This is a genomic window from Ottowia beijingensis (assembly GCF_042680925.1).
Taxonomy (GTDB): Bacteria; Pseudomonadota; Gammaproteobacteria; order Burkholderiales; family Burkholderiaceae_C; genus Ottowia; species Ottowia beijingensis.
The window spans coordinates 1-49755 of record NZ_JBHUEP010000007.1 but is presented as its reverse complement, the minus strand read 5'-3'; the positions used below and the strand labels follow the sequence as shown (position 1 = coordinate 49755).

The window sequence follows — 49755 nt, the reverse complement described above, 5'->3', positions numbered from 1 at the left end:
CAGCCCGCTCCCACAAGTCTGTTCCCATCAGGCCACCGTGCGACACTGCAGCCTCCGCGTCCTGATCACCGCAGCCATGGCCTGGATCGCCACCAAATACCTCGTCACCGCCGCGCTGGTGGTGGTCATCTCCGAAGTCGCCAAGCGCAGCGACCGCATCGGCAGCCTGATCGCCGCGCTGCCGCTGGTCACCGTGCTCACGCTGCTGTGGCTGTACTTCGAGAAGCAGCCCGCCGAGCGCATCACCAACCACGCTTGGTACACCTTCTGGTACGTGCTGGCCACGCTGCCCATGTTTGCGCTGTTCCCGCTGATGCACCGGCACGGGGGCTTCTGGGGCGCGCTGGCCGGCAGCGTGGTGCTTACCGTTGTGTGCTTCGCGCTGCTGGCGTGGGTGATGCGGCGCTTCGGCGTCGAGCTGCTCTGAGGCGCGCTCAGCCCTTGCCGCACACCACGAACAGGTCGCCCCCGCCCATGTCGTGCACGCGGTGCTCGAAGCGCGCGTCGCCCTGCGCCGATTCGACGAAGCCGCGGATGCCCGGCGAGCGCGAGTGCATCACGTGGTCCACCGCGTAGCAGGCGCGCGGGCTCAGCTTGTCCTTCAGCGCATTCCAGTAGTTCAGCGACCAGTCCTTGTCGGCATCCTGGAACACGAAGTCCCACGGCCCCGGCAGCTGCTTCACCAGTTCATGCGCATCGCCCAGCCGGGCGTCGATGAAGCCGTCCAGCCCCGCCTCGCGGAAGTTGCGCAGCGCCTCGGCGTGGCGGCCGGGGTCGATTTCGATGGTGGTCACGCGCCCGCCCGTCTTGCTGGCGGCCCAGGCCAGCCACAGCGCGCTGTGCCCGGTAGAGGTGCCGATGTCCAGGATGCGGCGGTGGCCGCGCTGCACCACCAGGTCGTGCATCACCCGCGCGCCGCCCTCGGGCACGTTCCACAGGTTCACGCCCCGCCGCCACTCGCCGCGCTTGCTGTCCAGGAAGGCCTGCACGCGCGCGTCCAGCGCAGGGCCGGCCGTGGGTGCGGCGTCTCGCGCCCAAGCGGGCAGCGCCAGCGTGGCAGCGGCGGCGGAGAGGAACAGGCGGCGATGGGACTTCATGGCGTGGGCTCCGGCAGGCTGGGACATGGCGATGAGCATACCCCGCCTCCCTCTCGACACGTCGGTGCCGAGGTACCGGCAGCAGGCCATCGAGAGGCGGCGATGCCGCCATCGCGGCCAAGGCCGCTCCCACAGAGGTTGAGGGCCAAATCAGCCTCCAGGCGCCATCTGGCGGGCGCTGGAAGCTATATTTATTGAAGCAACATCAGCCGCCGTGCGCCGGCTCGGCGTGTGGCGACTCGACCGGGGTGGTCCTGGCGCCGGGCACGCGCTGGCGCGCCAGCAGTGCGTACATGGTCGGCACCACGAAGATCGTCAGCAGCGTGCCGATGCTCATGCCGCCCACGATCACCCAGCCGATCTGGCGGCGGCTTTCAGCCCCCGCGCCGGTGGCCAGCGCCAGCGGCACCGCGCCCAGCACCATGGCGCCCGTGGTCATGAGGATGGGGCGCAGGCGCTGGGCGCTGGCGTGGATCAAGGCCTCCAGCATCGGCTCGCCACGCTGGCGCAGCTGGTTGGTGAATTCGACGATCAGGATGCCGTGCTTGGTCACCAGCCCCACCAGTGTGATCAGCCCGATCTGTGAATACACGTTGATCGAGCCGCCCGTGGCCCGCAACGCCAGCAGCGCGCCGATCATCGACAGCGGCACCGAGAACATGATGATGAGCGGATCGACGAAGCTCTCGAACTGTGCCGCCAGCACCAGGAAGATGAACAGCAGCGCCAGCACGAACACGATGACCAGCGCGCCCTGCGAACTGCGGAACTCGCGCGAGATGCCGTTCAGGTCGGTGGTGTAGCCCGGCTTCAGCACCTGGCCCGCCGTGGTGTCGAGGAAGGCCAGCGCCTCGCCCAGCGAATAGTCGGGCGCCAGATTGCTGGTGAGCGTGGCCGAGCGGCGCTGGCCGAAGTGGTTCAGCTCGCGCGGCGACACGCTTTCGTGCACCTTCACCAGCGCCGACAGCGGCACCATCACGTCGCCGCGCGCGCGCAGCTGGATGCGGTCGATGTCCTCCGGCGTGCTGCGGCCGCTGGCGGCAGTCTGCACGATGACGTCGTACTGCTCGGCATCGCGCTTGTAGCGCGTGACCTGGCGGCCGCCCAGCATGGTCTCGATGGCACGCGCCACGGCATCAACGCTGACGCCCAGGTCGGCGGCGCGCTCGCGGTCGACCTCGATGCGCAGCTCCGGTTTCGACAGCCGCAAGTCCACGTCGGGTGCCACGAAGCCGGGGTTCTTCGCCACCTCGTCCATCAGCTGGCGCATCACGCGGTTGAGGTTCTCGTAGCTGTCGGAAGTCTGCACCACGAAGTTGACCGGCCGCTCGCGAAAGCCCTGCCCCAGCGAGGGCGGCGTGACCGGAAAGGCGTTGATGCCCGCCAGCTGGTTGAACTTGGGCTGCAGCTCGCGCGCGATGTCGAGCGTGGAGCGGCTGCGCTCGCTCCAGTCCACCGCGCGGTACACCACGCTGCCCTGCGACACGGTGGGGTTGCCGATGTTGGCGAAGATGCGGTCGAACTCGGGGTATTGCTGGCCGATCTCCTCCAGCCGGCGCGCGTAGCGGTCGGTGAACTCCAGCGTGGCGCCATCGGGCGCGTTGACGTTGGCCAGGATCACGCCGCGGTCTTCCAGCGGCGACAGCTCCTGCCGCATGTTGGGGTAGATCAGCGCGATGCCCACCGCACAGGCCGCCATCACCCCCACCACCAGCCAGCGCCAGCCCGTCAGCACGCGGCGCAGCAGGCGGCCGTAGCCGTTGGCCAACGCGGTGAGCCAGCGCTCCATGCTGCGGTCGAACCAGTTGGGCTTGGGGTTGTGCCTGAGCAGCAGCGAACACATCATGGGTGACAGCGTGAGCGCCACGAAGCCCGACACCACCACGGCGCCGGCCAGCGCCAGTGCGAATTCGACGAACAGCCGCCCCGTGCGCCCGGGCGTGAAGGCCAGCGGCGCATACACCGCCGCCAACGTGAGCGTCATGGCGACGATGGCAAAGCCGATCTCGCGCGCACCGTGGATGGCGGCGGCAAACGGCGCCATGCCCTCCTCGATGTGGCGGTAGATGTTCTCCAGCATCACGATGGCGTCGTCCACCACCAGGCCGATGGCCAGCACCAGCGCCAGCAGCGTCAACGTGTTGATCGAGAAGCCCGCCAACTGCATCAGCGCAAACGAGCCGATCAGGCTGACCGGGATGGTGACGATGGGAATGATGGACGCGCGCACCGTGCGCAGGAACACGAAGATCACCAGCGCCACCAGCGCCACCGCCTCGGCAATGGTGGTGTAGACGCTTTTCACCGCGCGGTCGATGAACACCGAGTTGTCGTTGGCGATGTCGATCTTCACGTCGGGCGGCAAATCCTCCTGCAGGCGCGGCAGCATGGCGCGCACGCCCTTCGACAGCTCCAGCGGGTTGGCCGTGGTCTGGCGGATCACGCCGGCCGAGATGGCCGAGCGGCCGTTCAGCCGCACCGCGCTGCGCTCGTCGGCGGCGCCCTCCTCCACCCGGCCGACGTCACGGATGCGCACCGGAAAACCGTTCACCGTCTTCACCACCACGTCGCTGAACTGCGCCGGCGTCGTCAGGTCGGTCTGCGAGACGACCGAGAACTCGCGCTGCTGCGATTCGATGCGGCCGGCCGGCAGCTCAAGGTTCTGGCGCCGGATGGCGTCTTCCACGTCCTGCGTGGTCAGGCGGAAGGCGGCCAGTTTGTCGGCGTCGAGCCACACGCGCATGGCGAACTTGCGCTCGCCGAAGATGCGCACATCGGCCACGCCGGTCACCGTCTGCAGGCGCGCCTTGACGATGCGGTTGACCAGGTCGTTGATCTCCAGCCGCGAGCGCGTGTCGCTGGAAAACGCCAGCCAGATGACCGGAAATGCATCCGCCTCGACCTTGGCGATGACCGGCTCGTCGATGGCCTGCGGCAGCCGGTTGCGCACGCGCGAGACGCGGTCGCGCACCTCGGCGGCGGCGGTGTCGGCATCCTTCTCGAGCCGGAAGCGCACGCTGATCTGCGAATCCTCGGGGCGGCTGATGGAGGTCAGCACGTCCACCGCGTCGATGCCGGCGATCGAATCCTCCAGCGGCTTGGTGACCTGCGTCTCGATCACCTCGGCCGAGGCGCCGCCGTAGTGCACGCGCACCGTCACCACCGGCTCGTCGATCTTGGGGTATTCGCGCACCGCCAGCCGCGTGTAGCTCACCGCGCCGATCAGCAGAATCAGCAGCGACAGCACGGTGGCGAACACCGGGCGGCGGATGGAGACTTCGGCCAGCTGCATGGCGGGTGCCGGTCAGCGCGCGGCGACGGCGCCGCACGGGCCGGGGCCGGCCGCCGTTTCGGCCCAGGGCAGCGCGGCCACGGCCGGCTGTGCCGCGGCGGCCGCGCTGGCGGCCGGCGCCGCGCCATCGGGCGCGCCGTTGGCGGGCGGCTCGGCCAGGCGCACCGGCGCGCCATCGCGCTGAATGCGCTGCTGGCCAGCGGTGACGATGCGGTCGCCGTCGGCCAGGCCGCGCACGATCTCCACCTGCCCCGCCAGCCGGGTGCCGGTCTGCACGTCCGCGCGCTGGCTGGTCCAGCCCGGCTGGCCGTCCTTGCCCTCGGCGCGCAGCAGGCGGATCACGCTCTGGCGCCCGCCCTGCGAGACGATGGCCTCCTCGGGCACCATCAGCGCGGGCCGGTCGTCGCCCAGGCGCGTGTTGACGCGCGCAAACATGCCGGGGCGCAGCTGCAGCAGCCGGTTGTCGATGCAGCCGCGCACATTGAGGCTGCGGCCGTCGGCGTCGATCTGCGGATCGACCGCCTGCACCACGGCGGCGAAGGCGCGGTCGGGCAGCGCCTCGACCTGCACGCGCGCCGACTGGCCCGGCCGCACGCGCGCCTGCAGGCGTTCGGGCAGGCGGAAGTCGACGTACATGGCGGCCATGTCTTCCAGGTTGACGATGTCCGAGCCTTCCTTGAGGTAGTCGCCCACGCTGATGTTGCGCAGCCCCGCCACGCCGTCGAACGGCGCCAGCACCCGCAGGCGCGCGGCGGTGGCGCGGGCCAGCTCGGCCCTGGCCTGGGCCACCTGCACGGCGGCAGCGCTTTCATCCACGCCGCGCTGGCTGATGAAGCCCTGCGCCACCAGCTCGCTGTTGCGCTTGTGGTTGGCCTGGGCGATGGACAGCTCGGCCTGCGCCTGCTGCACCTGCGCGCGCTGCAGCCGGTCGTCGAGCTGCACCAGCAGCTGGCCGCGGCGAATGCGCTGGCCGTCGCGGAAGTTGATCTGCGTGACACGCCCACCCACCTCGGCCCGCACCATGGTGCCCTGGCGCGAGCGCAGCGAGCCGACGGCTTCGATCTGCTCGCTCAGCGGCTGCAGGCGCGCCAGCGTGCTCTCCACCACCGGTGCGCCCGCGCCGCCGCCCGGCGCGCCGGGGCCGCCGGCGCGGGCCGGCGCCGGTGGCGCCTGCGGTGCAGCGGACGGGCGTTGAAACCACCAGGCAGCGCCAAGGGCACCGGCCAGGGCAACGACGGCGATGAGGGTGGTGGAGCGCTTCAAAACGAGGTCAGAACTGCTGTGGCGCCACGGCGGCGCCGACCATCTCAAAATGTAGCATCGCCCAGCGGTTTGCGCTGTTGGCAAAGACCCGTGGAACGGCACCGCCGGCGTGCGGGATCGGGCGGGTTCACTTCAATAAAAGGAGCTGCTTGCGCACGTTCTGATTGGATTTCAGATGTGAATCTATCTGAAATCATTTGATATAAGGCGCAAGCAGCTATCATTTTTTCTTGTTCATCCAAAAGTCTCGGATGAAGCGCGGGTCGCACCCGCTGTGTGGGAGCGGGCTTGCCCGCGATCAAGCGTTCGCAGCGACGAGGCGCCCCATCGCGGGCAAGCCCGCTCCTACAACGCTGGCTGAGACTGCCGGCCCATCCGGCAGGTTCACGATCAGCGCAGCGCCGGCACGCCGCGGTTGGCCAACTCGTCTGCACGCTCGTTGCCCTCGTGCCCCGCGTGGCCGCGCACCCAGTGCCAGTGGATGCGGTGCGGCCCGCCGCTCACCAGCGCATCCAGCTTCTGCCACAGGTCGACGTTCTTCACCGGCTGCTTGGCTGCCGTGCGCCAGCCCTTGGCCTTCCAGCCGGCAATCCATTCGGTGATGCCCTGACGCACGTACTGGCTGTCCAGGTACAGGTCGACCTCGCACGGGCGCTTGAGCGCCTGCAGGCCCTCGATGACGGCGGTCAGCTCCATGCGATTGTTGGTGGTCAGCGGCTCGCCGCCGAACAGTTCCTTCTCGGTGGTGCCGTGGCGCAGCAGCACGCCCCAGCCGCCGGGGCCGGGGTTGCCCTTGCAGGCGCCGTCGGTGAACATCTCAATGCGATTCAAGGTCTTTTTTCGGTTTCGCGGCCGCACGGCGGGCGCGGTTAGCTATTGATACAGGAGCACCCGCGGCTACCGGCGCGGCCTTCCAGTGCGCGCCCACCAGCTTGGGGCCGTGGCTGCGCTTGACGGCCACCATGAAGTAGCCGGCGCCGAAGACCGGCCACCAGCGCTGGCCCAGCCCGTCCATCCAGGCAAAGCGCGCCAGGCTGCGGGCGCTGCGCACCGCCGGCCGCCAGCAGCCGAAGCTGACGCCTTCCAGCTCGAAATCCAGCAGCCGCAGCCAGTCGCGCAGGCGCCAGTGGCCGATGAACTGGCCCGCGTCGGGCAGGTACAGGCGGCCGCCGCCCATGCTGCGGTACAGGTGCGCGCGGTACTGGCGCAGGCCCCACAGGCTGGCGGGGTTGAGGCCCGCAATGGCCACCTTGCCCTCGTGCACCAGCACGCGCTGCACCTCGCGCAGCGTGGCGTGCGGGTCGGGGCTCAGCTCCAGCGTGTGCGGCAGCACCACCAGGTCGAGGCTGGCTTCGGCAAAGGGCAGCGCGGCGCTGTCGGTGACCAGGGCGATGCGGCGGGGCTCGCCGCCGTCGGGCGGCGGCGGCGCAGCGGCGGGCGCCGGGCCGGTCGGCGGCGTGGTCAGCGCCAGCCAGCGGTGCGGCATGCGGTTGGCGGCCAGCGCGTCAATGTCGGGCAGGCCGATCTGCAGCGCGTGGTAGCCGAACACGTCCACCAGCGCGGCGTCGAACTGCGCGCGCTCCCAGTCCAGCAAGTACTGGCCGGGCGGGGTCTGGAACCACTCATGAAGGACCATGCCCCCCCCTGTGCCGCTGGCGCGGCTTCCCCCCGAGGGGGACAACGCCGGCGGCCGGGGGGACCCCGGCCACGGCGTTCCGGCGTGGCCTGCGCCGCGGCCATCGGAGGGGGCTTGCTGCGCAGCCCCGTTGCCGGCGCACCGACCAGCGCATCGCCTGGAGCGACAACGATGTAAAGATGGGTTGCACAGGCCGGGGCAGTGGCATTGGTTTTTATAATCCCTTGCTCATGGATTTGATCGCACTGCCCGCCTTCGACGACAACTACTTCTGGTTGTTGCACGACGGCCAGCAAGCCTTGGTGGTGGACCCTGGGGATGCCGCGCCGGTGCGCGCGGCGCTCGACCAGCGGGGGCTGCAACTGGCCAGCATTCTAGTCACGCACCACCACGGCGATCACACCGGCGGCGTGGCCGAACTGCGGGCTGCCACTGGCGCGCAGGTGTTCGGCCCGGCGCGCGAGCGCATCCCCGAGCCCTTCACCCCGCTGCACGGTGGCGATGAAGTGCAGGCGCTGGGCATCCGCTTTCGCGTCATCGACGTGCCGGGCCACACGGCCGGGCACATCGCCTACTTTGCCGACGCCGTGGCTGGCGCGCCGCTGCTGTTCTGCGGCGACACGCTGTTCTCGGGCGGCTGCGGCCGCATCTTCGAGGGCACGCCGGCGCAGATGCTGGCCTCGCTCGACACGCTGGCCGCCCTGCCGGCCGACACGCGGGTGTGCTGCGCGCACGAATACACGCTCGGCAACCTGCGCTTTGCCTGCGCGGTGGAGCCCGGCAACCGCGTGCTGGCCGACTACCAGCGCCACTGCCAGCAGTTGCGCGAAGCCGGCCAGCCCACGCTGCCGTCCAGCATCGGCACCGAGCGGGCGATCAATCCTTTCCTGCGCAGCCGCGAACCCGCCGTCACCCAGGCGGTGCAGGCGCGCACACCTTCAGCAACCGGCGACGTGGCGGTGTTCGCCGCGCTTCGCGAATGGAAGAACGAATTCAGATGAAGTGGTACCAAGGACTGGCGCTGTCCGCCAGCGTCGCCATCGTGGCCGGCTGCGCCGCGCCCGGATCAACCCCCGACAGCAGCGCCGAACCCGGCTCGCCCGTGGCCACCACCAGCGGCCCGGTGCGTGGCGCGGGCGAGATGCCGGCGGTGACGGTGTCCGAGCTGCAGGGCAGCCGCGTGCAGTCGGTCGAGGCACCGGCCGACCTGTGGGACCGCGTGCGCCGCGGCTTCGCCATGCCCGACTTGGAGGGCGAGCTGGTGCAGCGCCACGAGCAGTGGTACAGCACGCGGCCCGACTACATCGAGCGCATGGTCGACCGCTCGCGCCTGTACATCTTCCACATCGTCGAAGAGCTGGAGCTGCGCGGCATGCCGACCGAGCTGGCGCTGCTGCCCTACATCGAATCGGCGTTCAACCCGCAGGCCGTCAGCAGCGCCAAGGCGGCGGGCATGTGGCAGTTCATGCCGGCCACGGGGCGCGACTTCCAGCTGCGCCAGACCATCTTCCGCGACGACCGGCGCAACGTGCTGGATTCGACCCGCGCCGCGCTCGACTACCTGCAGAAGCTGCACGACATGTTCGGCGACTGGCACCTGGCGCTGGCCGCCTACAACTGGGGCCAGGGCAACGTCCGGCGCGCCATCGAGCGCAACCAGGCCGCCGGCCTGGGCACCGGCTACAACGACCTGAACATGCCCGCCGAGACACGCAACTACGTGCCCAAGCTGCAGGCGGTGAAGAACATCATCGCCAGCCCGCAGCAGTTCGGCAGCGTGCTGCCGCTGATCGAGAACCACCCGTTCTTCGACACCGTCGACATCACGAACGACATCGACGTTGAAACCGCCGCGCGCCTGGCCGACGTGCGACTGGAGGACTTCCGCGCGCTCAACCCGTCGCAGCGCAAGCCGGTCATCTTCGCCACCGGCACGCCGCAGATCCTGCTGCCGTGGAACAACGCCGACATCTTCAAGAAGAACCTGGCGGCCGCCGCGCCGGGCTCGCTGGCCTCGTGGACGGCCTGGGTGGCGCCGTCCAACCTGCCCTCGCGCGAGGTCGCCAGCCGCTTCGGCATGAACGAGGACGACTTCCGCGAGATGAACAACATCCCGCGCGGCATGGTGATCAAGAGCGGCTCCACCGTGCTGGTGCGCCGCAACGGCCAGGGCGCCGGCGCCGTGGCCGAGCATGTGGTGAACAACGCGCGCCTGGCCTACACGCCCGAGATCGTGCTGCGCCGCACCAGCGTGCGCGCGCGCCGGGGCGATTCCATCGCCACCATCGCCGCGCGCTACGACCTGCCCGCCGCCACCGTGGCCGGCTGGAACAAGATGGGCGCGCGCGCCGGCCTGAAGCGCGGCCAGGCCGTGGTGCTGTACCTGCCGGTGCGCGCCAGCGCCGCCGCGGCCCGCGACAACGCCGAAACGGCACGCAGCGAGCGCGGCGAAAGCCGCGCTGCGCGCTCGTCGGCGCGCGGCAACGCGCGCGCCGAACAGGCACCCAAGGGCAAGGCCGGCAGCACCCGCGCCGCCAAGGGCCGCGACAGCGCCGACCGCCGCGCCCACAAGAAGGCAGCCCCCGCACGCGCGCAGCCCGCCGCCGGCAAGAAGCCCGTGGCCAGGACCGGCAGCGCCAAGGCGGCGCCGAAAGCCGCCGCCAAGGCCAAGGCCAACAACACCCGGCGCTGATTGCGGCGCGCGCCGCAGCACGTGTCAGGCTGTAGCGCCAGGCGCGGCCCGAAGGGTGGGCTTTCGTTGGATGACACGCCCTGCCGACAAGCCTCAGACAGCGTGGCGGAGGGGGCTTGCCGGCGATCAAGCGTTGTTGGCGACGAGGCGCCTCATCGCGGGCAAGCCCGCTCCCACACAGCGGATGAGGGCCGCGCGTCATCGGAGACTTACTGATGACCAAGCGGCCCGGACAGCGCTTGTGTTCCTGAGCGGGTTGTCGCGTCAGGCCCCGGTCGCGTCGCGCGACAGGCCGGACACCTGGAACTTCGCCTTGGCGCGCCGCGCGAAATCGTTGGTGTAGGTGGTTCCCGGCGCCTGCGAACGCACGGCAGCGCTGCCATTGGGGTACTGCGCCACCACCCGGTGCGCCGTGGCCACGCCTTCTTCGGCCGCCATGCCATCGGGCGACAGCGCCTCGCGCGCCTTCTCCAGCGCCGCCAGGTAGATGGCGCGGTCGCCGTACATGTAGGACTCGGGCACGGCACGCACTATGTCGCTGGGGCCGGCCGTCTGCAGCCACTTCAGCGCCCGCACCACCGCATTGGCGACGGCCTGCACGGTGTTCGGGTAACGCACCACGAACGCCTGCGGCGCATAGACGCAGCCGCCCGGCATGGGCCCGCCGTACAGCTCCTGCGTGCCGCGCAGCGAGCGCGTGTCGGCCACCACGCGGATGTCGCCGCGCAGCTCGAGCTGGGTCATCACCGGGTCGATGTCGGAGATGGCGTCGATGCGCCCCTCGCGCAGCGCGCCGACGGCGGCGGTGGAGGTGCCGACGCCGACGAACTCCACATCGGCCGGCGACACGCCAGCGCGCGCCAGCAGCATGCGCGCGAACCAGTGGCTGGTGGCCTCCAGGGCCGTCACGCCAACGCGCCGGCCCTTGAGCTGCACCAGGTGCTTGAAGTTCGGCAGCGTGCGCGCATTGACCGCGAACACCAGCTGCGGCGCGCGCCCCAGCGCGGCGAAGGCGCGGCAGTTGACACCGTGCTGGCGCAGCAGGATCACGCGCTCGAACCCGCCTGCGGCCAGATCGGCCTGGCCCTGCAGCAGCGCCTGCTGCGCCAGGCTGTCGCCGGCGTGGTCCTGCAGGTCCACCTCCAGCCCTTCGGCGCTGAAGTACTTGAGTTGCTCGGCAATGGTCAGCGGCAGGTAGTACAGCGCGGTCTTGCCGCCGAGGGCCAGGGTGAGCCGGGGTTTTTCAGGCCGCTGTTGGGCGTGGGCAAGGCCCTGGCCCAGCAGCGCCGCCGCCGCAGCGCCCCACAGCCACTGGCGGCGCGACAGATCAGGAACCAGTGGGGGGACGAATACAGGGGTGGGCATGGCTTCGGCAACTACCTGACGGTAGCCCAAGGCACCCATGCCGGCATCGGGTCGAGCCCGAATCGGGTTAGTGCTTAGAACCTGTCGCGCAGGTGATTCGGCGCGCATGCGCATCGCATGTCACTGCCCGGCGCGCAATGGCGCAGCCGCGGGCAGCAGCCTGCTGGTTGCATCCTGCAGCGTCTGGATCACCGAAAAAATAGGGAGTATATGAATTCAACGCCCTTATAACAGGCGCTGCAAGCCAACTATATGGGGAGTATATGGCGCACAGCGCGCCATACCCGATCAACGCCAGCCCTGGAACAGGATCGCCACGTTGACCGCGAAGGCCAGCCCCCACACCGCGCTGCGCAGCGTGGCCAGGCCGCCGACGTAAGTGATGATGAAGCCCAGCCGCAGCAGCACGTACAGCAGCGCCAGCAGATCGACGCGCGCCTGCGGCGCCCCCAGCTGCAGCGCCGCCAGCACCGCGCCGATGAAGAACGGCAGCCCCTCGAAGCTGTTGGCCTGCGCCGCGTTGGCCCGGGCGCGCCAGTCGCCCTGCCGCGCCAGCCAGCCGCGCGGGTCGGCGTTGTCGTAACCGCCCTGGCTGCGCGGCCTGCCCAGCTGGCCCCACTTGGCAATGAACGAACACAGCAGCGGCAGCAGCGCGGCGATGAGGATGCACCAATGGGCGATGCTGAAAGCGGGAACGTGGGCAGCGGTCATGACGATTGGAATGAAAACGGGCCGCAGCGCTTTGCTGGCAAGCGCCGACAGCTATCAAAAACAAATTGACTATCGAGAAGTCTCCGATGACGCGCGGACCGCATCCGCTGTGTGGGAGCGGGCTTGCCCGCGATCCAGCGTGGGTGGCGACGAAACGCCTCATCGCGGGCCAGCCCGCTCCCACAACGCTGCCTGAGACTTCCTGATCATCAAGCAAAAAACAGTTGGTTGTGCCGCGCCGTCAGCGCCGGTCCACCAGCGCGTGGGCGATGGTGCCCAGGTCGACGTACTCCAGCTCGCTGCCGGCCGGCACGCCACGCGCCAGGCGCGTCACCGTCAGGCCGCGGCTCTTCAGCGCCTGGCCGATCACGTGCGCCGTCGCCTCGCCCTCGGCCGTGAAGTTGGTGGCCAGGATCACCTCCTGCACCACGCCATCGCTGGCGCGCTCGATCAGCTTATGCACGCCGATGTCGCGTGGGCCCACTCCATCGAGCGGGCTGAGCTTGCCCATGAGCACGAAGTAGCGCCCCTTGAAGGCCGCCGTGCGCTCCAGCGCCGCCTGGTCGGCGGGCGTCTCGACCACGCACAGCTTGGTGGCATCGCGCCGTTCGTCCAGGCAGGTGTCGCACACCTCGCCCTCGGTGAAGGTGTGGCACAGCGCGCAATGGCGCACGTTGGCCACCGCGTCCTGCAATGATCGCGCCAGCAGCTGCGCGCCCTCGCGGTCGTGCTGCAGCAGGTGGAACGCCATGCGCTGCGCCGAGCGCACGCCCACCCCCGGCAGGCGCCGCAGCGACTGGATCAGGGTGTCGAGGCTGTGGGTGTCGCTCATCACGTTGGAGGATATGCCATCACGCTGCAGGTCGAATGGCCGCGGAGCAGGCCGTGCCAGCGAACGCCGCGGACGGACCTGCGCCGGCCGCTGGCGTTGTCCCCCTTCCCGAAGAGAGAAGGGGGAAGGCGCTTCAGCGCCTCAGGGGGATGTACCTTGTTTAGAACGGGAACTTCATCCCCGGTGGCATCCCCGGCATGCCCGCCGGCATCAGCTTGCCCATCTTCTCGGCCGACAGTTCCTCGGCCTTGCGCACGGCGGCGTTGAAGGCGGCGGCGACCAGGTCTTCCAGCATGTCCTTGTCGTCCGCCAGCAGGCTGGGGTCGATGGTGACGCGCTTGACGTCGTGCTTGGCGGTCATCAGCACTTTCACCAGGCCGGCGCCGGATTCGCCCTCCACTTCCATCAGCGCCAGTTCGTCCTGCGCCTTCTTCAGGTTGTCCTGCATGGCCTGGGCCTGTTTCATCAGGCCGGCGAGTTGTCCTTTGTTGAACATCGGTTCTCTTCCTTCGGGTTCAGATTCAACGCATCAAAGCGGCTTGATGCTTCCGGGGACGATTTTCGCCCCAAAGTCGCGGATCATTTCCTGCACGAACGGGTCGGCCAGCAGCAGCGATTCGGCGGCCTTCAGGCGCTGGTCGGCGGCGATCCTGTTGCGGCGCGCCGGGCTGTCGCTGACGGCGCCGATCTCAACCTGCAGGCGCACGGCGTGCCCGGCCTCGGCCAGCGCCGCCTGCAGGCGCTCGCGCGCGGCCGACTGGCCGAGTGATTCGCTTTCGATGCGCAGCGTCCACTGCCCATCGGTGCGCGCCACCAGCTGCGACTGCAGCGCCAGTTCGCGCACCAGCGCGGTGATGGCCTCGCGCGCCACCAGGTCCTGCACCACGGCGTGCCAGAAGTCGCCCTCGGCACCCGGTACCACGGCGGGCAGCTCGGTGAGCACCGGCCGCGGCTCGGGCTGCTGCGAATCGCTGCCTTCGCGCACCTTGACTGCTACGATTTCAGAAGCTGCCGGCGCCCGCGGGGCGGGCGCTGCAGCCTGTTTTTCCTCTTGAACGGTGCGCGGCATCTGCGGGCGCACCGGCAGCGGCTGCAAGGGCGGGTGCTCGGCCAAGGGCGGCGCCAGCGGCAGCTCGTCGCCGGCATCTTCGAACGCCGGTTCGCCCGCGGGCTGGGCATCGGGCGGCGCGAAGCCGCCATCGTCGCCCCAGTCGTCGGCGGGGGATTCGTCGGGTTCGGGGGCCGCAGGCTGGGCCACAGGCACCACCGGCGGCGCCACCGCCGGCGCATCGACACGCACCGCTGGCGACGCTGCGGCCACGCTGGCGGCACGCGCCGTCGCTGCCTCAGCCGGCTTCAGAGTTTTTTTTTCAGCCGCGGCGCTGGCCTGGGGTGCGGCGCCGGTCTTGAACGGCAGCAGCCGCAGCAACACCATGGTCAGGCCGGTGTAGTCGTCGGGGGCCAGGCCCAGCTCGGCCCGGCCGTGGATGCACAGGCTGTAGAGCAGCTGCGTCTCGTCGGCCGGCAGCAAGGTGGCCAGCCGCGCGGTTTCCTGCGCGTCGGGGTCGGTCTCATCGACCGGCATGTCGGGCACGGCCTGCTGCACGGCCATGCGCTGCAGCACGCTGGCCATGTCTTCCAGCGTGGTGGCGGCCGACTGGCCGGCGGCGCGCAGCTGCTCGACCAGATCGACCACCGCCTTGCCGTCACCCGCGGCCAGCGCGCCGATCAGGCTGAACACCACGCTGCGGTCCACGCTGCCCAGCATCTGGCGCACGGTGGCCTCTTCCAGGCGGCCGGAGCCGAAAGCGATGGCTTGGTCGGTCAGGCTGAGCGCATCGCGCATCGAGCCGCGCGCGCCGCGCGCCAGCAGGCGCAGCGCGCCGGCATCGGCCGGCACGTTCTCGGCCGCCAGCACGGTGCTCAGGTGCGCCAGCACGGTCTCGGGCGCCATCGGCCGCAGGTTGAACTGCAGGCAGCGCGACAGCACCGTGACCGGCACCTTCTGCGGGTCGGTGGTGGCGAGCACGAACTTGAGGTATTCGGGCGGTTCCTCCAGCGTCTTCAGCATGGCGTTGAAGGCGGTGTTGGTGAGCATGTGCACTTCATCGATCATGAAGACCTTGAAGCGGCCCTGCACCGGCTTGTAGACGGCCTGCTCGAGCAGGCCCTGCACCTCGTCCACTCCGCGGTTGCTGGCGGCGTCGAGCTCGGTGTAGTCGACGAAGCGGCCGGCGTCGATGTCGGTGCAGGCCGGGCACACGCCGCAGGGCGTGGCGGTGATGCCGCCCTGCCCGTCGGCGCCGGTGCAGTTGAGCGACTTGGCCAGGATGCGCGACACCGTGGTCTTGCCAACGCCGCGCGTGCCGGTAAACAGGTAGGCGTGGTGCAGCCGCTGCTGCGTCAGGGCATTGGTCAGCGCCTGCACGACGTGCTCCTGACCCACCATTTCGGAGAAATTCCGCGGACGGTATTTGCGGGCCAGAACCAAGTACGACATGGGCTGGATTCTACGGGGCGAAAGCGCGACGCCCCGGATTAGAGGATCGACTCGGAAACGACGCGGAAACCCCACGGAAGCCACCCCGTCGGCGCCAAACAGGGTATGCTGCACCGCAACAGAAACAACGGTATCGGTTTGTCGTCGACAAGCCGTCGCCACTTGCCATGTTGCACCGCCTGGAATCGCCGGACACGGCTCTTGCCGATCTGGCCGACATCGACATTCACCCGCAGGCCGCGGCGCTGATCGACACGCTGGCCGATTGCCGGCATCCGCGTGCCGGCCGACTGACGGTGCGCTTGGCCGAAAGCCATGACGCCGAGGAACTGGCGATGCTGCGCGGCGAGGTGCTGAACCTACTGGCCCTCAGCTTCGGCCCCGCCGAAGCGCAGCGAAGGCTGCAAGCCGTACAATAGGCCGCGACGGGCCTTCCCGCATGGTGAAGGAGCCAACCGGGTCAGGTGGGGAACCAAGCAGCCCTAACTTTGGAGCCAGTGCCGGGGCAAAGGCTCGTCACCTTCTTCTTTTCTCTGTGCCGCAGATTTGCTACGCTAAAGATAGCTTCTTGCGCAGAGCTGGTGCCGGCTGAGGCACCATTTCCCTCCGAATCCAACAGCGCCCTGCCGGCACCCGGTCAGTGGTGCGAGGGCGGCAGCGACGCCGTCTTGCGCCGGTTGAGCTCGAACGGCGACATGGCCAGCAAGGTGGTCAGCGCGCTGGACACCATCATCATGAACCAGAAGATGAAGAAGGTGACGGTGTAGACCGCGTAGCGCGACCAGCCGGCACGCTCGCCGAACAGCGTCAGCATCTCCGGGTCGAGCACGGCGAAGACCATCATCTCCAGCACCGCGGCCACCAGAAAGGCAGGCCAGGCGATCCACATCAATCGTTCACGCAGCATGGGCATCGTTCCTATCAGGACGGTTGATGAAATTCAGCGCTGGGCAGGGGCCGCCGCCGAGGCGGGCGCCTCGGCGCCCTTGGGCAGGCCGCCGGTGGCCGCATGGTTGCGCGCCTGCATGGCGGGTGTCAGTTCGGCCTTGCCCACCTCATCGGCCGGCTGCACGACCGGCGCATCGGGCCGCCGGGCGTCCGAATACACCGGGTCGGGACGACTGATGGCCAGGTACAGCGTGATGAAGGAGGCCACCACCACGACGGTGGGGCCACCCACCACCATCCACATGATGGGGTGCTTCCACCACGGGCCGGAGTGCGGTGCCACGGCGGGCGAAGAAGGAAGAGTGCTCATCGATGCTTACCTTGGAACCATGAAGACGGATTTCTCGCGCACCTCGCCCACGCCCGGTGCCTGCACGTTGAAGTGAATCTCGTGCGAGCCGGCGTTGGCCGTGCCCCAGGGCAGCTGCAGACGCACCGGCACCCACAGGGATTGCGCGCCGTCGATGGTGACGGTCTTGTCGGTGACCAGTTCCAGCCCCGGCAGGCCGTCGGCCGACAGGGTGAAGGTCTGCGGCCGCTCGGTCGCGTTCATGACCTGGATGCGGTAGACGTTCTCGATCTTGCCGCCTTCGACCAGGCGTGCCAGGGTGGCACGGTCGCGCACGATGTCGACCTTGAAGGGCGTGCGCAGGAACAGGCTGGCGATCAGTGCAATGGTGACCGCCGCCAGGATGGCGGAATAGATCAGCACGCGGGGACGCAGCACGTGGCGCAGGATCTGCTTGCCGCCCCAGCCTTGTTCCAGCGCGTGTTCGGTGGAATAGCGGATCAGGCCGCGCGGATAGCCGACCTTGTCCATGACGTCGTCGCAGACGTCGATGCAGGCCGCGCAGCTGATGCACTCGTACTGCAGGCCGTTGCGGATGTCGATGCCGGTCGGGCACACCTGCACGCACAGGGTGCAGTTGACGCAATCACCCAGGCCCAGCGCCTTGGGATCGGCGCTCTTGGACCTCCCGCCGCGCGGCTCGCCGCGCTTGGCGTCGTAGGTGACGATGAGCGTGTCCTTGTCGAACATGGCGCTCTGGAAGCGCGCGTAGGGGCACATGTACTTGCACACCTGCTCGCGCATGTAGCCGGCGTTGCCGTAGGTGGCGAAGCCGTAGAAGAAGATCCAGAAAATTTCCCACGGACCGAGCGTCCAGCTCAGCACATGGCCGGCGAGTTCGCGGATGGGCGTGAAGTAGCCGACGAAGGTGAAGCCCGTCCAAAGGCCGAACGCGATCCAGACGACCTGCTTGAGCGCCTTGCGCGAGAATTTGGCGGCCGACATCGGCGCGGCGTCGAGCCGCATGCGGGCCGAGCGGTCACCTTCGATCCTGCGCTCGATCCAGAGGTAGATCTCGGTGTAGACCGTCTGCGGACAGGTATAGCCGCACCACTGCCGTCCTGCCACCGCCGTGAACAGGAACAGCAACATGGCCGAGATGATGAGGATGGCCGCGAGGTAGATGACGTCCTGGGGGTACAGGACCAGGCCGAAGATGTAGAAGCGCCGTGCATCCAGATCGAAAAGCATGGCCTGCCGATCGCCCCACTGCAGCCAGGGCATGCCATAGAAGAAGATCTGGGTGGCGAAAACGAAGAACCAGCGCCATTTGGTGTACAGACCCGTCACGCTGCGCGGGTAGATCTTCTTCTGGGCCTCGTACAGAGACACCATCACTTCGTCGCCAGCGATGCCAGCAGCGGTTTTATCGGAAGGGGGCGACTTGCTCACATCAACCTGTCTGTCAAGAGACAAAGGATGGCTGAAGTCTAGTACGTCCCTCTCTGGCGCGCCGCGGTCAGCCATCCATCGCCCGCAGCCAGCCAGGTCACTCCAGAAAAAAGAGGCGCACCGCGCCCCATCACGCTGTTGACATCAAGCACAAAACGATGCCAACCAAGATGGGACCTGCGCTGCCAGCTATCGAATCAGGAGTTATCCGAATCGTCGGGCGACCACGCGGCCCCCCTCGCTCGCTCACACGAGGTTGACCTCCACGCGGCGCGCCTGGGCGCCGGCACCGGCTTCGATGTTCTCCGGCTTCTTCAGCTCGATGCTGTCTTCAGCCACACCCAGCGCCTTGAGCTGGTCGCGCACCGCGAAGGCACGCTGCTTGGCCAGTTCCTCGTTCTGCGCTGCGTTGCCGCTGCTGTCGACGAAACCGCTCACCACGGCTTTCTTGCCGGCCTGCACGCCGGCGATCACGTCGGCCAAGGCCGTGTCGGCACCGGCAGCGAGGTCGGCCTTGCCGGTGGCGAAGAAGAACTTGACCACACCGTTCTCGACCACCACCGAAGCCGCATCACCGGCTGCAGGCGCCGCGGCGGCCGGAGCAGCCGGTGCGGCAGTTGCAGGGGCCGCTGCCGCGGGTGCGGCACCGGCCACGCCACCGCCCTTGCCCCACACGTAGGCCGTCAGCACGTTCAGTTGTTCGGGCGTGAACTTGCTTTCCCAGGCCGGCATGACGCCGGTCTTGCCGTTGTTGATCATGTCGACGATGTGCGCCTCGACGCCGGGGCCGTGCACGAACACGCCGCTGGTCAGATCGGGCGAGCCCAGAGCCTGGTTGCCTTTGCCGTCCGCGCCATGGCAGGCGGCGCACGCCACAAACTTGTCGCGGCCGAGGTTGGCGCGCACCGAGTCGTGCGGCGAGTTCGACAGGTTGAGCACGTAGTTGGCCAGGTTGCGCACGTCATCGGACGAACCGACGGCCGCCGCCATGGGCGTCATGATGCCGGTGCGGCCCTGGGCGATGGACGCGTGGATGTGCTCCGGCGTGCCACCCCAGTTCCATTGCGCGTCGGTCAGATTGGGGAACCCGGTGCTGCCGCGTGCGTCCGAACCATGGCATTGCGCGCAGTTGTTCATGAACAGGCGGTCGCCGATGGCCATGGCCTGCGGGTCCTTGGCCAGGTCCTCGGTGCTCTTGCCCGCGAACGCCGCGTAGATGGGTGCCGTCTGCTCGTTGCCACGCGCCACCTCGGTCTCGAACTGGCCGACCTGCGTCCAGCCCAGCGAGCCCTTGTACGAACCGAGGCCGGGATAGAGGTAAAGATACGCCAGCGAGAACACGCAGGTGATGATGAACAGGCCCACCCACCAGCGCGGCAGCGGGTTGTTCATCTCGCGCAGATCACCGTCCCAGACGTGACCCGTGGTGTTGTCCGCGGCCGTCATGGCCTTGGTCTTGCCACTGATCCACAACAGGGCCAGGCAGCCGAAGATGCCGAGCAGCGTGATGCCCGTGATGAAAATCGACCAGAAATTGCTCGTGAAGTCGCTCATTTTTTGTTCCTTGCCTGCTGGCTGTGCCGTACTGGGTCAATCCTGCTCGAAAGGCAAACGCGCCGCCTCGTCGAACCGCGCCTTGTTGCGGCGCGACCAGGCCCAGGCGACGATGCCGATGAAGACGACAAACGCCACCACGGTCACGATGCTGCGCAGAAGGTTGATGTCCATGATGATGCTTGACCAGACTTACTTGCGGTGAATGCCCAGCACCTGCAGGTAGGCGATGACGGCGTCCATTTCGGTTTTACCCTTCACCTCTTCCGGCGCCTTGGCGATTTCCTCGTCGGTGTAGGGCGCGCCCAGCGTGCGCAGGCCGCGCATGTGCGCCTGGATCGTGCCGGCGTTGGCGGCGTTCTTTTCCAGCCAGGGGTAGGCCGGCATGTTCGACTCGGGCACCACATCGCGCGGGTTGTTCAGGTGCGCGCGGTGCCAGTCGTCGCTGTAGCGGCCGCCCACGCGCCCCAGGTCCGGTCCGGTGCGCTTGCTGCCCCACAGGTGCGGGTGGTCGTACACGAACTCACCCGCCACCGAATACGGCCCATAGCGCAGCGCCTCGGCGCGGAACGGGCGCACCATCTGCGTGTGGCAGTTGTTGCAGCCCTCGCGAACGTACACGTCGCGCCCCACGACCTGCAGCGCGGTGTAGGGCTTGAGACCCTCGATCGGCTGCGTGGTCGACTTCTGGAAGAACAGCGGCACGATCTCCACCAGGCCTCCGACAGAGACCACCAGCAGGATCAGCACGATCATCAGGAAGTTGTTGGTTTCGATCTTGGCGTGGCCGGTGATTTTTTCTGCTGCCATGATTCCTTACCTCCTCTGATCAGGCGTGGGCCGCGACCGCGGGAATCTGAACCTGGACCACACGGCCGGCAGCGATGGTCTTGAGCATGTTCCACAGCATGACCACCATGCCACTCAGGTACAGCAGACCACCGATCAGGCGCAGCACGTAGAACGGATACGTGGCCTTGACCGATTCGACGAAGGTGTAGGTCAGCGTGCCGTCGGCGTTGACTGCACGCCACATCAGGCCCTGCATCACGCCGGCAATCCACATCGCGGCGATGTACACGACGATACCGATGGTGGCAATCCAGAAATGCACCTCGATGGCCTTGATGCTGTACATCTGACGCTGGCCGAACAGACGCGGCAGCAGGTAGTAGATGGAGCCGATGGTGATCAGGCCGACCCAGCCCAGCGCGCCGGAGTGCACGTGGCCCACCGTCCAATCGGTGTAGTGCGACAGCGCGTTGACGGTCTTGATCGACATCATCGGGCCTTCGAACGTGGACATGCCGTAGAACGACAGCGACACGATCAGGAAGCGCAGGATGGGGTCGTCACGCAGTTTGTGCCAGGCGCCCGACAGCGTCATGATGCCGTTCATCATGCCGCCCCAGCTGGGTGCCAGCAGGATCAGCGAGAACACCATGCCCACGCTCTGCGCCCAGTCGGGCAGCGCGGTGTAGTGCAGGTGGTGCGGGCCGGCCCACATGTAGGTGAAGATCAGCGCCCAGAAGTGGACGATGGACAGGCGGTAGCTGTACACCGGGCGCTCGGCCTGCTTGGGGATGAAGTAGTACATCATGCCCAGGAAGCCGGTGGTCAGGAAGAAGCCCACGGCGTTGTGGCCGTACCACCACTGCACCATGGCGTCCTGCACGCCGGCATAGGCCGAGTAGGACTTGAACAGGCCGACCGGCAGCGCCGCGCTGTTGACGATGTGCAGCAGCGCGATGGCCAGGATGAAGCCGCCGTAGAACCAGTTGGCCACATAGATGTGCTTGACCCGGCGCGTGCCCACCGTGCCGAAGAACACCACGGCGAAGGACACCCAGACCAGCGCGATCAGCACGTCGATCGGCCACTCCATTTCGGCGTATTCCTTGCTGCTGTTCAGGCCCAGCGGCAGCGTGATGGCAGTCGCCAGGATCACCAGCTGCCAGCCCCAGAATGTGAACGCCGCGAGCTTGTCGGAGAACAAGCGCACCTGGCAGGTGCGCTGCACCACGTAATAGGCCGTTGCAAACAGGCCGCAGCCACCGAACGCAAAGATCACCGCATTGGTGTGCAGCGGCCGCAATCGACCGTAGCTGAGCCATGAAATGCCCGGGTTCAACTGCGGCCAGGTCAGCTGCGCGGCGATGATCACGCCCACCAGCATGCCGACCACGCCCCAGACCACCGTCATCACGGCGAACTGCCTGACCACCTTGTCGTTGTAGACCGTGGCTTGCGTATTGGCGAATGTCATTTCCACCTCTTCCTGAAAAAACTTTTTGGAGTATCCCGATTCAGATTATCGGGCTTGATTGATGTGTGTCAATCGTGCTCGAAAATCCGCTCGCCTTCGCGGTCAACGTCGTCGAACTGGCCACGGTAGATGGCCCACCAGAGCGCGCCGAGAATGAAGAACACCAGCACGACCGACAGCGGGATGAGCAAGTAAAGAATGTCCATCAGTGCACCTTTTCGTGCGGCCGCTCATCGTAGGACAGACGCAGCGCGTTGATCACCACCAGCAGCGAACTGGCTGCCATGCCCAGCCCGGCCAGCCAGGCCGACACCCAACCCATCATCGCCAGCGGCACGCCGATGGCGTTGTAGGCCGCCGCCCAGCCGAGATTCTGCCTGACGATGCGCATGGTGCGGCGGGCCTTGGCACGGCATGCGGGAATCAGCGACAGGCGATCCCCCAGCACCACGAAGTCGGCCTGCGCCCGCGCCAGCGGCACCGAACGGCCGAACGCGAACGACACGTTGGCGCCGGCCAGCACCGGCCCATCGTTCAGGCCATCGCCCACCATGGCAACGGTCGCACCCTCGGCCTGGGCCTGCTGCATCAGGGCCAGCTTGTCGTCCGGCAGGCAGCCACCGCGCGCATCGTCGATGCCCACGAGCGCGCCAAGGCGCGCCGCCGCGTCGTGCCGGTCACCCGACAGCAGGCGCACCTTCACGCCATCATCCTTCAGCGCCGCCACCGAAGCCTGCGCATCGTCGCGCGCATCCTCGCGGAAGTGAAAGCTGGCCAGCCAACCTTGCCCATCACTCAGATGGCTGCTCGGCCCGGAGCCGTTGGTGACCGGCACACCGAAGAATGCGGCCGACCCCAGGCGCACTTCATGGCCGTTCGCCAGCCGTGCCTTGACGCCCTGCCCGGCCACTTCCTCCAGCGCCGCCAGCACAGGCGTTTCTCCGCTGGAGCCCGACCCCTCGGCCCGTGCCGCATCGACCAGCGCACGCGACACCGGATGCAGGCTGTCACGCGCCAGCGCCGCGGCCAGGGCCAGCGCCTGGGCCCGGCTCACGCCGTCGCGCAAGCGCAGGTCCTCCAGCACGAAGGCATCGCGCGTCAGCGTGCCGGTCTTGTCGAACACCACCATGTCGACCTGCGCCAAGGCCTCCAGCGCCTGCAGCCGCCGAACCAGCACACCCCTCCTGGCCAGCGCGCCCGCGCTGGCCAGCATGGCCGCGGGCGTGGCCAGCGACAGCGCGCAGGGGCAGGTGACCACCAGGATCGCCACGGCGATCATCAGCGCATGGCCGGGATCGGTGGGCCACCACCAGATGCAGGCCAGTCCCGCCGCCAGCAGCACGAAGATCAGGAAAGGCTTGGCCAGGCGGTCGGCCAGCAACGCGATCTGCGGCTTGCTGGTGGAAGCCTGCTCCATCAGCGCCACGATCTGCGCGTAGCGTGTGTCGCCGCCGATCTGCTCCACCCGCATGTCCACCGGCGCCGTCAGGTTGTGGCTACCGGCGATCACGCGCTGGCCCTGGCCGCGCGCCAGCGGCGTCGATTCGCCGGTGAGCAGCGACTCGTCGGCCGAAGTCTCGCCGCGCAGCACCAGCCCATCCGCCGGAAACACCTCGCCCGGCAACACGCGCAGCACGTCGCCCACACGCACGCGCCGCACCGACACCCGCTCCCAGCCGCCGGCACCGCTCTGGCGCTGCACGCTGTCGGGCAGACGGTGCATCAGCGCCTCCAGCGCACCGGCCGTGCGGTCGCGCAGGCGCAGTTCCAGCCAGCGCCCGGTGAGCAGGAAGAACACGAACATGGTGAGCGAATCGAAATACACCTGGTGCCCGAACACGCCCTGCGGTTCGAAGGTGCCCAGCGAACTGACCACGAAGGTGATCAGCATGCCCAGCGCCACCGGCAGATCCATGCTGACGCGGCGCAGCTTCAGGTCGAGCCACGCGTTGCGAAAGAACGGCTGGCACGAGAACAGCACCACCGGAATCGACAGCACCCATTGCGCCCAGCGCAGCAGGCGCACGGTGTCGGCCTCCATCTCGCCCGCGCTGGTGAAGTACTCCGGCGTGGCGTACATCATCACCTGCATCATGCACACGCCCGCCACGCCCAGGCGCCACATCATCTTGCGCGTCTCGGCCTGGCGGCGTTCCGCCGCGAACGCGTCGCTGGCCGGCAATGGCCGGTAGCCGGTGCGCAGCACCGCCTGCATCCAGTCGGAAGGCTTGGTGGCCGACTCGTCCCACACCACGCGGCCGCGGTGTGCAGCGGCGCTGATATCCGCCTCGCGCACTCCGGGGGTGGCGCGCAGGGCCTGCTCGATGGTCACGGCACAGGCGGCGCAGTGCATGCCCTCGAACACGACGTTCGACTCCCACACACCCTGTTCGGCGTCGCCGGCGCTTGCACCCACGGGACGGCTGAACTCCAGCCACTCGTCGCGCTCGTCGAGCAGTTGCCAGGCAGCGTCGCCGCGGGTCGGCTCAGCGCGTTCCGGAAACGCTGCCTCGCCTGCCACGGCGGCCGAAGAAATCGCGCTTGCACCTTGGATCACGGCGTGGACTGTACACCCTTTGGTTGACACGGGCTTGACTTCAGTCAATAGCCGCCGAGCGCTGCACGGATAATGTATCGTCGCGCTTGGAGTGAATTGCCCAGCATCAATGCCGGTGCCGCGCCCGAGTCACCACATTTTCAGGAGAACCAATCATGTACAGCCGCATCCTCGTCGCCACCGACGGCTCCAAACTGTCCAAGAAGGCCGTCGACAGCGCCATCAACCTGGCTGCCCTGTGCGGCGCGGAACTGATCGCGCTCAAGGTCGTGCCGCGCTACCCGCAAAGCTACTTCGAGGGCTCGATCCCGCTGTCGACGGAGGACGTTTCGCGCGTCGAACAGCAGTGGGCCGCCGACGGCCAGGAGATCGTCGATGCCGTCAAGAAGGCCGGCGAGGCCAAGGGCGTGAAGGTCAAGCCCGTGCTGGCCAAATCGGACGTGGTGTCCGACGCGCTGATTGCCGCCGCGAAGAAGCACAAGGCCGACATCATCGTCATGGCCTCGCATGGCCGCAAGGGCGTCAAGCGCCTGCTGCTGGGCAGCGAGACACAGCAGGTGCTGACGCACTCCGAAATCCCGGTGCTGGTGCTGCGTTGATGCACCCAGGCTGTAGCACGCTTCTGTTTCGATAGCTGCCTGCGCAATAACGACAAGGGCTTCAGGTCGATTTGACCTGAAGCCCTTGTTGTTTAGTGAGGGGCCGCGGTTCGATCAGCGCGGCACGGCCGTCCCGATGGGGTCTTCGTCGGTGCTTTCCGGCGGCTGCACCGGCGTGCCGGTGATGGCGGGGCGCACGCTGGCCGGCGCTGGCACATAACCCGCCAGACCTTCGCGCAGGCCCATTTCGAGGCGGTCGACGCGCGCATGCAGATCGCGGTTGTGGCTTTCCACCGCCTGCACCAGGCGACCGACTTCCAGGTCCACCGGACGATCACGCAGCCCCATCTCGGCACGGTCCACGCGGGCCAGCGTTTCGCGCGTGTGGTTGTCGATGACTTCGGACAAGCGCGCCACCTCCTTATCCAGGTGCGCGCGCAGGTCGGTGAAGCGCGAAGCCTCGGCCTTGTCGGCCAGTTCGCGCTGGGCCGTCAGTTCCTTGGCGTGGCGGCGCGTTTCCATCAGCACCGTGCCCTGCGTGTAGGCGATCAGGCCCACGAACACCACCGACAGCAGCGCCATCAGGCCCAGCAGCACCAAGCCGAGCGGCGCGCGGATCTCGGTGAAGATCAGGTTGAGGTCGGTCGGCATGGTCATCGCCGTCCAGTTGACGCCGATGAACGCCACGATGGCGGCGCCGATGATCAGCAAAAGCAGTGCTCGCAGCGACATGCAGTTTCCTTCGCGTAGTGTGTGTTCTTCTGGCCTGCTACAAGGCGGCCGTTCGGCAACGAGTTTACCCGCGCCCCCGCGCACCCCCTGTCAGCCAACGCCGTCAGTCACGACCGGTCGAACAGCGCCTTGTACTGGTCGCGCAGCAGGTTCTTCTGCACCTTCCCCATGGTGTTGCGCGGCAGTTCGCTGGCGATGAAGCAGCGCTTGGGAATCTTGAAGTTGGCCAGTTTCGCTTTCAGCGCACCAACCAGCCCATCGGCATCCAGCCTGGCGCCCGGCTTGGCGATGACCACCGCCACACCCACCTCGCCAAAATCCGGATGCGGCACACCGACGATGGCGCTCTCGGCCACGCCCGGCATGTCGTTCAGGTAACCCTCGATCTCGGCCGGATACACGTTGTAGCCGCCGCTGATGATCAGGTCCTTGCTGCGGCCGACGATGGTGACGTAGCCGCGCGCGTCCTGCAGGCCCACGTCGCCGGTCTTGAACCAGCCGTCGGCGGTGAACTCCTCGGCTGTCTTCTCGGGCATGCGCCAGTAGCCCGAAAACACGTTCTCGCCCATCACCTGGATGTTGCCGATCTCGCCCTCGGCCACGGGCTGGCCGGCGTCGTCGCGCACGCGCACGCCGACACCCGGCAGCGGAAAACCCACCGTGCCGCCGCGCCGCTCGCTCTGGTTCTGATAGCGACCGTCGGCGCTGTACGGGTTGCTGGTGAGCATGATGGTCTCGCTCATGCCGTAGCGCTCGAGGATGGTGTGGCCGGTGCGCTCGCGCCATTCGTTGAAGGTCTCGAGCAGCAGTGGCGCCGAGCCGCTGATGAACAGCCGCATGTGCGCCGCCTGCTGCTTCGTCAACGCAGGCTCGGCCAGCATGCGCACGTACAGCGTGGGCACGCCCATGAACACGGTGGCGCGCGGCAGATCGGCGATGACTTTCTTCGGATCGAACTTGCCGTGCCACAGCATCTTGCTGCCGTTGAGCAGCGCGCCATGAATGGCGACAAAAAGGCCGTGCACGTGGAAGATGGGCAGCGCGTGGATCAGCACGTCGCCTCGGCCTTCAGACCCTCCGGTGGCCACCCAGCCCCAGTAGTCCTTCAGCATCACCGCGTTGCTCAGCAGGTTGCCGTGCGACAGCATCGCGCCCTTGCTGCGGCCCGTGGTGCCGCTGGTGTACAGGATCGCGGCCAGGTCGTCGGCCCGTTTCTGCACCGGCGTCTGGCGGTCGCTGCAGTGCGCGGCGCGGGCCAAGAGGCTGCCGCTGCGGTCGTCGTCCAGCGTGAACACGTGGCGCGTGCCGGCCTGGAAGGCGATCTGGCTGACCCATGCGAAGTTCTTGCCCGTGCACACCACCACCGCCGGTTCGGCGTTGCCGATGAAGTACTCGATCTCGGCGCTCTGGTAGGCGGTGTTGAGCGGCAGGAACACGAAGCCCGCGCGCAGCGTGGCCAGGTACAGCACCATGGCCTCGACCGACTTCTCGACCTGCACGGCCACGCGCGGCGGCACGCCATCTTGCGACTTCGGAATGTCGAGCGACTGCAGCAGGTTGGCCACCATGGCAGTGGCGCGGTCGAGATCGCGCCAGGAGTAGGCCAGGCCGTTGTCGGTCTCGACGGCGATGCTGTCCAGGTCGGCGGGAAAGGCGGCGCGCAGGGCGGAAAAAAGGTTCTGGTTGGGCATGGCGGATGGGACGGGAATCGAAGTCAGAAACGTGCCGGGCGCTTGCTCAGAAAGGCTTCGATGCCTTCACGGTGCTCGGCGCTGTCGGCGTAGTCATAGGCGCTTTTTACTATATTATCAATAGCTGCTTGCGCAGTATCCACGGGCGCTGAGGCCTGATTCAATGCCCGAAACGTCTGCTTGTTCAGGCGCGCTGCCTGGGGCGCCAGCGTGGCGATGCGGCGCGCGCGCTCCAGCGCATGGGCCTGCAGATGCTCTGGCGATTCGACGCGGTGCAGAAAGCCGCGCGCCTTCATCTCGGGCGCGCCCAGCACGGCGGCCTCCAGCAGCAGCTCGCGCGCCGTGGCCTCGCCGGCCACGCGCGCCACCAGCTGCGCCTCGCGCGGCGCCATCGGAAAGCCGAGCTTGGCAATGGGCGCGCCGAACTTGGCGTCGTCGGCGGCAACGCGGATGTCGCAGGCGCTGGCGATCTCCACCCCCGCGCCCATGCAGTTGCCCTCGATGGCGGCGACGATGGGCACGTCGCAATCCAGCACGGACTGCAGGCCGCCCCACACCGCGTCCTCGTGGAAGGCGCGCAGTTGCGCGACGTCGAAGCGGAAGTCGGGGTACTCGGCAATGTCGCCACCGGCGCAGAAGTGCGCGCCCGCGCCTCGCAGCAGCACGCAGCGCCAGTGGGTGGCGGCCTGGATGCGGGTGAACACGTCCTTCAGCTCGCGCCACATGGCGCGCGACATGGCATTGAACTTGGTGCGATGGGACAGCGTGACGACGGCGATGCGCCCGTCGCCGTCGCTGTCCAGCGCTACGTGGCCTGCCAAGCGCTACTCCAGCTTGGCGCCCGAGGCTTTCACCACCTCGGCCCACTTGCGGATTTCGCCGTGGATCAGCTGCGCGAACTGCGGGCCGGCCACGTTGGGGAAGGCCGCGCCCTGCTTGTCCCACACGGCCTTGGCCTCGTCGGCCTGCACGCTCTTGCGGATCGCCTCGATGGCCGCCGCCTGGGCATCCGCCGGCATTCCCTTGGGCGCCCAGATGCCGTACCAGGTGCTCACCTTGTAGTCGGGCAGGCCCACCTCGGCGGCGCTGGGCGCGTCGGGGATGGCCGGGTTGCGCTTGTCGCCCGCCACCATCAGCGCCTTGATGCGGCCACCGGCGATGTGCCCGGCCGACGAACCCAGGCCGTCGAAGGCCATGTCCACCGTGCCGGCGATCAGGTCCTGCAGCGCCGGGCCGGCGCCGCGGTACGGAATGTGGGTGATGAAGGTCCTGGTCTGGATCTTGAACAGCTCGCCCGCCAGGTGGTGCACCGAGCCGGCGCCGGCCGAGGCGTAGTTCATCTTGCCCGGGTTCCTGCGCAGGTGCTCGATCAGCTCCTTCGCCGTGGCCTGCGGCACGCGCTTGGGGTTCACCACCAGCACCTGCGGCACGCTGGCCACCTGGATCAGCGGCACGAAGTCCTTCTCGATGTCGTAATCCAGCCGGGGGTACATGCTGGGCGCCACCATGTGGTGCGCGCCGCCCATGAACAGGTGATAGCCATCGCCCGGCAGCTTGGCCGCCACCGAGGCGCCCAGCGTGCCGCCGGCGCCGCCGCGGTTGTCGATCACCAGCGTCTGGCCGGTCAGCTTGCTGAACTGCGCCGCCAGCGGGCGCGCGAAGGCGTCGGTGCCGCCACCGGCCGGAAACGGCACGATCATATTGACCGGCTTGCCGGGCCAGCCGGCTTGCGCCCGCACGGCCAGCGGCAGCGCGCAGGCGGATGCGGCCATCATGATCTGGCGGCGGCGGATGGAAAAGCGCATGGTTTCAGTCTCCTGTCGTGGTTGTATTCAAGGGGCAACCATCAATCTTGCAGGCTTTGCACGGCGCTCGATACCGGGATTTGTCCCTGTGCCAGTTGCACGCGGTGGCGGTCCAGGCGCTTGAGGTCGTACAGGTAGTTGACCATCAGCCCGTAGGACTGCTTCAGCCCCTTGGCGGATGGGTCGGCCAGCCAGTTGAGCCGCTCCACGCGCGCGCCGTTGCCGAGGTGAAAGCGCGCCACGGCGTCCAGCGGGCGGCCATCGGGTGTCAGTTCGCTGCCCAGGTAGCGCGCCGCCGCGGCCAGCAGCCAGCGGCGCAGGGCGGATTTTTCGCCCAGCTCGGCGGCCTTCTCCAGCGCGGCGGTGATGTCGGCGGCCTTCAGCTCGGTCTGCTGCAGCTCGCGCGCCAGCGCCTGGCGCGCCCGCGCGGGCATGGCCTGCAGCAAATCGTCGGCGTGCTTGCCCAGCCAGCCGCGCAGGCCGGGGATGGGCGACAGCGTGGCGAACACCTTGAGCTGGGGGAATTCGGCGCGCAGGGTTTCGACCACGCGCTTGATCAGCGAGTCGCCAAAGCTGACGCCGCGCAGCCCGGTCTGCGTGTTGCTGATCGAATAGAAGATGGCGGCGGTGGCCTTGTCCAGGTCGGCGGCGGCGGCTTCCTCGTCCAGCAGCGGGGTGATGCTGCCGGCCATGTCCTTGAGCAGCGCCACCTCGACGAAGATCAGCGGCTCGCCCGGCAGGCGCGGATGGAAGAAGCCATAGCAGCGCCGGTCCTCGTCGAGCCGGTTCTTGGCGTCGGCCCAGCTGCGGATGTCGTGCACCGCCTCGTACTTGATGAGCTTTTCGACCAGCGACGCGGGCGAGTGCCAGCTGATGCGCTGCAGTTCCAGAAAGCCGACGTCGAACCAGCTGGAGAACAGGTCTTCCAGCTCGGCATCCAGCGCCAGCAGGCGCTTTTCGTGCCGCAGGTGCGGCAGCAGCTCGGCCCGCAGATCGACCAGAAAGCGCACGCCCTCGGGGAAAGCGGCAAAGCGCTGCAGCAACCGCGTGCGGGGCGAGGCGAAGGCCTTGCGCAGGCGCACTTCGGCACGGGCTTCCTCGTCGGTGCCGCGGGCGGCGTCGTAGGCGTCGTGCGCGGCCTGGATGGCGGACGGATCGGGCGGGAACTGCTCGCTCATCAGCAGCCAGCAATCGCGCCGCTGCTCGGGCGTGGCCTGGGCGTACCAGCCGGCCACGCCGGCAGCGCGGCGGCCGCCTTCGACGTCGCTCACCGCCGGGTCGGCCACGTTCTGCAGCTCGCGCAGCGTGCGCCGCAGCACCCAGGGCGACAGCGCCTCGCCCTGCCGGCCCAGCATGGCGCCGAGGCGTTCGCGGGTGGTGCGCAGCTGGCGGGTCAGCGCTTCTTCCAGGCCGTTGGTGGTCTTGTCGGTCATGGCTGTTCGTGGCGCGGGCCAGGGCGGAAGCGCCCGCTGGCGCGGTCCGTGCCGTGTGGCTTGCAAGCGAAAGACATGCGGTTGTTCACTCCTGAAAAATGAGCTGCTTGCGCTTGTTATACAATGATTTCAGATACAAAAAGACCTGAAATCTTTTATTAACGGGCGCAAGCAGCTCCTATTTTTGATAGGCCAGCGCTGCATCGTCGCGCCGCGTGGCCCAGAGCCACATGGCCGCGCCGGCCACGATCATCGGGATGCACAGCCACTGCCCCATGCTCATGCCCAGCGCCAGCAGGCCCAGGTGGGCGTCGGGTTCGCGGAAGTATTCGGCGATGAAGCGGAACACGCCGTAGCCGAACAGGAAGGCGCCGCTCACCTGCCCCATCTTGCGCGGCTGGCGCGCGTACAGCCAGAGCAGGATGAACAGCAGCACGCCTTCGAGCAGGAACTGGTAGATCTGCGACGGGTGGCGCGGCGCATCGCCCGCGCCGCGGAACACCATGCCCCAGGGCAGCGACGGATCGGCCACGCGGCCCCACAGCTCGCCGTTGATGAAGTTGCCCACGCGGCCCGAGGCCAGGCCCAGCGGCACGCAGGGCGCGATCAGGTCCGTCACCTGCATCCAGGGCCGGCCGCGCGAACGCGCCCACCACATCATCGCCACGATCACGCCCAGCATGCCGCCGTGAAAGCTCATGCCGCCCTGCCAGATGTAGAAAATCTCCAGCGGGTGCGCGGCGTAATAGGCCGGCTTGTAGAACAGGCAGTAGCCCAGCCGCCCGCCGGCGATGACGCCGACCACGCCCCAGAACAGCATGTCCTCGATGTCGCGCCGCGTCCACGGCGCGGGCAGGGTGATGCTGGCGAACGGCTCGTGCCGCAGGCGCCGCGTGGCCAGGAAGAAGAACAGCGCGAACGCGACCAGGTAGGTCAGGCCGTACCAGTGAATGGCCAGCGGGCCGATCTGGATGGCGATGGGGTCGATTTGGGGGTGCATCAGCATGGGCTGGATTATGTACAGCCCCTGGTGACGCTGACCCTTGGCGCGCCGCGCCCTTGTGCGAACGGCCGCCACCCCGGCAGTGCGCACGGCGGCGCGGTCACCCCCGCCGATCGCGCATGGCGGCGGCGAAAAAACGCACCAGCTCCGCGTCCAGTTCGGCCCGCACGGCGGCCGCGCCGATGGGCCGCTCGGCAAACGGCACGTGCACCGATGCCTGGCGCCGCGCCTCGGCCATGCGGTCTTCCTCGGCCTGGGCGTCGCGCCCGGCGTAGTCGGCCAGCAGCGTCACGCCCCAGGGCGCCACCTCGACGATGCCGCCCATGACCTCGATCGTCCGTTCGGGCCCCGCCACGGGGCGGATCAGCAGCCGGCCCGGCGCAACCTCGGTCAGCAGCGGCGTGTGGTGCTGCAGCACGCCCAGATAGCCCCACACGCCGGGCACGCCGACGTAGCGGACCTGGCCCTCGAACAGCGATTCGTGCAGCGTCGACACCTGCAGGTGAAAGCCGGGCGCCCCGCCCGTGGTGACAGGCTCGGCCATCACCCGCTCCGCAGCGCGTCGGCGCCCGCCACGATCTCGGCCAGCTCGCGCGTGATGGCCTCCTGGCGCGACTTGTGGTACTGGTGCGTCAGCTCGTCGATCATGCGGTCGGCGTTGTCGGTGGCCGCCTTCATGGCGGTCATGCGGGCGCTCTGCTCGCAGGCGGCGTTCTCGACGATGGCGCGGTAGATCACGGTCTCCACGTAGCGCAGCAGCAGCGCGTCGATCACCGGGCCGGGCTCCGGCTCGTACAGGTAGGGCACCGCCACTTCGCCCGCGTGCACCGCGGGCAGCTCGGCCAGCTCGCGGCTGAACGGAAGGATGCGGGCCAGCACCGGCTCGAAGCTGAGCGCGTTGATGAAGCGGTTGGTGGCCACGAACAGCTCGTCGATGCGGCCGTCGATGAACTGGTGCAGCGGCACCGCCGCGGCGCCCATCAGCGCGGTCACGTCGTCGGGCGCCAGGTCGGCCACGCCCACGGCCTGCGCCACGATGCGCGCGCCGGCGCGGCGCATGGCGCCCAGGCCGCGGGCGCCGATCACCGTCACGCTCACCTCGCGCCCTGCCGCCTGCCACGACAGCATCTGCGTGATGCACATGTGCAGCAGCCGCGTGTTGAGAGCGCCGCACAGCCCCTTGTCGGTGGTCACCACGATCATGCCCACGCGGTGCGCGGGCACGCGCTGCGCCATCAGCGGCGAGCGGTGGTCCTGGTGCTGCTCGAGCATGCGCGCCACAATGCGGAACAGCGACTGGCTGTAAGGCCGCACCTGCCGCGCCCGCTGCTGCGCCCGCCCCATGCGGATGTAGGCGATGCGCTGCATGGCGCTGGTGATCTGCCGCGTCTTGCCGACGGCGGCAATGCGCTGGCGAATCTCGCGCGCCCCGGACATGTGCTCACGCACCCGTGCACATGCCTGCGCATGCGGCGTGGATGCGGCTCCGCCTCAGCCGGTTTCAGTCGCCCAGCATCGACAGGTCGCGCACCGCGCCCTTGTCGGCCGAGGTGGCCAGCAGCGCGTAGGCCTTCAGCGCGGCCGACACCTTGCGCGGGCGCGGCTGCGCGGGCTTCCAGCCCAGCTTGTCCTGCTCGGCGCGGCGACGCGCCAGTTCCTCGTCGGACACCAGCACGTCGATGCGGCGGTTCGGGATGTCGATGCGGATGCGGTCGCCGTTGCGCACCAGGCCGATGGTGCCGCCGGCCGCCGCCTCGGGCGAGCAATGGCCGATCGACAGGCCAGAGGTGCCGCCCGAGAAGCGCCCGTCAGTCAGCAGCGCGCAGGCCTTGCCCAGGCCCTTGCTCTTGATGTAGCTGGTGGGGTAGAGCATCTCCTGCATGCCGGGGCCGCCCTTGGGGCCTTCGTAGCGCACCACCACCACGTCGCCGGCTTTCACCTGGTCGTTCAGGATGTGCTCCACGGCCTCGTCCTGCGACTCGACCACGTGGGCCGGGCCTTCGAACACCAGCAGGCTGTCATCCACGCCCGCGGTCTTGACCACGCAGCCGTCCAGCGCGATGTTGCCGTGCAGCACCGCCAGGCCGCCCTCCTGCGAGAAGGCGTGGTCCATCGAGCGGATGCAGCCCTGCGCGCGGTCGGTGTCCAGGCTGGGCCAGCGGGCCGACTGGCTGAAGGCCACCTGCGTGGGCACGCCGCCCGGCCCGGCCTTGTAGAAGGTCTGCACCGCCTCGGCGGGCTGGGCCATCACGTCCCATTCGGCAAGCGCGGCACCCAGCGTGGGCGCATGCACCGTGGGCGTGTCGGTGTGCAGCTTGCCGGCGCGCGCCAGCTCGCCCAGGATGGCCATGATGCCGCCGGCGCGGTGCACGTCCTCGATGTGGTACTTGTCGGTATTGGGCGCCACCTTGCACAGCTGCGGCACCACGCGCGAGAGGCGGTCGATGTCCTTCATCGTGAAGTCGATCTGGGCCTCCTGCGCGATGGCCAGCAGGTGCAGGATGGTGTTGGTCGAGCCGCCCATGGCGATGTCCAGCGTCATGGCGTTCTCGAACGCCTTGAAGCCGACGCTGCGCGGCAGCACGCGCTCGTCGTCCTGCTCGTAGTAGCGCCTGGTCAGCTCCACGATCAAGTGGCCGGCGCGCTTGAACAGCTGTTCGCGGTCGGCGTGCGTGGCCACCACGGTGCCGTTGCCGGGCAGCGACAGGCCCAGCGCCTCGGTCAGGCAGTTCATCGAGTTGGCGGTGAACATGCCCGAGCACGAGCCGCAGGTGGGGCAGGCGCTGCGCTCGATCTCGGCCACGTCGGCGTCGCTCACGGCGCTGTCGGCGGCCATCACCATGGCGTCGATCAGATCGAGCTTCTTGAACTGCACCGGTGCCGTGCCGGGCACGGCCAGCTTGCTCTTGCCGGCCTCCATCGGCCCGCCGGAGACGAAGATGACCGGGATGTTCAGCCGCATCGCCGCCATCAGCATGCCGGGTGTGATCTTGTCGCAGTTGCTGATGCACACCATGGCGTCGGCGCAGTGGCCGTTGACCATGTATTCCACGCTGTCGGCGATCAGGTCGCGGCTGGGCAGGCTGTACAGCATGCCGTCGTGGCCCATGGCGATGCCGTCGTCGATGGCGATGGTGTTGAACTCCTTGGCCACGCCGCCGGCGGCCTCGATCTCGCGCGCCACCAGCTGCCCCATGTCCTTCAGGTGCACGTGGCCCGGCACGAACTGCGTGAAGCTGTTGACGACGGCGATGATGGGCTTTTCGAAGTCGCCATCCTTCATGCCGGTGGCGCGCCACAGCGAGCGGGCACCGGCCATGTTGCGGCCAGCGGTGGAGGTTCTGGAACGATAGGTGGGCATGGAGCAGATCCGTTGCAAGCAGGAAAACCGAAACTGGGCCCGCCGGCCCCAAAGCCGCCGAGCCCGTTGATTATGGCTTTCCGTGCTGGCCGCCGTGCGCCCTGCCCCGGCTGCCGCGCCTTGGTCGATGTCAGCGGCGGCGGGGCGGCGCGGTTTTCGGCTTCTGGCCGATCGCCTCGCGCTGGCGGTTGATGCGGTCGAGCTTGCGCTGGTCTTCCCGCTCCATGGCCTTGCGCTTGGTGTAGCCCGAGGCATCGGCCCAGGTCCACCACAACGCGGCCCCGACGAAGGGCGCCAGCACCAGCCACCACGACCAGGTGGCCACCGGACCGATTTCCTGCCACTTCATGAGCAACAAAATGATGCCGAGGCCCAACAGATACATGGTTTATCCTTGATGTGCGCCAGTTTTAGAGTTCCCTCAGGTCAACCGGCAATCCTAAAATCGCGTTGAACCACTGTAGCGCAACTACCCATGATGGAGATATGACGATGAAGCGTGTTCTGTTGACTTTTGCCGCCCTGGCCGCTGTCACCGCTGCCGCACCGGCGATGGCGGACGAAGCACTGGCCAAGGCCAAGAACTGCATGGCCTGCCATGCCGTTGACAAGAAGCTGGTGGGCCCCGCCTACAAGGACGTGGCCAAGAAACATGCTGGCGATGCTGGCGCCGTGGATCTGCTGGCTGGCAGGATCATGAAGGGCAGCTCCGGCGTCTTCGGCCCCGTGCCGATGCCGCCCAACGCCAACGTGAACGCCGACGAGGCCAAGAAGCTGGCAACCTGGGTGATGAGCCTGAAGTGATCCGGCGTCATCCGGCCCTGGTGCCGGCTGCCTGAAAAAGACCGCACAAGTGCGGTCTTTTTTCATGGTGTCTTGCCGGTTTCTCCGACACCGGCGGCTGAAGACGGCAGCCTAGAATCGTCGACAAATTGTCCGACCAAAAACAGGAGAGCGCATGAAGCACCTTGCATGGGCCTTCGCCACCGCACTCGCCGCGGCGGCCGCACCGGCCATGGCCGATGAGGCATTGGCCAAGGCGAGGAACTGCATGGCCTGCCACGCCATGGACAAGCGGCTGGTCGGCCCCTCCTACAAGGACGTGGCCAGGAAGTACGCGCCGGACGGTGGTGCTGCCGTCGACAAGCTGGTGCAGAAAGTCCTGAAAGGCGGCTCCGGCGTCTGGGGTGTGGTGCCGATGCCGCCCAACGCCGGCGTCAACGACGCAGAGGCCAGGAAGCTCGTGGCCTGGATCCTGACGCTCGAGTAAGCCGATCCCGGCCGCCTCTGCGGCCTGGCCGCCCAAGAAAAAAGCCCGCGCAGTGCGCGGGCTTTTTCATGGCGACGGTCGCGGCATCAGTAGGTCTGATCCAGCTGCGTCAGGATGGCCGGGTTCTCCAGCGTGCTGGTGTCCTGCGTTATCGCCTCACCCTTGGCCAGGCTGCGCAGCAGGCGCCGCATGATCTTGCCCGAGCGCGTCTTGGGCAGGTTCTCGCCGAAGCGGATGTCCTTGGGCTTGGCAATGGGGCCGATTTCGTGCGCCACCCAGTCGCGCAGTTCCTTGGCGATGGCCTTGGCCTCGTCGCCGTGCGGCAGCGGGCGCTTGAGCACGACGAAGGCGCAGATCGCCTCGCCCGTGGTCTCGTCGGGGCGGCCCACCACGGCGGCCTCGGCCACCAGGTCGGTCTTGGCCACCAGGGCCGATTCGATTTCCATCGTGCCCATGCGGTGGCCCGAGACGTTCAGCACGTCGTCGATGCGGCCGGTGATGCGGAAGTAGCCCGTCTCGGCGTCGCGCACGGCACCATCACCCGCCAGGTAGTAGCCCTTCAGCTCTTCGGGGAAGTAGCTCTTCTTGAAGCGCTCCGGGTCGTTCCAGATGGTGCGGATCATGCTGGGCCAGGGCTTCTTGATGACCAGGATGCCGCCCGAGCCATTGGGCATCTCGTTGCCCGATTCGTCCACGATGGCGGCCTGGATGCCCGGCAGCGGCAGCGTGCACGAGCCCGGCACCAGCGGCGTGGCGCCCGGCAGCGGGTTGATCATGTGGCCGCCGGTTTCGGTCTGCCAGAAGGTGTCGACGATGGGGCAACGCTCGCCGCCGACGTTCTTGTAGTACCACATCCAGGCTTCGGGGTTGATCGGCTCGCCGACGCTGCCCAGGATGCGCAGGCTCGACAGGTCGGATGCGTTCGGGTGCACCTTCTCGTCGGCCTCGGAGGCCTTGATGAGCGAGCGGATGGCCGTCGGCGCGGTGTAGAAGATGCTGCACTTGTGGCGCTCGATCATCTGCCAGAAGCGCCCGGCGTTGGGGTAGGTGGGCACGCCTTCGAACACGATCTCGGTGGCGCCGGCGGCCAGCGGGCCATAGGTGATGTAGCTGTGGCCGGTGACCCAGCCGATGTCGGCCGTGCACCAGAACACGTCCTCGGGCTTGAGGTCGAAGGTCCACTCCATCGTCAGCTTGGTCCACAGGATGTAGCCGCCCGTGGCGTGCTGCACGCCCTTGGGCTTGCCGGTGGAGCCACTGGTGTAGAGCACGAACAGCGGATGTTCGGCATCGACCATCTCGGGCGGGCAGTCGGTGCTCTGGCCTTCCAGCATCTGCGCGAAGGTCTTGTCGCGGCCGGCCACCATGTTGCAGGCGGTGGGCGTGCGCTCGTAGACGAACACGTTCTTGATCGACTCGCAGCCGCCCATGGACAGGGCTTCGTCGACGATGGCCTTCAGCGGCAGTTCCTTGCCGCCGCGCTTCTGGTAGTTGGCGGTGACCACGGCCACGGCGCCGCCGTCCTGGATGCGCTCCTGCACCGCCTTGGCCGAGAAGCCGCCGAACACCACGCTGTGCGTGGCACCGATGCGCGCGCAGGCCTGCATGGCGACGATGCCCTCGATGGTCATCGGCATGTAGATGAGCACGCGGTCGCCCTTCTTGACGCCATGTGCCTTCAGCCCGTTGGCGAACTGGCTCACGCGGGTGAGCAGCTCGCGGTAGGTGATCTTGGTGACGGCGCCGTCGTCGGCCTCGAAGATGATGGCGGTCTTGTTCTCGACCGGCGTGCCCATGTGCTTGTCGAGGCAGTTGGCGCTGGCGTTCAGTTGGCCATCGGCAAACCATTTGTAGAACGGCTTGTTGGAGTCGTCGAGCACCTGCGTGGGCGTCTTGGCCCACACCACATGCTCCTTGGCCAGGCGGCTCCAGAAGCCCTCGAAGTCGCGCTCGGCCTCGTCGCACAGCGCCTTGTAGGCGTCCATGCCGCTGATGCGGGCGGCCTTGACGATGGCTTCGCTGGGGGGGAATACGCGGTTTTCGACCAGAACCGATTGAATGGCGCTCATGCTGGCTTGTCTCCTCTGTTGTTGCCTTAATGCAGAACCTGCTGGCCAGCCACGCAGCGTGCATGGCACCAGCCCAAAACCCGGCCATGATCCGGCCAGGCTCTTACAAAGCTCTGACTGGCGCACTCTAACGCCTGTGGGGGCCAGGCGCCAGCGGCCCGGCGCCTGGGGCAGCACGCGCGGAGAGCCGCGCGCCTGAAGCCTGCGTCCCCGTGAGCGCGGTGCGTCGCCCGGACCCAGCACAGCGCATTAATCAAGCGATAGCAAATTGACGCCATTTATAACTTCAAAAAAAGAAGCTGCTGGCGCCCGTTCATCGGGCGCTGGATGCGTTTTTCAATCATCAAATAATTTGACAAGTCCCCCCCTGCCCTGTCACCGCATCGCGGGCCGGCTCAGCCCTCGCCCGTCATCGCCGCCGGCACCACCCAGGCGTCGAACTGCTCGGCCGTGACGTGGCCGCTGGCCAGCGCCGCCTCGCGCAGGCTCAGCCCCTGCGCATGCGCGTGCTTGGCGATCTGCGCGGCCTTGTCGTAGCCGATGTGCGGGTTCAGCGCCGTCACCAGCATCAGCGACCGCTGCACCAGCTCGTCGATGCGGGCGCGGTTGGGCTCGATGCCCACCGCGCAGTGGTCGTTGAAGCTGCGCATGCCATCTGCCAGCAGGCGCACGCTTTGCTGAAAGTTGTGGGCGATCAGCGGACGGAACACGTTCAGCTCGAAGTTGCCCGACGCGCCGCCGATGTTGATGGCCACATCGTTGCCCATCACCTGCGCGCACAGCATGGTCAGGGCTTCGCTCTGCGTCGGGTTGACCTTGCCGGGCATGATGGACGAGCCGGGCTCGTTCTCGGGGATCGTGATCTCGCCGATGCCGCTGCGCGGGCCGCTGGCCAGCCAGCGCACGTCGTTGGCGATCTTCGTCAGGCTGGCGGCCAGCCCTTTCAGCGCGCCGTGCGCGTGGACCAGCGCGTCGCAACTCGCCAGCGCCTCGAACTTGTTGGGCGCGGTGACGAAGGGCAACTCGGTCAGGCGCGCCAGTTCGGCCGCCGCGGCCTCAGCGTAGCCGGCCGGCGCGTTCAACCCCGTGCCCACCGCCGTGCCGCCCAGCGCCAGCTCGCACAGGTGCGGCAATGCAGCACGGACGTGGGCCTCGGCGTGGTCGAGTTGCGCCACGTAGCCCGAGAACTCCTGCCCCAGCGTCAGCGGCGTGGCGTCCTGCAGGTGGGTGCGGCCGATCTTCACGATGTCGGCGAAGTCGCGCGACTTCTGCGCCAGCCTGCCGCGCAGCTTCTGCAACGCGGGCAGCAGACGGTTCGTGACCGCTTCCACCGCCGCCACGTGCATCGCGGTGGGGAACACGTCGTTGCTCGACTGGCCCTTGTTCACGTCGTCGTTGGGGTGCACCCGCCGCCCTTCGCCGCGCACGCCGCCCAGCAGCTCGCTGGCGCGGTTGGCGATGACCTCGTTCAGGTTCATGTTGGTCTGCGTACCCGAGCCGGTCTGCCACACCACCAGCGGAAATTCGCCCTCATGCCTGCCCGCCAGCACTTCATCGGCCGCGGCGACGATGGCGCCGGCCTTCTGCTCATCCAGCAGGCCAAGCCGCTGGTTGACCACCGCCGCCGCGCGCTTGACCAGCGCCAGCGCGTGGATGATCTCGCGCGGCTGGCGCTCGCCCGAGATGTCGAAGTTCTGCAGCGAGCGCTGCGTCTGCGCGCCCCACAGCCGGTGGGCCGGCACGTCGATCGGGCCGAAGGTGTCGCGCTCGGCGCGCGTGGGGGTGTCAGCGTCGGGCATGGGGCGGCCTGTCAAAATGGCGGGTTCAGGCACGGTAGCAGAGCCGCGAAGCCCCTTGCGCCGCCGCCAGCATTCACACGCTAGAGAGGATCCCCATGAGCACCATCCAGCAGGACGACCTGATCGAATCCATCGCCGCCGCGCTGCAGTACATCAGCTACTACCACCCGGCCGACTACATCCAACACCTGGCGCGCGCGTACGAGCGCGAGCAGTCGCCCGCCGCCAAGGACGCGATGGCCCAGATCCTCACCAACAGCAAGATGAGCGCCACCGGCCACCGCCCGATCTGCCAGGACACCGGCATCGTCAACGTGTTCCTGAAGGTGGGCATGGACGTGCGCTGGGAAGGCTTCACCGGCAGCCTGGAAGACGCCATCAACGAAGGCGTGCGCCGCGGCTACAACCACCCCGACAACACACTGCGCGCCAGCGTGGTGGCCGACCCGCACTTCGCCCGCAAGAACACCAAGGACAACACGCCCGCGGTCATCTTCACCGAGATCGTGCCGGGCAACACGGTGGACGTGACCGTGGCGGCCAAGGGCGGCGGCTCTGAAAACAAGAGCAAGATGGCGATGCTGAACCCCAGCGACAGCCTGGTCGACTGGGTGCTGAAAACCGTGCCCACGATGGGCGCCGGCTGGTGCCCGCCCGGCATGCTGGGCATCGGCATCGGCGGCACGGCCGAGAAAGCCGTGCTGCTGGCCAAGCAGAGCCTGATGGACGATCTGGACATGTACCAGCTGCAGGAGAAGGCCGCCAGGGGCGAGAAGCTGACGCAGGTCGAGGAGCTGCGCCTGGAACTGTTCGAGAAGGTCAACGCGCTGGGCATCGGCGCGCAGGGCCTGGGCGGGCTGACCACGGTGCTGGACGTGAAGATCGCCATGTACCCGACGCACGCGGCATCGAAGCCCGTGGCCATGATCCCCAACTGCGCCGCCACGCGCCACGCGCACTTTGTGCTGGACGGCAGCGGACCGGTCTACCTCGACCCGCCGAGCCTCGACCTGTGGCCCAAGGTGGACTGGACGCCCGACACCGAGAAGAGCCAGCGCGTTGACCTGAACACGCTGACCAAGGAACAGGTCGCGAGCTGGAAGCCGGGCCAGACCCTGCTGCTCAACGGCAAGATGTTGACTGGTCGTGATGCGGCGCACAAGCGCATTCAGGACATGCTCGCCAAGGGCGAGAAGCTGCCGGTGGATTTCACCAACCGCGTCATCTACTATGTCGGCCCGGTCGATCCGGTGGACGGCGAAGCCGTTGGCCCCGCCGGCCCCACCACGGCCACGCGCATGGACAAGTTCACCGACATGATGCTGAGCCAAACGGGCCTGATCGCCATGATCGGCAAGGCCGAGCGCGGCCCCGCCGCCATCGAGGCGATCAAGCAGCACAAGTCGGCCTACCTGATGGCCGTGGGCGGCGCCGCCTACCTGGTCAGCAAGGCCATCAAGACCGCCAAGGTGGTCGGCTTCGAGGACCTGGGCATGGAAGCCATCTACGAGTTCGACGTGGTCGACATGCCCGTGACCGTGGCGGTGGACGCCGGCGGCACCAGCGCGCACATCACCGGCCCGGCCGAGTGGGAAAAGCGCATCGCCAGCGGCGAGTTCAAAGGCATCGCCGTCTCGGCCGCTTGACGCCGCCGCGCCACAGCACCGACCGCGCCGCACCCATCGGCGTGTTCGACAGCGGCATCGGCGGCCTGTCGGTGCTGCAGGCGTTGCGCACTACCTTGCCTGGCGAGGACGTCGTCTACGTTGCCGACAGCGCCCACACGCCCTATGGCGAGCGCAGCGATGCCTTCGTCGCCGAGCGCACGCTGGCCATCGCGCGGCACCTGCGCGATGCGCACGGCGCCAAGCTGCTGGTGATCGCCTGCAACACCGCCAGCGCGGCCGGCGCCCATGCCGTGCGGCAGGACAACCCCGGCTGGCCCGTGGTGGCGATCGAGCCCGCCCTCAAGCCCGCGGCGCACCACACGCGCACCGGCCACGTGGGCGTGCTGGCCACGCGCGGCGCGCTGGCCAGCCGCAAGTTCGGCGCCCTGTGCGATGCGATGCGCGAGACGCACCCGGCCGTGCGGTTCACACCGATCGCCTGCGACGGCCTGGCCTCGTCGATCGAGCAATGGGCGTTGAGCGGCGACGGGGGGCAGAGCCGCCAACTGCTGGACCGTTACCTTGCGCCGCTGGCACCCTTCGGCGGCGAGGGTGATGCCACCGACACCCTGGTCCTGGGCTGCACGCACTACCCGCTGATCCGCGAGCAGATTGCGCACCGCATCCCCGCGGGCGTCACGCTGATCGAGGCCGGGCAGCCGGTCGCCCGCCATGCCCAGCGCCTGCTGCATTCCACCGGCCTGCTGCGCTTTTCACCGGGCCACAGCGTGGCACCGCCGCCCGGGCACCTGCGGTTGCTGGCAACCGGCGCCACCCAGACCCTGCACGCTGCGGCGTTGCGCTGGCTGCCTGGTGCGACTGCCGGGGCGGCAGCACCCGCGGTCGCGACGCTGGCGATCTGACGCCGGTCACACCGGCTGCAGCGCCGCCGCGCGGCCACGCTGCACGTTGATCGGCATCAGCGCCAGCAGGCCCAGCACGAACAGCAGCGCGGTGGCCGCAATGGCCACGCGCTGGTTGCCGCCGGTGACCCAGGTGATGACGCCATACGCCAGCGGCCCGACGATGCTGGCCAGGCGGGTGGAGAAGGTCCACAGGCCGAAGAACTCCGCCAGATTGGCGCGGGGCGCGAACAGGCCCACCATGGCGCGACCGATGGACTGGCACGAGCCCATGCAGGCCCCGGCGATCGCGGCCGCCACCCAGAACTGCCCCTTGGTGGTGGCCAGCGCGGCGATGATGCAGGTGATCACCCAGCCCACCAGCGTGCTGCTCAGCGTCAGCTTGTGGCCGATGCGGTCCTGCAGGTAGCCGCAGGCAAAGGCGCCGGCTGCCGCGGCGACGTTGAGCACCATGATCAGCAGCATCGTCTCCTGCTGCGCGAAGCCGATGATCTGCTCGGCATAGATCGCCGCCAGCGTGATCGCCACCGCCACGCCGCCCTGGTAGGCCATGGTGCAGGTGAGCAGCCAGATGAAATCGCGGTAGCGCCGCGCCTCGCGGAACGTGGCCTTGAGCTGCCCCAGCGCCGCACCGAAGCTGGCCGGCTCGCCCACCGCGGCCACGCCGCTGGCGCGCTCGCGCAGCAGCGAGAACGTGACGCACGCGGCCAGCCCGTAGACGGCGGCCGTGATCCACATCGTGACGGGGACAAACGCCGACGCCGGCTGGCCCTGCGCCTGCGCATGCAGCACATAGGCCAGGCAGCCCGCCAGCGTCAACATGCCGCCGACGTAGCCGAAGGCCCAACCCCAGCCGCTGACCTTGCCCATGGCCTCGGGCCGGGCCAGTTCGGGCAGGAACGCCGCCGTGATCGACTCGCCGTACGAGTAGAAGGTGTTGGAGACGATGATCAGCAGCATCGCCAGCGCCACGCTGCCCGGCCGCGCCCAGGCCAGTGCCGCGGTGCTGACCACACAGGCGGCCGTGACCACCATCAGCGTCTTCTTCTTGGCGCCGCGCAGATCGGCCCACGCCCCCAGGCTGGGCATGGTGAGCATGACGATGGCGTAGGAGATCGACAGCGCCACCGTCCAGGCCAGCGGCGCCCAGTCGGCCCCGCCTGCCACCCCGCCAACGAAGTAGGCTGCGAACACCGCGGTGATGACCACCGTGGTGTAGCCCGAGTTGGCGAAGTCGTACATCGCCCAGCCCAGCAACTCGCGCCGCTGCACGCCGGGGTTCAGTACCTCAGTCGAAAACAAGGCCACGCAAACCACTCCCGCCGGCCAACGTGGCGGCCGGTCGGGGTGCAGCATAACAAGGCGGTGTGAACTGATGACGCGCCTGCGGCGCATGACTTCAGCCTGGCGGCCCTTCAATGACGGCGCTTCGCGCCATGACGAATAACCGCGATGCACCGGTCACGCGCAGCAGGCGCGATCATTCATCATTTCGTCATTGGAGGCGGAGCCGAAATCATGCGCCGCAGGCGGTCATAAAGCGGTCAGTGCAGATGACGCGGGCGGCGGCCACCGCCGTGGCCCGGCGCGCCGCTGCCCGGGCCGCGCGGCGGCTTGCCCAGTTCCAGCGAGCTGGTCAGCGCCGAATAGCGGCCCTGGAACAGCTTGTCGATCTCCGACACCACGCCGCCCAGCTCGGCGCCGTCGAAGTGGCGCTCCATCAGCGCCACCACGTCTTCGACCAGCAGGTCGCGCTGTGCCTGCATGATGGCCTCGGGCGTCGGGCCGACGAACAGCAGCACGAAGTCGTCGCGCGCCTCGCGGCCCTCGTCTTCATCGTCCTCGTCGTAATCGGCGTCGTAGAAGGTGACCTCGATCTGCGAGCCCGCGGCCGACAGTTCGTTGAGGTTCATGCAGAGGTCGTCGAGTTGATGGCGGAAGTCGTCCTCGCCCTGCAGCGTCCAGCACATCTGCAGCAGGTGCTGCTGCGGATCGAAGCGGATGCCGGGCTCGTCCTCGTACAGGCTGGCGGCGCCATCGGCCAGCGAGCGGGCGCCAGCATATTTCCACAGGGGTTTGAGGGCATCCTGCAGGGCGTCGAAGCCCACGTCGGTGCGCAATTTCACGTCGCCATGCACGTGAATCTCGAAAGGTGCGTCGTCGCGACTCATGGCGTTGTCCTGTCGTGTGCGAGTGGTGCCCCGGGCCGGGGTCGAACCGGCACGCTCCCTTTCGGGAAAGCGGCGGATTTTAAGCCAGAGCATGGCATCCGCACCGGGCTACCGATGGGCTTGGATGAGGCTTGCTGTAGCAGGTTTTCCCCCAGGCCAATGCCTTCGATCATATCCCGGTGCGCGATGCAAACCGCCCCGGTTCCCTTCCGCCTGGCTCCTAGCCGGCCCCTGGAATCGGGGCCTATCAGGAGCACCTCATGGCGAAAATCAAACTCACCAAGTCCGTCGTTGACACGGCGCAGGCGCAAACCTGCGACGTGGAACTCCGGGATACGCTCGTTCCGGGCTTCTTGTGCAAGGTTACACCAACCGGGCGCAAGGTCTTTATGGTTCAGTACCGCACGAACTCCGGCGTGCGGCGCAAGCCGGCAATCGGCCAGTTCGGCGAGCTGACGGTCGAACAGGCCCGGTCGCTGGCACAAGACTGGCTGGCCGAAGTCCGGCGCGGGGGCGACCCCGGACTCGACAAGGCCGAGGCCCGCAAGGCGCCGACGGTCAAGGAGCTGTGCGGCCGGTTCGTGGACGATCACTCCAAGCCGCACAACAAGCCCAGCACGCAGGCCGGCTACCAGTACCAGATCGACAGCTTCGTCATCCCAGCCTTCGGCAGCAAGAAGGTTCATGAGGTCACGCGCAACGACATCACTGCGCTGATGAAGCGCATGGAGAAGTCGCCCACCCAGGCCAACCGCGTGCTGTCGCTCGTCCGAAAGATGTTCAACCTGGCCGAACTGTGGGGCTACCGGCCCGATGGCTCCAATCCCTGCCGCCATGTGCCCAAGTACCCGGAAAAGGGTTCGACCCGGCTCATTACCGACGACCAGATGACCAAGCTGTTCGCCTATCTGGAGAAGGCCGAGGCCGAGGGCTTAGAACATCCCATCCACCTGCTGGCCGTCCGGCTGCAATTCGAGTTCGCGGCGCGCATGTCGGAAATCCTGCTGTTGCAATGGGATTGGCTCGACCTGCCCAACGGCCGGGTGGTCTGGCCGGACAGCAAGACCGGCGATATGTCCAAGCCCCTGAGCGCCGAGGCTCGCCGCCTGTTGGAGAGCGCCCCCCACTATGGCGATTCGCCCTACGTTTGCCCTGCGATCCTCGATCACAAGAAGCCGCTAAGCCCCCACTCCTACTATCAGGCGTGGCGGCGCATCCTTGACCGTGCCGGTGTGCCGAAGGTCGGCACCCACGGCATCCGCCACCGCTCGGCGACGGACATTGCCAATTCGGGCGTGCCGCTCAAGGTCGGCATGGCGCTGACAGCGCACAAGACCGTGGCGATGTTCATGCGCTATGTCCACACCGAGGACGATCCTGTGCGCCAGGCGGCCGAGCTGGTGGCGACCCGGCGCCAGACCATCACGAAGGCGCGGCAACGCCAGCCCCAGGAGGCCACGGCATGAGCGCCCGGACGCCCAAAGCAGTAAAAGGCGCTGCCGTGCCTGCCGGCTACGCCGGCATCCACGGCGGCATCGTGGAACTGCTCGATGCCGCCCGCCAGGCGGCGGCGCGCAGCGTCAATGCGCTGATGACGGCCAGCTATTGGGAGATTGGTCGCCGCATCGTGGAGGCCGAGCAACAGGGCAAACGGCGCGCAGGGTACGGCGAACAGTTGATTGCCCGGCTGTCCGCCGACCTGACCGCGCGCTTCGGGCGCGGGTTCAGCCCGGACAACCTGGAGAACATGCGGCGGTTCTTCGCCGCCTATCCCCGGCCGGTGATTTCCGAGGCACTGTCTCGGAAATCGGGCGACGGGCTGCCCGCCGAGAAATCCGAGACAGTGTCTCGGAAATTGGCCTTGGGCGAGCTGGCGCAGGTGTTCACGCTGCCGTGGTCGGCCTACGTGCGGCTGCTGTCGGTCAAGGACGAGCACGCCCGCCGCTTCTACGAGGCCGAGGCGCTGCGCGGCGGCTGGAGCGTGCGCCAGCTTGACCGGCAGATCGGCAGCCAGTTCTACGAGCGCACCGCTTTGTCGAAGGACAAGGCGGCGATGCTGGTCAAGGGCGCTGCGCCTAGGCCGGAGGATGCCGTCAGGCCGGACGATGCGATCAAAGACCCGTATGTGCTGGAGTTCCTGAACCTCAAGGACGAGTATTCGGAATCCGATCTGGAAGCAGCCCTGATCCAGCGGCTGGAGGATTTTCTGCTGGAGCTGGGCGAAGGGTTCACCTTCGTCGGTCGGCAGCGGCGCTTGCGCATCGACCAGACGTGGTATCGGGTGGATCTGCTGTTCTTCCACCGGCGGCTGCGCTGCCTGGTCATCATCGACTTGAAGCTGGGCAGCCTGACCCATGCGGACGTGGGCCAGATGCACATGTATTGCAACTACGCCAAGGAGCATTGGGCGTATCCCGACGAAAACCCGCCCGTGGGTTTGATCCTCTGCGCCGACAAGGGCCACGCGCTGGCGCGGTATGCCTTGGAGGGCTTGCCGACGAAGGTGATGGCGGCGAACTACCGTACCGTGCTGCCGGATGCCGAACTGTTGCAGAAGGAGCTGGAAACCACGCGGCGACTGCTGGAGTCGCGTGCGGCGAAGCAGCTCAAGAAGCTGCCGCAATAGCCGGGCGTCCCGGCGTGCCGCCGTCGGGTTCGCGGGCTGCGCCCCGCGCTTCGTGCCGAATCGCGGCCATTCGGCTTTGACCCCTGACGCCTCCGGCCCTCTCGGGCCTGCGCGCTCCGCTTGCCCCAAAAGCCGACTGTGTGCAGTGGGCGGGTGTGGGCGGTCTTGCTGTTCCCTTCACCGTATCACGGCGTTCTCGCCGTCAAGGGCGGCGCGCGCCATGCGCGCTTGCGTCCTGGCGGCCGTCTGCGACCCCTGACTGCTTGCGCTGCGCCGTGCTGGCGCCGGTTCCGGGCAATTCCGCCCGAGCAACCGGAGCACGATCATGTCGCAACTTTCCCTCTCTCTCGATACTCCGCTGATGGTGCGCGATGGCCGTGGGCGCTATCGGCCGGCGGACGCCGACCAGATTCTGGAAGCCGCGCGCCAGGTCATCGAACAGAAGATGCAGCGCGGCGCCGAGTTCACTTCGCCAGTTGTGGTCAAGGACTACCTGCGCGCCAAGCTGGCCGGCTTCGAGCACGAAGTCTTCGCGGTGCTGTTCCTCGACACGCGCCATCGGCTGATCGACTACGTGGAGATGTTCCACGGCACGATCGACGCGGCCGAGGTGCATCCGCGCGAGGTGGTGAAGCTGGCGCTGCGGCTCAATGCGGCGGCGGTCATCGTTTCGCACAACCATCCGAGTGGGAACCCCGAGCCGAGCGCGGCCGACAAGGCGATGACCGCGCAGCTTCGGCAGGGGCTGGCGCTGGTGGACGTTCGCACGCTGGATCACGTCATCGTCGCGGGAAGCCGTACCACGTCATTCGCCGAGCGCGGCCTGCTTTGACCCTTGGGGGCTTCGGCCCCCTTTTTTTGCTGCGCCCGGCCGCGCGACTCCGGCCCTCGCGGGCCTGCGCGTGCTGCGCACTTGCCGAAAACCGGGGTGCGTGGAGGTGCGAGAGAGGCGGTCTTGCTGTTCCCTTCATCGTGCCACGGCGTTCTCGCCGTCAAGGGCTGCGCGCCGATGGCGCTTGCGTCCTGGCGGCCGTCGTTGACCCCTGACTGCTTGCGCTGCGCCGTGCCCCGGAAGGGTCGGGCAATACCGCCCGGCATCCTTTCAGGAGTTCACCGTGAACAACGCACTCATCACTGACGAGCAGCGCATCGTGCTGCTGGCCAACGGCCGCGAATCCTTGGAGAACCCGGACTTCGATCCGGCACCCGTGGTCAAGCTGTTTACGCCGGACGCCGGCGCGACCTGGCTGCTGACCGAGATTGATCCCGATGACCACGACCACGCCTTTGGTCTTTGTGACCTGGGCCTGGGTGCGCCAGAAATCGCCTGGGTCAGCCTGGGCGAGCTGGCGACGGTGCGCGGCGGGCTGGGCCTGCCGATCGAGCGCGACCTGTCTTTCCGCGCCGAGAAGCGGTTGAGCGCCTACGCGCGCGATGCGCGGCTGGCCGGGCGGATCGCTGTCTGAGCCGGCCCTCGGAGCGCCGCAAGGCGCTCCTTGCGCTTTTCCAACCTTCGCAGGAGATCAATGCCATGAGCAGCCATCACGACTACATCATCGAAATCACTGCGCAGCACGATGCGCTCAAGCCGTTCGCGCCGGAGAACGGCCAGCCCCTGCGCTTCAAGATCGGCGACGCGGTGATCTACACCAACGAGTTTGGCGCGCAGTTCCGGCGCCGCGTCACCGGGTTCTACCAGCCCACCGGGCTGTCGGGTCTGTACGCGCGTGGTGCGCGCTACCTGCTGGACTCGTCATCGCCGTGGATGCCGGTATCGGAATCCAGCCTGCGCCCTGACGACTCGGCGTGATGCCTACGCGCCCCTTGTGGGGCGCTGCGCGCTTCGCTTGCCTCCAGGGAAAGCCCTGCGGGCTATCCCCGCCGCGCGGTGCTTGGCGCCCCTCAAAGACCGCCGAACCGGCTGCGCCGGATCGGCCAGACCACAGCAGTCGTTGTCGAACCTGTTTCCCCATGACTGACGCATGAGCTTGTGCATCGAGCATTGAATGCTGTGCGTCCCCGGCCAAGAAACATGGCCGGTCGCGCTGTCGTGCGCGCTGCGCATCGAGCCGCCTGCGGCGTCTCGCCCCTTCCGGGCTTCCATCGTTCCCTCGCTCCGCTCGGCTGACGCCTCAGGCCCGGATTCCTAGCCCGGATATTTCACGCATGTAGCCAACGGCGTGCGCAGCGGGGCATCGCGGCGCGGATTTGA

The 49755-nt window shown here is 67.9% G+C and carries 47 protein-coding genes and 1 other RNA gene; 15 read left to right on the top strand and 33 right to left on the bottom strand.

Annotated features, from left to right (window positions below; translation table 11 throughout):
• The first annotated feature begins 76 nt into the window (after positions 1-76).
• Positions 77-427 carry a DUF3147 family protein gene (locus tag ACFSCU_RS09630; RefSeq protein WP_377560550.1) on the top strand — a complete coding sequence of 117 codons (351 nt, stop codon included), beginning with the start codon at positions 77-79 and terminating at the stop codon, positions 425-427.
• 7 nt (positions 428-434) lie between these two features.
• On the opposite strand, the gene ACFSCU_RS09625 is transcribed toward ACFSCU_RS09630, so the two are convergent.
• The 5 genes from ACFSCU_RS09625 to ACFSCU_RS09605 all read right to left on the bottom strand — a co-directional run bounded on the left by ACFSCU_RS09625 (position 435) and on the right by ACFSCU_RS09605 (position 7288).
• Positions 435-1097, bottom strand: a complete 663-nt coding sequence (locus ACFSCU_RS09625; protein WP_180551072.1) for an O-methyltransferase — start codon at positions 1095-1097, stop codon at positions 435-437.
• 205 nt (positions 1098-1302) lie between these two features.
• Positions 1303-4389: an efflux RND transporter permease subunit gene (locus ACFSCU_RS09620; protein ID WP_180551071.1), complete on the bottom strand. Its 3087-nt coding sequence runs from the start codon at positions 4387-4389 to the stop codon at positions 1303-1305.
• Between the two features lie 12 nt (positions 4390-4401).
• Positions 4402-5652, bottom strand: coding sequence for an efflux RND transporter periplasmic adaptor subunit (locus ACFSCU_RS09615; protein WP_180551070.1), 1251 nt, complete (start codon positions 5650-5652; stop codon positions 4402-4404).
• A gap of 390 nt (positions 5653-6042) precedes the next feature.
• Entirely contained in the window at positions 6043-6468 is a 426-nt protein-coding gene (gene rnhA, locus ACFSCU_RS09610) for a ribonuclease HI (RefSeq protein ID WP_373368346.1), read from the bottom strand.
• 1 nt (position 6469) lies between these two features.
• Positions 6470-7288: a class I SAM-dependent methyltransferase gene (locus tag ACFSCU_RS09605; RefSeq protein WP_377560549.1), complete on the bottom strand. Its 819-nt coding sequence runs from the start codon at positions 7286-7288 to the stop codon at positions 6470-6472.
• A 230-nt stretch (positions 7289-7518) separates the two neighbouring features.
• Here ACFSCU_RS09605 and gloB point away from each other — a divergent pair, with 230 nt between their 5' ends.
• Both gloB and ACFSCU_RS09595 read left to right on the top strand, forming a co-directional pair.
• Positions 7519-8289 (top strand): hydroxyacylglutathione hydrolase, encoded by a 771-nt coding sequence (gloB, locus tag ACFSCU_RS09600; protein WP_180551069.1) that lies wholly within the window; start codon positions 7519-7521, stop codon positions 8287-8289.
• Positions 8286-9980, top strand: a complete 1695-nt coding sequence (locus ACFSCU_RS09595; RefSeq protein WP_377560547.1) for a transglycosylase SLT domain-containing protein — start codon at positions 8286-8288, stop codon at positions 9978-9980. Before gloB ends, ACFSCU_RS09595 begins: the two co-directional genes overlap by 4 nt.
• Before the next feature lie 264 nt (positions 9981-10244).
• Here the strand turns inward: ACFSCU_RS09595 and ACFSCU_RS09590 are convergent, their stop codons facing one another.
• The 5 genes from ACFSCU_RS09590 to dnaX form a co-directional block, all read right to left on the bottom strand.
• Positions 10245-11345, bottom strand: a complete 1101-nt coding sequence (locus ACFSCU_RS09590) for an ABC transporter substrate-binding protein (protein WP_377560545.1) — start codon at positions 11343-11345, stop codon at positions 10245-10247.
• A gap of 288 nt (positions 11346-11633) precedes the next feature.
• Positions 11634-12056, bottom strand: a complete 423-nt coding sequence (locus ACFSCU_RS09585; protein ID WP_180551068.1) for an MAPEG family protein — start codon at positions 12054-12056, stop codon at positions 11634-11636.
• A 241-nt stretch (positions 12057-12297) separates the two neighbouring features.
• Complete coding sequence (gene recR, locus ACFSCU_RS09580) at positions 12298-12888, bottom strand: recombination mediator RecR (protein ID WP_377560544.1); 591 nt, start codon at positions 12886-12888, stop codon at positions 12298-12300.
• 160 nt (positions 12889-13048) lie between these two features.
• Entirely contained in the window at positions 13049-13384 is a 336-nt protein-coding gene (locus ACFSCU_RS09575; protein ID WP_180551067.1) for a YbaB/EbfC family nucleoid-associated protein, read from the bottom strand.
• A gap of 33 nt (positions 13385-13417) precedes the next feature.
• Positions 13418-15388, bottom strand: coding sequence for a DNA polymerase III subunit gamma/tau (gene dnaX, locus ACFSCU_RS09570; RefSeq protein WP_377560543.1), 1971 nt, complete (start codon positions 15386-15388; stop codon positions 13418-13420).
• A 167-nt stretch (positions 15389-15555) separates the two neighbouring features.
• On the opposite strand from dnaX, the gene ACFSCU_RS09565 reads away from it, so the two are divergent.
• Together ACFSCU_RS09565 and ffs are read left to right on the top strand one after the other, a co-directional pair.
• A complete protein-coding gene (locus ACFSCU_RS09565) occupies positions 15556-15807 on the top strand; it encodes a hypothetical protein (RefSeq protein ID WP_180551066.1) in 252 nt (83 codons plus the stop codon).
• 5 nt (positions 15808-15812) lie between these two features.
• Positions 15813-15909, top strand: an RNA gene (gene ffs / locus ACFSCU_RS09560) — signal recognition particle sRNA small type.
• Between the two features lie 116 nt (positions 15910-16025).
• Here the strand turns inward: ffs and ACFSCU_RS09555 are convergent.
• The 9 genes from ACFSCU_RS09555 to ACFSCU_RS09515 form a co-directional block, all read right to left on the bottom strand.
• Entirely contained in the window at positions 16026-16295 is a 270-nt protein-coding gene (locus tag ACFSCU_RS09555; RefSeq protein ID WP_180551065.1) for a hypothetical protein, read from the bottom strand.
• A gap of 33 nt (positions 16296-16328) precedes the next feature.
• Positions 16329-16646 carry a nitrogen fixation protein FixH gene (locus ACFSCU_RS09550; RefSeq protein ID WP_180551064.1) on the bottom strand — a complete coding sequence of 106 codons (318 nt, stop codon included), beginning with the start codon at positions 16644-16646 and terminating at the stop codon, positions 16329-16331.
• A 6-nt stretch (positions 16647-16652) separates the two neighbouring features.
• Positions 16653-18020, bottom strand: a complete 1368-nt coding sequence (ccoG, locus tag ACFSCU_RS09545) for a cytochrome c oxidase accessory protein CcoG (protein ID WP_180551063.1) — start codon at positions 18018-18020, stop codon at positions 16653-16655.
• 303 nt (positions 18021-18323) lie between these two features.
• Entirely contained in the window at positions 18324-19631 is a 1308-nt protein-coding gene (ccoP, locus tag ACFSCU_RS09540) for a cytochrome-c oxidase, cbb3-type subunit III (RefSeq protein ID WP_180551062.1), read from the bottom strand.
• Positions 19632-19667: 36 nt separating this feature from the next.
• Complete coding sequence (locus ACFSCU_RS09535; RefSeq protein ID WP_180551061.1) at positions 19668-19805, bottom strand: cbb3-type cytochrome oxidase subunit 3; 138 nt, start codon at positions 19803-19805, stop codon at positions 19668-19670.
• 18 nt (positions 19806-19823) lie between these two features.
• Complete coding sequence (gene ccoO / locus ACFSCU_RS09530) at positions 19824-20441, bottom strand: cytochrome-c oxidase, cbb3-type subunit II (RefSeq protein ID WP_180551060.1); 618 nt, start codon at positions 20439-20441, stop codon at positions 19824-19826.
• Positions 20442-20460: 19 nt separating this feature from the next.
• Positions 20461-21897: a cytochrome-c oxidase, cbb3-type subunit I gene (ccoN, locus tag ACFSCU_RS09525; protein ID WP_180551059.1), complete on the bottom strand. Its 1437-nt coding sequence runs from the start codon at positions 21895-21897 to the stop codon at positions 20461-20463.
• 68 nt (positions 21898-21965) lie between these two features.
• Entirely contained in the window at positions 21966-22103 is a 138-nt protein-coding gene (gene ccoS / locus ACFSCU_RS09520; RefSeq protein ID WP_180551058.1) for a cbb3-type cytochrome oxidase assembly protein CcoS, read from the bottom strand.
• Complete coding sequence (locus ACFSCU_RS09515; protein ID WP_377560539.1) at positions 22103-24454, bottom strand: heavy metal translocating P-type ATPase; 2352 nt, start codon at positions 24452-24454, stop codon at positions 22103-22105. Before ACFSCU_RS09515 ends, ccoS begins: the two co-directional genes overlap by 1 nt.
• A gap of 155 nt (positions 24455-24609) precedes the next feature.
• Between ACFSCU_RS09515 and ACFSCU_RS09510 the strand changes: the two genes are divergently transcribed.
• On the top strand, positions 24610-25053 hold the full coding sequence (locus ACFSCU_RS09510) for a universal stress protein (protein ID WP_180551057.1): 444 nt from the start codon (positions 24610-24612) through the stop codon (positions 25051-25053).
• A 114-nt stretch (positions 25054-25167) separates the two neighbouring features.
• On the opposite strand, the gene ACFSCU_RS09505 is transcribed toward ACFSCU_RS09510, so the two are convergent.
• From ACFSCU_RS09505 to ACFSCU_RS09460, 10 genes are all read right to left on the bottom strand, one after another.
• The gene (locus tag ACFSCU_RS09505) at positions 25168-25785 is read right to left on the bottom strand and encodes a LapA family protein (protein ID WP_180551056.1); all 618 of its coding nucleotides are present in this window, start codon (positions 25783-25785) and stop codon (positions 25168-25170) included.
• Between the two features lie 107 nt (positions 25786-25892).
• Positions 25893-27476 (bottom strand): malonate--CoA ligase, encoded by a 1584-nt coding sequence (locus ACFSCU_RS09500; RefSeq protein ID WP_180551055.1) that lies wholly within the window; start codon positions 27474-27476, stop codon positions 25893-25895.
• 23 nt (positions 27477-27499) lie between these two features.
• On the bottom strand, positions 27500-28297 hold the full coding sequence (locus ACFSCU_RS09495; protein ID WP_180551054.1) for an enoyl-CoA hydratase/isomerase family protein: 798 nt from the start codon (positions 28295-28297) through the stop codon (positions 27500-27502).
• Between the two features lie 3 nt (positions 28298-28300).
• Positions 28301-29281 (bottom strand): Bug family tripartite tricarboxylate transporter substrate binding protein, encoded by a 981-nt coding sequence (locus ACFSCU_RS09490; protein ID WP_180551053.1) that lies wholly within the window; start codon positions 29279-29281, stop codon positions 28301-28303.
• Between the two features lie 41 nt (positions 29282-29322).
• Entirely contained in the window at positions 29323-30714 is a 1392-nt protein-coding gene (locus tag ACFSCU_RS09485; protein ID WP_333706733.1) for a malonyl-CoA decarboxylase, read from the bottom strand.
• A gap of 178 nt (positions 30715-30892) precedes the next feature.
• On the bottom strand, positions 30893-31720 hold the full coding sequence (lgt, locus tag ACFSCU_RS09480) for a prolipoprotein diacylglyceryl transferase (RefSeq protein WP_257646187.1): 828 nt from the start codon (positions 31718-31720) through the stop codon (positions 30893-30895).
• A 97-nt stretch (positions 31721-31817) separates the two neighbouring features.
• Positions 31818-32261, bottom strand: coding sequence for an ATP synthase F1 subunit epsilon (atpC, locus tag ACFSCU_RS09475; protein ID WP_333706732.1), 444 nt, complete (start codon positions 32259-32261; stop codon positions 31818-31820).
• Positions 32261-33154: an ATP synthase F1 subunit gamma gene (gene atpG / locus ACFSCU_RS09470; protein WP_180551051.1), complete on the bottom strand. Its 894-nt coding sequence runs from the start codon at positions 33152-33154 to the stop codon at positions 32261-32263. Before atpG ends, atpC begins: the two co-directional genes overlap by 1 nt.
• Positions 33155-33218: 64 nt before the next feature.
• Positions 33219-35078 (bottom strand): dihydroxy-acid dehydratase, encoded by a 1860-nt coding sequence (ilvD, locus tag ACFSCU_RS09465; RefSeq protein ID WP_180551050.1) that lies wholly within the window; start codon positions 35076-35078, stop codon positions 33219-33221.
• A gap of 130 nt (positions 35079-35208) precedes the next feature.
• Complete coding sequence (locus ACFSCU_RS09460) at positions 35209-35463, bottom strand: TIGR04438 family Trp-rich protein (protein WP_180551049.1); 255 nt, start codon at positions 35461-35463, stop codon at positions 35209-35211.
• 107 nt (positions 35464-35570) lie between these two features.
• On the opposite strand from ACFSCU_RS09460, the gene ACFSCU_RS09455 reads away from it, so the two are divergent.
• Both ACFSCU_RS09455 and ACFSCU_RS09450 read left to right on the top strand, forming a co-directional pair.
• Positions 35571-35882, top strand: coding sequence for a c-type cytochrome (locus tag ACFSCU_RS09455; protein ID WP_180551048.1), 312 nt, complete (start codon positions 35571-35573; stop codon positions 35880-35882).
• A gap of 154 nt (positions 35883-36036) precedes the next feature.
• A complete protein-coding gene (locus tag ACFSCU_RS09450) occupies positions 36037-36348 on the top strand; it encodes a c-type cytochrome (RefSeq protein ID WP_180551047.1) in 312 nt (103 codons plus the stop codon).
• Positions 36349-36434: 86 nt separating this feature from the next.
• Here ACFSCU_RS09450 and acs read toward each other — a convergent pair whose 3' ends face one another.
• Together acs and fumC are read right to left on the bottom strand one after the other, a co-directional pair.
• Positions 36435-38417 carry an acetate--CoA ligase gene (acs, locus tag ACFSCU_RS09445; RefSeq protein WP_333706726.1) on the bottom strand — a complete coding sequence of 661 codons (1983 nt, stop codon included), beginning with the start codon at positions 38415-38417 and terminating at the stop codon, positions 36435-36437.
• Between the two features lie 395 nt (positions 38418-38812).
• Positions 38813-40216: a class II fumarate hydratase gene (gene fumC / locus ACFSCU_RS09440; protein ID WP_180551046.1), complete on the bottom strand. Its 1404-nt coding sequence runs from the start codon at positions 40214-40216 to the stop codon at positions 38813-38815.
• 95 nt (positions 40217-40311) lie between these two features.
• On the opposite strand from fumC, the gene ACFSCU_RS09435 reads away from it, so the two are divergent.
• Positions 40312-41862, top strand: a complete 1551-nt coding sequence (locus tag ACFSCU_RS09435; RefSeq protein WP_180551045.1) for a fumarate hydratase — start codon at positions 40312-40314, stop codon at positions 41860-41862.
• On the top strand, positions 41859-42746 hold the full coding sequence (murI, locus tag ACFSCU_RS09430; RefSeq protein ID WP_377560534.1) for a glutamate racemase: 888 nt from the start codon (positions 41859-41861) through the stop codon (positions 42744-42746). Before ACFSCU_RS09435 ends, murI begins: the two co-directional genes overlap by 4 nt.
• Before the next feature lie 6 nt (positions 42747-42752).
• On the opposite strand, the gene ACFSCU_RS09425 is transcribed toward murI, so the two are convergent.
• The gene (locus ACFSCU_RS09425; RefSeq protein ID WP_308645868.1) at positions 42753-44054 is read right to left on the bottom strand and encodes an MFS transporter; all 1302 of its coding nucleotides are present in this window, start codon (positions 44052-44054) and stop codon (positions 42753-42755) included.
• 236 nt (positions 44055-44290) lie between these two features.
• Positions 44291-44917 carry a DUF6806 family protein gene (locus ACFSCU_RS09420; protein ID WP_377560532.1) on the bottom strand — a complete coding sequence of 209 codons (627 nt, stop codon included), beginning with the start codon at positions 44915-44917 and terminating at the stop codon, positions 44291-44293.
• A 260-nt stretch (positions 44918-45177) separates the two neighbouring features.
• On the opposite strand from ACFSCU_RS09420, the gene ACFSCU_RS09415 reads away from it, so the two are divergent.
• From ACFSCU_RS09415 to ACFSCU_RS09395, 5 genes are all read left to right on the top strand, one after another.
• Positions 45178-46383, top strand: a complete 1206-nt coding sequence (locus tag ACFSCU_RS09415; RefSeq protein ID WP_377560530.1) for a tyrosine-type recombinase/integrase — start codon at positions 45178-45180, stop codon at positions 46381-46383.
• Positions 46380-47543, top strand: coding sequence for a PDDEXK nuclease domain-containing protein (locus ACFSCU_RS09410; protein WP_167814581.1), 1164 nt, complete (start codon positions 46380-46382; stop codon positions 47541-47543). Before ACFSCU_RS09415 ends, ACFSCU_RS09410 begins: the two co-directional genes overlap by 4 nt.
• A 325-nt stretch (positions 47544-47868) precedes the next feature.
• Entirely contained in the window at positions 47869-48375 is a 507-nt protein-coding gene (gene radC, locus ACFSCU_RS09405; RefSeq protein ID WP_241349770.1) for a RadC family protein, read from the top strand.
• A 283-nt stretch (positions 48376-48658) separates the two neighbouring features.
• Complete coding sequence (locus ACFSCU_RS09400; protein ID WP_019372677.1) at positions 48659-49009, top strand: DUF2958 domain-containing protein; 351 nt, start codon at positions 48659-48661, stop codon at positions 49007-49009.
• Between the two features lie 65 nt (positions 49010-49074).
• Positions 49075-49353 carry a hypothetical protein gene (locus ACFSCU_RS09395; RefSeq protein WP_019372676.1) on the top strand — a complete coding sequence of 93 codons (279 nt, stop codon included), beginning with the start codon at positions 49075-49077 and terminating at the stop codon, positions 49351-49353.
• Positions 49354-49755: the final 402 nt, after the last annotated feature.

Bases quoted from the DNA above. Each gene is read 5' to 3' on its own strand.
- ACFSCU_RS09630 (WP_377560550.1), top strand. From the start codon at position 77: ATGGCCTGGATCGCCACCAAATACCTCGTCACCGCCGCGCTGGTGGTG.
- ACFSCU_RS09625 (WP_180551072.1), bottom strand. From the start codon at position 1,097: ATGAAGTCCCATCGCCGCCTGTTCCTCTCCGCCGCCGCTGCCACGCTG.
- ACFSCU_RS09620 (WP_180551071.1), bottom strand. From the start codon at position 4,389: ATGCAGCTGGCCGAAGTCTCCATCCGCCGCCCGGTGTTCGCCACCGTG.
- rnhA (WP_373368346.1), bottom strand. From the start codon at position 6,468: ATGTTCACCGACGGCGCCTGCAAGGGCAACCCCGGCCCCGGCGGCTGG.
- ACFSCU_RS09605 (WP_377560549.1), bottom strand. From the start codon at position 7,288: ATGGTCCTTCATGAGTGGTTCCAGACCCCGCCCGGCCAGTACTTGCTG.
- gloB (WP_180551069.1), top strand. From the start codon at position 7,519: ATGGATTTGATCGCACTGCCCGCCTTCGACGACAACTACTTCTGGTTG.
- ACFSCU_RS09595 (WP_377560547.1), top strand. From the start codon at position 8,286: ATGAAGTGGTACCAAGGACTGGCGCTGTCCGCCAGCGTCGCCATCGTG.
- ACFSCU_RS09590 (WP_377560545.1), bottom strand. From the start codon at position 11,345: ATGCCCACCCCTGTATTCGTCCCCCCACTGGTTCCTGATCTGTCGCGC.
- ACFSCU_RS09585 (WP_180551068.1), bottom strand. From the start codon at position 12,056: ATGACCGCTGCCCACGTTCCCGCTTTCAGCATCGCCCATTGGTGCATC.
- recR (WP_377560544.1), bottom strand. From the start codon at position 12,888: ATGAGCGACACCCACAGCCTCGACACCCTGATCCAGTCGCTGCGGCGC.
- ACFSCU_RS09575 (WP_180551067.1), bottom strand. From the start codon at position 13,384: ATGTTCAACAAAGGACAACTCGCCGGCCTGATGAAACAGGCCCAGGCC.
- dnaX (WP_377560543.1), bottom strand. From the start codon at position 15,388: ATGTCGTACTTGGTTCTGGCCCGCAAATACCGTCCGCGGAATTTCTCC.
- ACFSCU_RS09565 (WP_180551066.1), top strand. From the start codon at position 15,556: ATGTTGCACCGCCTGGAATCGCCGGACACGGCTCTTGCCGATCTGGCC.
- ACFSCU_RS09555 (WP_180551065.1), bottom strand. From the start codon at position 16,295: ATGCTGCGTGAACGATTGATGTGGATCGCCTGGCCTGCCTTTCTGGTG.
- ACFSCU_RS09550 (WP_180551064.1), bottom strand. From the start codon at position 16,646: ATGAGCACTCTTCCTTCTTCGCCCGCCGTGGCACCGCACTCCGGCCCG.
- ccoG (WP_180551063.1), bottom strand. From the start codon at position 18,020: ATGGTGTCTCTGTACGAGGCCCAGAAGAAGATCTACCCGCGCAGCGTG.
- ccoP (WP_180551062.1), bottom strand. From the start codon at position 19,631: ATGAGCGACTTCACGAGCAATTTCTGGTCGATTTTCATCACGGGCATC.
- ACFSCU_RS09535 (WP_180551061.1), bottom strand. From the start codon at position 19,805: ATGGACATCAACCTTCTGCGCAGCATCGTGACCGTGGTGGCGTTTGTC.
- ccoO (WP_180551060.1), bottom strand. From the start codon at position 20,441: ATGGCAGCAGAAAAAATCACCGGCCACGCCAAGATCGAAACCAACAAC.
- ccoN (WP_180551059.1), bottom strand. From the start codon at position 21,897: ATGACATTCGCCAATACGCAAGCCACGGTCTACAACGACAAGGTGGTC.
- ccoS (WP_180551058.1), bottom strand. From the start codon at position 22,103: ATGGACATTCTTTACTTGCTCATCCCGCTGTCGGTCGTGCTGGTGTTC.
- ACFSCU_RS09510 (WP_180551057.1), top strand. From the start codon at position 24,610: ATGTACAGCCGCATCCTCGTCGCCACCGACGGCTCCAAACTGTCCAAG.
- ACFSCU_RS09505 (WP_180551056.1), bottom strand. From the start codon at position 25,785: ATGTCGCTGCGAGCACTGCTTTTGCTGATCATCGGCGCCGCCATCGTG.
- ACFSCU_RS09500 (WP_180551055.1), bottom strand. From the start codon at position 27,476: ATGCCCAACCAGAACCTTTTTTCCGCCCTGCGCGCCGCCTTTCCCGCC.
- ACFSCU_RS09490 (WP_180551053.1), bottom strand. From the start codon at position 29,281: ATGCGCTTTTCCATCCGCCGCCGCCAGATCATGATGGCCGCATCCGCC.
- ACFSCU_RS09485 (WP_333706733.1), bottom strand. From the start codon at position 30,714: ATGACCGACAAGACCACCAACGGCCTGGAAGAAGCGCTGACCCGCCAG.
- lgt (WP_257646187.1), bottom strand. From the start codon at position 31,720: ATGCTGATGCACCCCCAAATCGACCCCATCGCCATCCAGATCGGCCCG.
- atpC (WP_333706732.1), bottom strand. From the start codon at position 32,261: ATGGCCGAGCCTGTCACCACGGGCGGGGCGCCCGGCTTTCACCTGCAG.
- atpG (WP_180551051.1), bottom strand. From the start codon at position 33,154: ATGTCCGGGGCGCGCGAGATTCGCCAGCGCATTGCCGCCGTCGGCAAG.
- ilvD (WP_180551050.1), bottom strand. From the start codon at position 35,078: ATGCCCACCTATCGTTCCAGAACCTCCACCGCTGGCCGCAACATGGCC.
- ACFSCU_RS09460 (WP_180551049.1), bottom strand. From the start codon at position 35,463: ATGTATCTGTTGGGCCTCGGCATCATTTTGTTGCTCATGAAGTGGCAG.
- ACFSCU_RS09455 (WP_180551048.1), top strand. From the start codon at position 35,571: ATGAAGCGTGTTCTGTTGACTTTTGCCGCCCTGGCCGCTGTCACCGCT.
- ACFSCU_RS09450 (WP_180551047.1), top strand. From the start codon at position 36,037: ATGAAGCACCTTGCATGGGCCTTCGCCACCGCACTCGCCGCGGCGGCC.
- acs (WP_333706726.1), bottom strand. From the start codon at position 38,417: ATGAGCGCCATTCAATCGGTTCTGGTCGAAAACCGCGTATTCCCCCCC.
- fumC (WP_180551046.1), bottom strand. From the start codon at position 40,216: ATGCCCGACGCTGACACCCCCACGCGCGCCGAGCGCGACACCTTCGGC.
- ACFSCU_RS09435 (WP_180551045.1), top strand. From the start codon at position 40,312: ATGAGCACCATCCAGCAGGACGACCTGATCGAATCCATCGCCGCCGCG.
- ACFSCU_RS09420 (WP_377560532.1), bottom strand. From the start codon at position 44,917: ATGAGTCGCGACGACGCACCTTTCGAGATTCACGTGCATGGCGACGTG.
- ACFSCU_RS09415 (WP_377560530.1), top strand. From the start codon at position 45,178: ATGGCGAAAATCAAACTCACCAAGTCCGTCGTTGACACGGCGCAGGCG.
- ACFSCU_RS09410 (WP_167814581.1), top strand. From the start codon at position 46,380: ATGAGCGCCCGGACGCCCAAAGCAGTAAAAGGCGCTGCCGTGCCTGCC.
- radC (WP_241349770.1), top strand. From the start codon at position 47,869: ATGTCGCAACTTTCCCTCTCTCTCGATACTCCGCTGATGGTGCGCGAT.
- ACFSCU_RS09395 (WP_019372676.1), top strand. From the start codon at position 49,075: ATGAGCAGCCATCACGACTACATCATCGAAATCACTGCGCAGCACGAT.